This is a genomic window from Roseovarius atlanticus (assembly GCF_001441615.1).
Classification (GTDB): Bacteria; Pseudomonadota; Alphaproteobacteria; order Rhodobacterales; family Rhodobacteraceae; genus Roseovarius; species Roseovarius atlanticus.
Genome location: NZ_LAXJ01000028.1, coordinates 1 through 56,042, shown reverse-complemented (window position 1 = coordinate 56,042; position 56,042 = coordinate 1). Strand labels below are relative to the sequence as shown.

Genomic DNA, 56,042 nt, shown 5'->3' with positions numbered 1-56,042 from the left:
CATCCATCAAACGGCCCACTGCGGCGGCAAGTTCGATCAGGGTCTTCTCGAAAGCCTCTGTTGGCGTTTTTGGTGGATCAATGATCGAGGGTTGTAGTGCATCGAACGTGAGCGGTTCGTCGGACGCCGATGACCAAGGCTCACCTCCTTGGTGTAGGTTGGTTACAATGTCTGCGAAAGGCACACCCCCCTTGCTCGCAACAAGATTGAAGTACCACAGCACATCTCCGAGCTCTTCGTTGACGGCCTCTGCATAGGCCAAATAGGAGACCTTATCCCGTTGCTTTTTCTTTACCTCTGCAAGAAGGCTGCCAACCTCCCCAAATAGACCAAGAAGTGGAAAATTTAGCGTGCTGTCACCACGTCGTCTGTCAGTGCCAATGGCTTCACGTGAATACTGTTGTACTGACAGCGGAACAAAATCATCAGCCATCGCTCTCCCCTAAATATGTATGATGCCTTGTCGACGGCTCAATATGTTGTTGTGGATTCACAATGAATCGGAATGTCTCGCGAAGCAATGACGTTCGCTGTGAAGTACGAAAGGCTACGTTCAAGTGCCCATTCAAAACGCCTGTCATTCGTCACCTTTCCTGTGTTTCAGGACGAGGAGGTGCAGGACATCGCCGGAACCATTTCTCCGTGAGTTGCCTGCAAGGACAAACTCGAATGAAGGTAGTAGGCCGTCCTTCATCGCGAGATTGCTCGTGGTCGCAAAGACGCCACTTCCGTCTGCAAGCCGCAGTACTTCCGCGACCAGCGTTCTCGCTAGGCCCTGTCGAGAGTAATTAGGCGAAACCGATACATAGCCAAGCTCATACGGATATTCGTCATCAGCTAAAGGAAAATCTGCCCTCACAGCTGATTGAAGGCCAGTTCGATATTGGATTGACGGTCGCTTTAGGGCATCGACGCCGACTGCCTGTCCGTCAAGTTCAGCAAAGACGATCCGAACTCCCGGTCGTACTATGCCTAGCCGAACATAGTATTCGTCAACGGCGCCACCTGCGCCAACCAAATTGACGAAAGCGTCAATTTCTTCATTGGTGGCTTTTGAATCGCAAAGGTTCCGGAATTCGTACATGTTGACTGATTTCAAACCCCAAGATGAAGAAACAGTAGGTCAAGCGCCCGTCATTTGGAAAGCCGCACTGCGGCACGGACTGACGTGCTGGAAGTCATTTTCGGGTCGTGGTTTCAGCGGCTAGGGGAGGCAGGCTGGAGCAGGCGCCCGGTCTTCGAGTTGGTGCTGTTAGCTATCGCTTTGCGCATCCGCTCGGTCGGCGTCTTGGCCGGTGGGTTGAGGTGCGCGAGCGGCGCTCCGAGCGCCTTGGCGATGCGTGTCAACGTGTCGTCTCGGCCGGCACCATTCGGTCCGGCTTCGATCCGTGCAATTGCCGCCTGAGTCACGCCGACTTTGCTTGCAAGCACCGCTTGGGTCACGCCTGCATGGCGCCGCCACGCAGCAACTGGGTTGAGTCCCAGCTTCAAATACTGTTCGACATCGTCAGGGATATTCATAGTTTCCTCTTCCATCTTTGCCACCGCGCGCTCGGCAAGAGAGCAAACTGCGTCCCAGTCTTTGCGCCGAACAACCACCATTTCCGTCCCGTCAGGTGCTACGAAACCCTGCGCTTCGAACTCCAGCCACTCTGCCATAGGTACTCCATTAGCTAGATCGCAACATAACAGATATTTGGAGGAAATCAATAATAATGTTGTTTTTGTGATATTGGGTTGTTAGACCGCCTGGATACTTATGCGGTGATCTACGATGCGGTCATTGGCGCTGCCGCAAAAAAAGCGCCTAAAGTCCCTCGACCTGTAAGTTCGCTAGACACCATATTTTGCGGCTAAAGCGGATGGCGGCAGAACGAGTTGCGGCCGCAGCACTCATAAGGAAGGTCGAGTGACCGGTTTGAGCCGTTCACCGCCTGCCGAGGCGACCCAACCTTGAAAGCTGCGCAAGCATCCGAGCGCTAGTCCCGGTCCCGTCGCTGGCAGGAGATGCGGTTGCCCCGCCCGCAGTATTGGGTCGGCTTGGCAACGCTTGCACACCGAAGAATTGGCGCGCGCGCAGGGCTGCGTATTCCGCACCCGTTGCGCCCCCGATTGCGTATCGGTTGTAGACCTGCTGGCTACCTGCAAGCCCTCGGGCAAAGGCATAGCTGCCGCCGAACCCGGCCGAGAGAGCTGGCATCATGATGTTGCCGGAGATCGCCCGAACCAGGAATGGCGTAGCTATGATGAAACCCTTGGCCATCAGCACCATCATGAAGAACGGAATCAGCGCGCCGATGTTGGAGGCGCCTTCCGGGTCGCCCAGCTCAGCAAGTAGCGCACGCGAGACTCCTGTGATCGTTGCGAACACACCGGCAACAACGATGGGGTACATCGCAAAGGAAATCAGCGCCGAAAGCCAGCGCGCGAAATAATCCTTGGTCACTTCAAACAGTGTCAGGAAGATCATGACCGGCGCGATCCCGATAAGTAGAGCGATCATGAGCCTGGACGCAACGACTATGAAAGCCGCCAAGCCACCGAGGATCGAGAGCAGCAAAACGCCAAGTGTGTCCAACAGGGCACCTGCCATCCAGTTCAGTTCAGACCCCGCGGCATTCAGATAGTCGCCGAGTGCCGCGATCAGGTCATCGAACTCCTCTGCAAAGGTGCCGGATGGGCCGGGTGATCCACCACCGACAGAAGCCACGAGCGACCCGGCAATGCTGTCGATCCCGTTCAGGATCGCCGCAGCAAGGATGTTGAACTGTACCCAGTTGGTTGCAAATGCGCCTATCAGCGCGACCTTCACGGCGAGCCAAAAGGCCGTGCACCCGTCCATGGCGCGATACTGGTAGATCGTGTTGATGAAAACCAGAATGACAACGAGCGTAGTGCCGAGTACCAGCATCGTTCCGACTGTTGCGGCGACCGCACCGAATTGCGTCTCGGCGGCGGTATTGAGATAGCCTTCAGCCGTTTCGACGAAGTAGGTGACGACACTCATGGAGACCTACCAGTTCCCGGCGGCTTCGCAGATTGGCATGGCTTCGCGTCGAATCTCATTTGCTTGGCGCCGGTATTGGGACGTCGCTTCCACGATGTCCCAGTATTCAGATGCGGCGAAATGCTCGACGAAGACGCCTTCGGCTGTCTTCCAAGAAGGATACCGCGTTGGACATTCACAGCTTTGGGCTTCAACGATGCGTTGCATGCTTTGTGCTCGGTAGATTTGCTGAATCAGCAGCCGTTTGTGGCCCTCGCGTACATCGATATCTTTCATCCACTGTGGCTCTGGAGGCTGGTCGGGACAAACATCTGGCTCGTTGTCGAGCGTTGGGATTAGGTTCCGTTCAGCGACGCCAGCGGTTGCGCCAAGAACGACGAGCAGGCTTCCGATTGCAACGGCTCGCATCATTCTGATGCCGCCTTCGTACCAGCAGTCTCGCGCTTCAAGAACGTGGTGTAACCGTAGTCTCCTGCCTCGGCGGTGATGACTTCCCACCCCTCCGCGCCGCGCTCATTTAAGGCACTTCGCATCGCGTCGTAGTCCTTTTGCTTCTTCACCTGGAAGAACAGGACGTCATACTCAAAAGTTTTCATTCGGAGGCTCCAATCTCGGTTGCGCCGGGGAGGTAGAATTCGGTGATGCCGCGCTTGCCGTCGTGGCGACCGGCCTGGATGATCACATCGATGGAGTTCTTGATGTACTGGATCATGTCCGAATAGGTCATCGGGATCTCGGTCTTGAGTGCCGCGATCGCGAGCCGCTGCACGGCCAGTTGCGGGGTCTCAGCGTGCAGCGTGGTCATGGACCCGCCATGGCCGGTGTTGATGGCTTCGAGAAAGGTCATGGCCTCCTCGCCGCGCACCTCGCCGAGGATGATCCGGTCGGGGCGCATCCGCAGCGTTGCGGTGAGCAGCACATCGGCGGTCTGGAACTCCGCGTCGCGATTGGCGATGAGAGTCACGGCATTTGGCTGAGTCGGCAGAAGCTCAGCCGCTTCCTCGATGGTGACGATGCGTTCCTCGGACGGCACGTGGGAGAGGATCTTCCGCGCAGCGACCGTCTTGCCGGTGGAGGTGCCGCCGGAGACGATCATGTTGAGCTTGTTGTCGACGCAGAAGGCCAGGGCATCGTCGATGACGCCCGCCGTCACGACCTCGCGCAGTTCCTGGGTTTTCTCGAGGCGCAGTTCCTCGAGTTTGCGTTCCTTGCCGTAGAGGAAATCGAGCGCGATCCCGTCGAGCGGCAGGCTGGAAAAGAACCGCAAGCTGATCGACATGGCTGAGAGCACGGCGGGCGGGGTGATGACCTGTGCGCGGATCGGGCGACCCTTGTAGGTGATCGAGACCGAGACGATGGGGCGGTCCTTGCTCATCGTGGTGTTGGCGGAGGAGGCGATCTGGTTGCCGAGGTCCTTCACGTCGGTTGCGGTCAGCATCTGGTCTAGTTTCCGCATGAAGTGATCGCCCTGGAATTCGCCCCAACAGGTCCCGTCGGGATTGATGCAGATCTCGATGACATCGTCGCGGGCGGCGGCGTCGATCCGATCAAGCGAGGTCTGGAGATAGCTCAGCGACATGGGCTCAGAATATCTCCAAATCGCGGTCGACCATCACCGTGACGCGCGCGCCCTGGTCGACATAGATGACGGGTCCGATCGAAAGGTAGTCGCCAATGACGCTGTCGGTGGCATCGGCGAGATCATCGCCCAAGTCTTCGAGAACGTCGGCGGCAGTCTCGCCTTCGACATTGGAGGCGGCGGCGTTCGGCGCGGCGGATATCAGAGAGATCAGCGCGGCAGAGCCAAAACGCTCGTCAAATCTGGTATCGACAAAGCCGGTCACACCGGAGCGGCCAAGTTCGTCTCCTCCGAAGGAACTGATCTGGACGGTCTGGTTGTCGGGCAGGACGATCCGATCCCAGGCGATCGTGACCCGACGTTGTGCGATATCAACGCCGGATCGATAGCGCCCGATAAGACGGGAGCCGCGTGGGATCAGGAGCCGGGAACCGTCGAAGCTGAAGACGTCTTCGGAGACCACGGCGCGGGTCTGGCCGGGCAGAGAGCTGTCGAGAGCGGTTTCCATGACGGCCTGGATCATCGTGCCCTGGACAATGGTGTTCGACGGATTGGCGATAACCTCGGCCTGCGTGACCGACGTGGGCAGCGCGCCGTTCAGCACGAAATCCGTCACCTCTCCGAAAGTGCGTTCGGACAGAGCCGTCTCATTAGCGCCCGAAGTACCGCCAAAGGCGATGGTGGGCGAGGTGATGCGGCTTTGCTGAAATGCGCGTTCCTCGGCTGCGCGGCGCTCGAGGTCCGCAAGCCGTCTTGCTTCCTCCTCGAGGAGCATGCGTTCTTCTTCCCGCGCCCGCAACTCGTCCTCGGTGGGACCGACGGGTGCCGGAAGGGGGCGGTTGGCTTCGAGCTGGGCCAGCTCGAGATCCATGCGGAGTTGCTCCAGCTCGCGATCGCGCGCTGTGAGCTCGTCGCGAAACTGCTGTTGCGCGGCTTCCGAGGCGGACTGCAGGGCGGCAATCTGGGCGGTCAGCGCATCGATGGCTTCGGCGGCAGTCGTGTCTTCTTCGACCACTGGTTCTGGCGCGTTGCGCAATTCCTCGATCTGGGCCTGAAGGGCGGCGAGCTGCGCTAGAAGCTCGGAATTCGGCTCCCCCGGTTCCGGTGCAACAACGACCTCTTCAGTTTCCGGAGGGAGCAGGGTTTCGATCGCGCCAAACCCGTCGCCTTCGTTTTGGAACACGTCCGGCGTGGCCGTGGGCAGGGCTTCCTCTTCTTCGGGTTGGGAGAGGAGATAGAATAGGGCACCGCCCGCGCCGATCACGAGGATGACGACCAAAGCGAGCAGCAGTGAGCGCCGCGGGGCAGCGAGTCGACCTGTTCCTTTGCCTTGTTCGAGAGCAGCGAGACGTTTTTCGAGATCTGTGTTTCCGGCGTCGCTCATGATCCAACCCCCGCCGGCGGTGTGGCCTCGATACAGACCACCTCTTCCCCGATCCGCAGCACCCATTGCCGGTTCAGCCCCGAGACCCGGATCACGCCATCCTCAGTGGCCTGCGTGTTGACCGTCCGCTCACGGCCATTTGCGTAACGGAAGATCGCGGGCGCCGGCGCGTTCCGCGGGAATTCGAAATACGTAAAGGTTCCATCATCCCAGACACGGATGGGTGTGAATTCGGTGCGCGCGCTGGCCCCGTAATTGTAGTTCGGCGCTTGTGCCGCGATGGCACGGCCCTTGCGCGTGTGGTCGTCGGGATAGCGGAACTGTACCACGTAGAAGGTCGGGCTGCGGGTCTCCTGGACGTTGAAGTAATAGCTTCGCCGGTTCGTGTAGACCGTTACGTTGGTATGAACCTCGCGCGCGACGGGTTTGATCGCGAAGGCCTGACCGCCCGGCACGCCATCGATCTCGAAGCCTTCCGTGTCGCCCGCAATGATCGAGCGGATGCTCTCGCCTTCGCCGAACTCGACCGTGGTGACATGGGTGAGCGAAACGCTCAGACGGTAAACCTGGGCTTCCTGGTAGGTGGCCAAGCGCACCCGGTTGTCATTGGGCCCGCCGCGCGGGATGGCTTCGGCGAAGGCGAGGTCCGGCAGGAGGGCCATCCAGAAAGCGAACAGGCTGAAGCGAAACACGGTCAATTCTCCAATCTGTCGGAGCGGATGGAATATTCGAGCACGGTGAAGCCGAAGGGATTGGTCCAGACCTCATCGATGGAGCGGCGGGTCTCGGGACGGAACTCGAAGAGAAGCGTGGCGGTGAAGAGCCCGGTCTGGGTGCCGTTGATGGAGGTCAGACGCTTGCGCAGGCGGACCGTCGCGCGGTTGGTTCCGATGCGGTTGATGCTGAGGATTTCCACATCGAGCCGGGCATTGGGGCCATAGACCGTCGGTGGATAGGTCTCATTGGCGCTGTTCCAGATCTGGCGTAACCCGCTCTCGGCCGCCCCGTCCGACCGGCGCAGAACACTGCGGATGCGCAGATCGTTATCGAGCTGGTTGTAGACCTCACGGTCGGTCACGTAGCGGAAGACTTCTGCTTCAATGATGGCTTGATTAGCTGTGACAGAAGTCGCGCCCACTGAGGCTTCGGGCAGGGCAAAGCCCGTTTCAGGATCATAGGGCACAACCACCGGGGGAGGATCGACATCGAGGATCGCTACAGCCGCCGCGCTCAGGCATCCGAGGATGCCGAAGATCAAGCCGATGAGCCCAAGCCGCTGCCAGAGCCGTTCGCGGCGCAGGGCACCATAGACCAGCTCTTCTTCGATGATGTCCTGTTCACTCGCCACGCGTCACAACCCTTGATCAGTCTGCCCGCAGGTCCGGCAAGGTGAAATCCATGAAGCGCTGCTCCTCGGCAATTGTGGCGGCATCGATGATGCCGCCCGTGCCGTCGCCCACGGTTTGCACCGCTTCGAGCTGCCACATGGCAACGAGCGCGATCGCCAGTTCCGCCGTCACGCGCGTGTTAAGATCGACGCTTTCCTTCAGTTCATCCATGTCATCGATCAGCCCGACGAGACGGTCGACCCGTTCGAGCGATTGGCCAGCATCCTCGTAACTGTTCTGGGCCGCCGCCGAGACGAGCGCGCCGGTCGTGGCTTGCGTCGCCACGCGATTGGCCCCGGGATTGCCGCTGGTCGCCATTTCAGAAAGTGTATCTTCGTCAAAGCCGAGATCGGCCAGCACTCGATCCATCTGGGTTTCGATCTCGCCCGCGCCTGAGCCGGAGAGCCCCGAGAAATCCCCCGTCTTGATGGCCTCGATGGTGGCAAGGATGTCGCCGAACTCCTGGTCGAGCAGGCCGTTCAGCTCGTCCTCCATCTCGGTGCGGATGATTTCCGGCAGTTCGGCAAGCCGGGTGAGCGCTTCATAGGTGCGTTGCAATTCGCCAAGTTGGTCCGTGAGTGTCGCAAGCTGTTCGCGGAGCTGCGTCAGCTGCTCATTTTGCAGGATCTCGTCTTCGATCATCTGCCGGAGCTGCTGGATATTTTGCGCGATGTTCTGGGTGTCGACGACTGGCACGCCTTGCGCCAGGGAAGGGGACAGGCTGCCGAGATGCAGGCCAATCCCGAGTGTCGTGGCCAAGGCCGTTCTCATGAGCAAACGTCCCATCAGTCAATCTCCCTGATCTTAAAATCCATGAACGCGTCTTCGGCCATGCGGGCGCTGGCCTGCGCCAGCTCCGCTGCCGAGAGCACGCGGGTTCGCGCCGCCTGCAGCCGGATGCGGGCAGCGACGAGACGCACGAGTTCGGCGCGGGCGTAGGTGTTGAGCGCGATGCTTTCCTGCACATCTTCGGTTGTGGAAATCCGCTCGACGATGTCCGCAATGCGCAGGGCGGCCTGCCGGATCGCCGCAGGGGAATTGCTTCCATAGAAGGCCGCGCCATGCCCGGTAAACGAGAGGTTGGCATTGGCGAGAAGCGCGGGATCGATCGTGCCGAGCGCTTCGATCCCACCGATGCGGCTCAGGTAGAGGTTGTAGCGTTCGGGGATGACCGTGACGTAGTTCTGGGTCTCAGCGAAAGGCGGCACCCCACCATATTCGAACACGCGACCGGGTCCGGCGTTGTAGGCCGCGAGCGCGTTGATGATATTTCCGTCGAAGGTGTTGAGTTGGGTCGCGAGATAGCGCGCGCCACCATGCACCTGCAGGTAGGGGCTATTATAGTATTCTGGATTGATGCCGAGATCGCTCGCGGTGCCGGGCATGATCTGGGTGAGGCCGAAGGCGCCGACCGGAGACCGGGCGCTGATGGTGAAGCGGCTTTCCTGCCAGATCAACGCCTGCAGCAGGGCGCGCCATTGGACCGGCGAGAGACCCGCGCGCGCCACGCCTGCAAACCCGCCGGTCTCCTGGGCCACGCGGATGATGAGCTGCTCGATATTCTCGGCGGCATCCCCGAACATCTGCGCGCCGCCGGGATTGGGATCGATCTCGGCATTTCCATAGACGGCTTCGACAGAACGTGCGGGATCACCGCTGCCGTTCTCCAGCCCCGAGACCATAGCCGGCAGGCCCTGACCGCCAAAGCTGGTCTGGGCATCGAGGATGCGCTGCAGGGTATCCAGCTGCTCGCGTTCGATCTCGGCGATGAGTTCGCGCACGGCGAGCTTGTCGGCCTGCAGGGCCAAGTCGGCCTCGCGATCGCCTGTTTCGACGATATCGCGCGCAGTCAGCCCGGTGTCATTGGTCGGCACGCCTTGGGACAGGGCGAGACTGGGCAGTAGGCAAAGCGCGAGGATATGACTCAGCTTAGACCTCAACTTCACCCTCCAGAGCGCCAAGCGGCGTGAAACTGCAGCCCGGCGCGACGGCGGCCGTCGAGGCCTGGAAGGTGAAGCAATTGGCCTGCGGTTCCTGGTACTGGGCGCAGGAGGCCAAGGCGCTGAGCGCAGCGAGCAGCAACAAAATGCGTGTCATGAAAGCCTCCAGAAATCAGGACGGTCGCGGTAATCGGCGCCGACGAGCGTCTCACCTTTCTCCATGCCGCCGAGGATGGTGAGATTGGGCCCGAGGGCGCTCAAATCGGCATCGACGACGATGGAGCCCTGGTCGTCACGGATGAGCGCAAGGCGGCTGTCGCTGCCGGTGTTAAGAAGCACGTCGAGTTCCTTCTCATAGAGATTGAGCATCGCGTAGTCGGCGGCATGGGCACGGATGTTCGGGAGCAGGATTTGCGTCGGCACCGCTTCGACGATGGTCTTGCCGGTGCGCGTGCGCTCGAGCTGGCTGGCGTATTGCGTCATCATGACCGCGACGGTGTTTTGCTTGCGTGCGGTCACGAGCCAGTTCGACAGCCGTTCGGCGAAGTAGGCGTTGTCGAGCGCCTTCCAGGCCTCGTCGATCACGATGATCGTGGGGCGGCGGTCTTCGATCTCGCGCTCGACCCGTCGGAATAGATAGGAGAGGACGGCCATGCGTTCCTTCTCGGCCTCGCTGTCGAGAATGCCGGTGAGATCGAAGCCCACCACATCGCCCTCGAGCGAAAACGTATCTTCCAGCGTCTGCCCGAAGATCCAGCCGTAGCGGCCCTCTTCGGTCCATTCGAGCAATCGCTGGTGTAGATCGCCGCCATCGTCGGTCGAAACGAACAGCGATGCGAAATCACGCCAGTTCCGCAAGGCGGGGTTCGTGGCCTGTGCGTTCTGGCGCACCACTTCCTGGATGCGGTTGGTCTGCGCAGGCGTCAGCGGCTTGTCGGCACGGTAGAGCAGCGTGGCGAGCCAGTCCGAGAGCCAGGCAGTGCCGCGACTATCGGTTTCAGTCCAGAGTGGGTTGAGGCCTGTGGGCTGCCCAGCTTTGAGCGATGCGTAGCGCCCGCCATTGGCGCGCACCGCCATCTCCATGCCGAGACGGTAATCGAAGACGAAGATCCGCGCCTCTGCGCGACGGGCTTGCGTCATGAGGAAGGCCGAGAGGACCGACTTGCCTGACCCGGGTCGCCCCATGATCAGGGTATGCCCGCTGGTCGGTTCTTTGTCGGGGCTGCCTTGTTCGTGATAGGAAAACCGATAGGCGCTCTGTTCTGGGGTGGGCAGATAGGTGATGACCTTGCCCCAAGGGGTTTTCTCCGCAGGCTTGCCGAGCTGGGTCCGGTGGAATGCCGCGAAATCCGCGAAATTGCGATTGGTGATCGCACTGGCACGCACGCGCTTGGGCTGGTTGCCGGGATGCTGGCTGAGATAATGCGCTTTGGCGGCCACGCGCTCGCCGATCATTTTTACGCCTTCAGCGGCGGCGGCGTTGACGATCTCGGCGCTGAGGGTCTGCAGCTCGTCTAGTGTATCGCAGAAGATCGTCACGACCATGTGGTGCTCGCCGAAGCTCTGGCGTTTGGCCTCGAGATCGTCGGCGGCGATGTCGAGGGCTTCCATGAGCGAGAGGGCCGCGTCCTGGCTGGCCTGCATCTGGCGTTTTTGCCGCTTGATGCGACCCGCCATCAGGTTCGAATTGATCGGTGTGAAGGAATGCGTGACGATCATGTCGACGGGCAGGTTCAGCATGTCGAACATGGTGCAGGAGGTGACTTCCGAATATTCCCCGATGGTGAAACTCTTGCCGTAACGATGCCCCACGACGCCTTCGGAGAGCTCGAAGTGATCCCCCTGAAACGTCACGCGGGTATTGGCGACGTTGAAGGACAGGAAGCCGAAGGTGTTCGCCGGATAAAGCGGCAGTTCCTGGCCGGTGTTGAGGGCTCCCAGAAAGCCGATGAGTTCGCCGCTTTTGGCGGTTAGCACGCGCGGATTCAGCTCCGTCAGGCCTGCCAGGAAGACACTCACGGCCTCGCCCAGACGGCGCAGGCGCTTCTCGGTTGCTTCCTTGAGGCGATCCGGCGCGCTGCGGTTCAGGAACGGCAGGACGCTTTTCGGAGGCGGGCGATGGATCACCGTGAGGGTCAGGGTCTTGTCGCGCAGGCCGCTGGTTTCGAGTTTCGCGTGCCAGAGGCGGTCAACTTCTCCAGCAAAACTGTCCTCGCGCACTGGCTCGAGGTCCGGCGTGATCGCCTTGGAGACCTTGTGGACATAGTAGCTGAACTCCGGCCCCAGCTGCGCGATGATCCGGGCAAAGAGCGCGGTCACCTTGTCGAGATAGGCATCATCCGTCGTATAGCTGTTGACCCCATCGAGCCGGATGCACTGGAAGAGCTCGTTGACCCGCGTCCGCACCGTTCGGTCATCGACCAGACTGACGTAAGGAAGCATATGCGCGAGGCGGGTTTCGCGGGCATACCAGTCCGGCGTCATGGTCCGGGTATCGAGGGCTTCGTCGAGAACTTCACTATGGCGCATAGCTGTCCCCGCCATGGATGGAGCGGTTCCGCGTCGGCGGCGTCTCCTGCAGTGCCGTCATCATCACGTCGATAAAACGCGGATCCCAATCGGCGGCCTTCCAGAGCACCGGGTAGAGCAGAGCGGCCACGCCCAGTATCGCGATATGCTGGACCCAGACGAACAGGAGCACCGAGCCGAAGAGCCAGACCATCGCATACATGATGGGCAGGCCCAGAAGCTTCGGCGGCCGCACGAGGCCGAGAAAAAGGGGTGACCGTTCAGCCACCGCCAAAGACCGCGGCAACGATGGTAGGAGCGGCGGCAACACCGGCGATCCCGACAAGCACCCAGAGCGCCTGGCGCAGATCGATGATGTTGAAGAACCAGCTTAGGAAGACGCCTAGAACGGCGAGCGTGGCGATAACAACGCCGAGCGGCCCGGTCAGCGCATCGACGATACCTTGTAAGAGGCTCTGGATCGGGGAGAGATCGATGCTCTGCGCGAGGGCCGGTTCTGCAATGAGCAGGAAGAGCGCAAGCGAGGCAATAAACCCGTTAGATGTATGTCTCATGAATTTGATCCTTCCAATCGGACCACGACGGCCATGACACGGGCCACGTGGTTCTGGGTTTCTCGGTAGGGGGGAATGCCGCCGTGCTGGCGAACCGCGTCTGGGCCCGCGTTGTAGGCTGCGAGCGCGAGCCGAGGATCGCCGAACGTTTCCAGCATCATCGCGAGGTAGCGGGCAGACCCGTCGAGATTCTGAAGCGGGTCATGCGGGTCAACGTTCAGAACGCGCGCCGTTGCGGGCATCAATTGACCAAGGCCGATGGCACCCGCATGTGAGATCACATTCTGCCGGTAGGCGCTCTCGACCTCGATATTGGCGCGGTAGAGGGTCAGCCAAGCTCGGATCGAGAGCTCCGCGCGGCGCAGCCCGGGATGCCCTGCGTAGCGAAGGGCGGTGACCTCAATGGCCGTGAGAACATCGGCGCGGGGCAGGGGAGCAGGCCGCGAGAAGGCTGCTAGCTGAACGTCATCTGGCTCAGCGTCCCGTTCGCCAAAGATTGCCAGATCGTCGGATGCTGACCCCTGACCGATGCCGTCATTGTAATTGCGGGCAAAGCTGTCTTGGGAACGCGACGGGGTCAGAGAGCCATCGTTCTCCATAACCAGTACCATCTGCGCAGTGGCGGGACCCGCCAGAAACCAGAAAAGGAAGAGGCTACTAGCTGCTGCCTTTGTCGGTCGCAGCCAGCTTTTGCGTAGTCCGCTGACCTTTTTCGAGTGGCACATCGGCGTGGGAGAAGCCGATGCCGATGAGGAAGGACACCACGCCGGTGATCGTCTTGAACTCGCGGATCTTGATGTCGTTATAGGTCGTCCGGGTACGAGCTGTAACCAGCAGCTTCTCAACGCCCTCGTCAGACACAACGCGCATGATCCAGACCCCATAGTAGCTGGGGCCCTTCTTGTGTGCCGACTCCTGGCAGAGGAGTTCAGCGCTGTAGCCACTTTCCACGAGTTCGCGGAAACGTGCCTCCGTAACCACATTTGGTGCTTCTATGTCCCAGTCCATGGCCCGGCTCACGCTCTCTACAAAGGCGCAACCCCCGGCATTCCTACTTGAAGCCTAAGGTTACGATAGTATATTATTAGCCGCAAGATATATTGCAGTAGATACGGCTGTATCTCGCCTACACAGACACTAGGCCTGCCGCCATATGTGTATCAAGGAAACTAGAGCTTTGAGAACCCGACTGTTGAACGTCAAGCTCTCGACGAAAGCGCTTATCTTCGTGGCTTTCTGTCCTGGAGCAGGTACTGCGGCCACCTGCAGTGCTCCGGTTCGCCCTTATCTTCCAAATGATTCGCAAGCAGCGCGCGACTACGCCGACATCATCCGACGGGACTTCGAAACCTATATCTCAGACATTCAGGGGTACTTTCGCTGCCTCGATTTGGAACGAGCTCGTGCATTTGAGGAGGCAAGGGAAGTAAGTCAGGAGTACGGGAAGTTTTTGAGAGATTTAGGCGAAGATTAAGCTCAATCGTTGTTCGATCTAATGGTGATAAAAGGGTGTCGCTCAATATCCGTGCCGGGCCTGTCAAACCACAAAGTTGACCTGTCGCCCGTATCCCACAAGTATTCGACTCCGACCGTGCGTCCTGTCAGCCTGCAGACCAATCGGCAGACAGCTTCAGCTTCAAGTGACGTATCGTCAAACGAGCGCATCATTTTCTCCCGGCTATTCAAGATCTGCATGCCTTGCTGGACTCCCAAAATCCCGCTAAGAGAGAGTCTAAGTGTAGGCTTCTCCCTAAACGCGAAATAAACGATCAAGGCGAATCCGAGCTCGATAAGCTACTGAAATAGAGAGCTAAAATTTTTATCAGCAGTCCGTTTCTCGAAAGTTTTTTCGCGAAAACCTAAACGAAGGTCCGAAGATGGTTCACATCGACGAGAATTTCGTGACGAGGCCGCTCGGCAGAGCCCTTGATTTCAAGGAGCTCTTTCAAGCGGCAATATCTGCCCGCGCAGGTCTTTCTCCCTCGAGACCAGGTGAAACAAGCCCAGAGTGGACACCAAGTAAGTTGGCGGATGCGATCTTGGAGGCAGATCCAGAAGGTCGCGGAGTGGATGTGCGGACGGTACAGAATTGGTTTCAAGACAATGATAGGGGGATCAGCTCCGAGAACATTGCTTGTCTGGCCCGCGTTTTTGGCAAGGGCGATCCGGACGCGGTTGCAGCATGGAGAACAGAACTCAGAGCGGCCAACAAGCGACTGGCTTCGAAGCGCAGAGCGCGCCGCGGTAGCGACGATGTCTCGGTGACAAGTGAGGACCCAAACGGCATCATTTCCACCTTTGGCGAGGACGATCGGTCGCAGGGCCGACGAGGCGGCTTGGCCGAACTGTCAGAAAGAATGTTCACAAACACAGAAGGCTTTGGCGTCGCTGTCGTCGTCTGGGCCGGTTTTTTCCTTCTGTGCCTGATGACATTTGTCTTCGAAAACCATGATATAACGTACGCCGCGCGGCCTGACCTTATTAAACAGGTCGGTTTTTTCTGGTCTCTTAGTTGGCCGGTAGAATGTCTTTTGCTATATCCCACGTCGTTCTTGCTCATTGCGCACCTTGTGGCTTTCTGGAAACGGGCGTGCCGAGCCACGTCAAACGATGAAAAACAATTTTCCAACTGGAACGAACTAATAATCAGCTTGCGATTGCCTTTTTGGATCGTGGCCTTCGTGTCATTCGGCTTGGTGTTTTTGGTTCAGTGGAGCGGCGTTTACCTGCGCGGCCTTACACAAAGCGACAGGCCAGGCCTCATTGATTGGGTGCTCGTCGCCCGGGTTCGCCCTGACGTCGTTTCGTTTTGGGAAGCGCTGGTCGCCTCCCTTTTTGCATTCTCATACTCTGGTCTGATCTATTGGTTCTATTTTACAGGATTTCTTTTGTTGTTTGCTGTCTGTCACGATTACAACAAAAGGACCACGTCATCTGATCCAGCGCTAAGTGCCGGTTCTTCGGAATTCATTGGTGAGAAACTCCAGAGGGGCATCTTCCGCTGCACTGTCATTGGCATTTTCGCCGCCACAGCAATCCAACTCAACGCGATCTATTTGAAGTCTGACGGCTCAACCAGCTTAAGTTGGCTGATTAACGACTTAGCCGTAGCAGTGGATTGGCGTTCCGCAGAGTGGTCATTTCTTGATCAGTCTTCGGTATCCTCGCTAACCAGTTCGATACTGCTGCTTTTTCATGTGGCTTTGTACGGTATCTGCACAACGAAAGTTCGGTCAGCCGTGCGTGCAACGCACATGCGAAACCTTGGAGCAGAACGCGTGGTGGGCAACGAGAGTAGCGAGCGCAGGAGGATGCGTCATGACACGCCGCTCGTACAGCTTTGCATTTTGGGCCTTTTGTGTTTCAACTTTGCTTTGCTAGGCCGATTTGTAGGTTTCACGCTCTTGTTATGCGCATCACTACTCATCGCCATCGTGGCCATCTGCCGGCCCGAGAAACACCCTGAGCTTCAACCTAGTGTGGAGAAGTAGGTGTGAAGTCGGTGGATTACATGAGCAATAAGCAGGGCATTGCTTTCGTTGTCGTATCTATGGCTACGTTCACGCTCGAGGACATGTTCATTAAGTTGTTGTCGAGCCATATACCCGTTGGTCAATTGCTCTGCATGTTCGGGCTTGGAACAGCTTCACTTTTTGCGGGCATTATGTGGTTCAGAGGAATTCGGATTGATGAACCGGGCGCGTGGGAAAAGGTACCACTTGCGCGAACGCTCTGCGAGGCCGGAGCTGCTTCAACATTTTACTTGGCCCTTTCGAAAGTTGATCTGACCCTTGTGGCAGCTGTTTATCAAGCTGTACCACTTGTGATCGTGCTCGGGGCATTTTTGTTTCTCCGGGAGCAGGTCGGATGGCGAAGGTGGTTCGCAGTGCTTATCGGATTGGCTGGAGTAATGCTCATAACGCAACCTGGACTCGCAGAGTTCGATCCGAATTCACTTTGGGCCGTTGTATCTATGCTGTTTGTAGCTGGCAGGGATTTGGTTACTCGGAAAGTGCAGAAACGCCTGTCCTCTATCCTGATATCGTTTCAAGGCTTCCTAGTACTTATTCCTACAGGAGTACTTTGGCACTATGGGATGGGGGAGGCTTTGGTTCCAGTTTCTCGATATCATCTAGTCTTCACAGTTGGGGGCGTAGTGTTTGGCGCCATCGGTTACTACTGTATCGTTCATGGTATGCGCTTGGGAGAAGCCTCAGTGGTTGCACCCTTCCGATATAGCCGCATCCTGTTCGCAATTTTGGTTGGCACCATTGTCTTTGGTGAACGCGTTGACGCGCTTACACTATTTGGTATCGGGCTCATCGTTTCGGCGGGACTGTATGCGTTCGAGAGAGAGGCCAGGAAAGGAACTCGGGCGCGGATTTGATCGAATGGTGTACTTGCTCCGTGTCCCAGTCTGAGCGTCGAACTAGTAGTTAACCTGCTCGAACCCGTAGTTGCCATCATAGTCTTGCCAGTCGACAAATACCGACCGATTATAAAGGCTTGGGCAATTCAAACCCCAATCTTCAAGTCCAACATGTGCATCGGGTAGGGCGGTTGGTTTAGAAATTGCCCAAGCGAACTCACCCTGCGTACCATATGTGCCCAAATAGACCAGAGCGTCGCGCCTGCATTGCTCGTTTTCTCCGACTTTTCTCTGGGATGCGTAACGCACGTCGAACACTCGAATGGAGCGCACAAAATTAAACTCAGGTCCGCTGATATCGATGTCCGCGCGATCGGCTGTGAGACGCAGCGTCAAAACCTTCTGCACAAGGTCTGTCTGTGCTTTGCCTGAGTGCCGAAAAGCGTCTGATGAGTTTGCGTCGAAGCTGCGCTCTAGATCTGGCAAAGATTGGCTTTGCTGAAAGTCGTCCTCATGGAACAAGACGTCAATGACCCGCTCCGCTCGGCCGGACTGACGGTCGGTCTCATGGGATGCACCCATTGGACAGCGCCAGATTTGCAGCGGCGGCTCGACCGGCCAAGGTGTAATCCGTCGGATAAATTCGGCGCGTGCTCGCGCACAAGGCGCCGAAGCCGGCCAGCCACCGGACAGACAAAGGAGGATCGCGCAGTCAATCGGATACGTTTGTGCGCGCGTTCCCGTGGGCAGCGAAAGACTGGTCAATGCCAGGACGATTGCCAATGGCGACAGGAACTCCCGGAAAGGTTTTTGCATGCTGAGAACCTCGACAAGTCCAAATCAGCATATATGCAAAAATATACTTTTGCAACGCAAAGTATATGTTGCAACCAAGTAGAAATGTCACCGGCTCTGCAAAGTAGAAATGTCCCACCCGGGCGCTGAGGGGAGCAAAGCCTGACAGGGCGGAGACCTCAGATATCGCAGCCCTGGCTGGCTTTGCTGGCCTCCTTGGCCCGCCGGGCGGCCAGGGAGTTCCAGCCGTCATTGCGGCGGCCATTGGGCTTGTAACGGGAGCGTTGCTTGCCGGCGCGGCGTTTCTTTGGTGGGGCCTTATCCTGTTCTTCTTTGATGAACTCGAGGACGGCACCAAGACGCTTGTTCTCGGTGATCGCCGCGTGAGTGACGCGCTGGTCCTTGTCAAAGACGGAGTAGGGGAGCGAGACACCCTTCCAGCGGAACTCCAGTCGACCATCCGGAAACTCATAGCTGTCGACATACCTGCCGGGCAGGCCGCGCGTGACCTCGTTCTCTGCGAGGATGATCCGCCGGCGGTCGTAGGAGAAGGCCAGTTGGTTGCCGACATAGCGCTCGTCGCGCCAGCACAGTACATCTACCAACCGATCCGGCCCGGTATTGAGAGGCCGGTGCAGGTTGTCCGGGCACCGCGGGGTCTTGGCAAAATTGGCGTTATAGCGCTCCATGAACGTTGGTAGGAATGCGTTGGCCGCTTCCATGTCCGAGATGCCTGCCAGCCGTAACTCCTTCACCAGCCGATCCTGCAGCGTCCGGTTCGCGCATTCGACGCGGCCCTTGGCCTGGCTGCTGTTTGCGCAAAGGATCTCGATGTTCAACTCGTTCAAAGCACGGCCAAACTGGGTCATCCCGTGGCCGGACTTGGCACCTTGTTGGGCAACACGGAACACCGTGTGTTTGTCGCTGTAGAACGCCACGGGGCGTCCATGTTCATGCAGATACGTTTCCAGCGCGCCGAAGTAGCTGAACGTGCTCTCGGACGTCACGAACTCCAGATGCATCAGCGTGCTGGTCGCGTCATCGATGAAGACAAGCAGGGTGCAGACTGGCCCGCGATCCTCGAACCAGTGATGATCTGAGCCATCAATCTGGATCAGCTCGCCATAGCATTCCCGGTGCAACCGCGGTTGATGGAACGTGCGGCGCTGCTTGCGCGAAAGCCAGATACCAGCGTCCTGCATCCACTTGCGCAGCGTCTCGCGCGACACCTTCAGCCCGTGATCTTCGTGCAGCTTCTCAGCCGCAAAGGTCGGCCCAAAGTCGATGTAGTTCTCACGCACCAGCGTCACCGCGAACTCTCGGACCGCCGGATCGATCCGGTTGTTCGAAATCCGGCCGCGCGCCCTGTGCCGGATCGCCGATGGACCCTCAGCCTGAAACTTCTTCAGAAGCCTGTGAACCTGCCTGCGGCTCAATCCCAAAACGTTCGCCGCAGTTGTTGCCGTCATCTGGCCTTGTGATACCTGACTCAACACCTCGACCCGATTCAGCTCGCGCTCGCTCATCAAAATCCATCCCATGCCCATACTCTCTGCCTGTTCTCATTGGGGCAGAGTGTGACACTTCTACTTTGCAGATGTGGGACACTTTAACTTTGCGCGTACAGTATAGAGTCGCATAATGTATCTTATGTTAATTTCAGAGATGCAAGTTAGATTATTTTTACCTGCGTGCCGACTTTGGCTAAATCAAACAATTCCACGATATGTTCGTTATAAAGACCAATGCATCCGCTGGAGGACCTCCTGCCAATTTTTCGTGTGTCTTGGGTGCCATGGATTCTATAATATTGCCAACTAAGACGCAGCGCCCTGATACCTAGCGGATTCTCTGGCCCTGGCGCCACATATTTTGGTAAGGTTGGGTCGCGCTCAAGCATTGAAGGTGTTGGTCGCCAATCGGGCGCAGGATCCTTGTAGACTACGCGAGTATACCCGCGGCGTGTGAGCTCTTCGCTCATGGGTACGCTCGTTGGATAAAGTTTGTAAATGCTTTCGTCTTCAGACCAGAACTGCAGCGCTCTGGAAACCGTATCGCACAATATCGCTCCGTTCTGAAGATTGTCGAAGTGATCTTGCCACTCGTCTATCGAAAATGAAGAGATATTCCGTTTAACTGTATCCGGCTCTGCATTGTTCTGAGACAAGCCGGGGCCGGCCGAAATTGATAATCCAGCTCCCATGATCGAACGCAAAGCCATTCTTCTATTGAGGAATCGTACCATTTCTTAAGCGTTCCTTTGCCGCTTCCATAAGACAGTTTTGCATGCTCTAGTTGCTTTAGGTTCAACTCAAGAAAACGTGAGTTTGAGCACGAAAAAAGCCGGATAGGCCGCCTCCAAACCCATATTTTTGGGAGTATACTTGCTCGCACGGTACGCTTTAGCCATGCCAGATGCCGCCACCGAGATCGCCAGGCTGTACGCCGCGCTTGCCGCTTCGGAGCCCCGCGCCGAGGCTGCCGGGAGCGAGCTGGCGTAGATCTGGGCCGTGGTCTCGACCTCGAAAGCGATGATCAAGCATCTGAAGCTGGACTCGCCAAACTCAGGAGAGAGCAATTTGGCCACAGCTCGGAACGCCGAGCCCGGCTGATCGACCAGTTGGAGCTGCAGCTCGAAGAGCTCGAGGCGGCCACCACCGAAGACGAGATTGAAGCCCTGAATGTGGCGAAGACCTCGACCGTCGACGGCCTCGAACGCCGACGCCCGACGCGCAAGCATTCACTGAACCATCTACCGCGCGAGCGCATGGTCATCGAAGCGCCTACCACCTGCTCCTTCTGCGGGTCGGACCGCATCGTGAAATTGGGCGAAGGCATCACCGAGACGCTTGAGGTCATCCCCCGGCAATGGAAGGTGGCCCGGACCGTCCGCGAGAAGATCAATCAGCTACCCGCCCCATTCCATCCGACGCCATGGGTATGGGCTGAGCCGAACCTGCCGGCGATGGTTCTGTTCGAGAAGTTCCGACCGCACCAACCGCTCATCCGCTAGGCCGAGCGCTACGCCTGGCAGGGTGTAGATCTCAGTCTATCGACCCTGGATGATAAGGTCGGGGCCTGTGCTGCCGCGCTCGAGCCGATCCACGCCCTGATCCGGACCCATTCTCTGGCGCCCGAGCGCCTGCACGGCGACGCCACCACGATCTCCCTCAGTCCCTTCACCTGCCTGCCCCCGGCGCTTTCTGTTCGGAGCATCAGGCCTGTGTCCCGGGTCAGCGCCAATTCCGAATATATGAGGTTCGGAATTGGCCCTGACCCTTACGTCCGGGGAAAATTCAAACGGCGGTTTTGGGCAAATTACGTCCGGCGGTTACAGAGATGCGCCGGTTGAAGGCACTTGAGCACGAAAACACCCGCCTGAAGAAGATCGTGACGGACCTGACACTGGATCGAAAAAGCTTCAGGATGTCATTGGCCGAAAGCTTTGCAGCCTCGCTGTTTACGCGAGGTTGTTACCGGGATGTACGTAGTTTGAAGTGTGTCGATCCGGAAGTCTGAAGGGGCCATCTGCTTTGACACGTGCCCGGCGAACGGATTTGGATGCCGTCGAGAGGCGGATCAAGGGTCTCACAGAGACGCGGGAGAGTCGGGTCTGAGGTCACAAGAACCGGCACAATTCGTTTTTGACCCGCGTGCCAACTTCGGCGGAAACTAAGAAATCCGTCCCAGTTACGTGCGTTTCGGTGACTCTTAATCTACTCTGCTTCTGCGACGTTGCCGTGGCCATAAAGGGCGGCGTTTTTATGTGCGCGATCCACATGCTCGAACTCCAGGCTAGAATGACGAATGCCAAAATCACCTCTCAGAAGGCTTTTGAGTGTGGCCTTGACATTTTCTGTCTTGCTCCATCCATCTGCCGTCAAAACGATGTGACAATCGAGTGCCACTTCGTGCTCTTGCATCTGCCATAAATGAACATGGTGCACGTCCTCGACACCTTCCGCACTCCGCAAAGCCTCGAGGACAGCGTTGTTGTCGATGCTGGGTGGGCTACCGAGCATCAATGTCCGGATAGGTTCGCCTATCTCGATAATAGCCAGATAGAGGATATAAAAAGCGATGCCGATGGTGATCGCCGGATCGACCCATCGCATGTCGTAAATAATGATTAAAGAGCCGCCAATGACTACCGCTACAGAAGCCAAGGCGTCGGACAGGTTGTGCAAAAAGAGCGCACGAATGTTCACGCTGCCCTTTTGCATCGAATAGGTGAGCAGCGCTGTCAAAGTGTCGACCACCAGTGCCACACCACCCAGAACTACCACTGTCCAGCCTTGGACTTCTGTGGGATCAATCAAACGTATGCCACCTTCATAGATGAGATACAATCCAATCAAGATAAGGGTTGTATAGTTGATTAAAGCCGCGACGATCTCGACTCTTCCGTAGCCGAATGTCATGCGATCGTCTGCGGGCCGACGAGCAATCTTTCGCGCGGCGAAGGCAATAACCAACGATGCCATGTCTGAGAAATTGTGCAGCGCATCCGCAATCAACGCGAGGCTTCCGGATAGTATCCCGCCGATAATCTGCGCGAATGTCAGAAGGCCATTAGCCCAGATGGCAATAAATACGCGTCGGTCGCCTGTTGCTGGGTCAGTTTGCGCGTGGCCGTGATCATGCGGCACGGTCTGCCTCCTCGTGACTGTGATTTCGTCGACTGGACTGGGAGTCTCTTGGTAGTTTTCCGCTCCGAATCGCACGTACTCGCGCGTTCATCCAGTGCCGTATGAAGCGGCGAAAGAGCCAGTTGCGCAAAAAACCGAAGTCTTGACGATACTCTGAGAAAAACTCGTCTGGCTCATCGAACGTGCCTAGATCACGGACAATACCATTGTCCTGGATGTAAGTGTCGGTACCGTTCCAACCGATAGGCGGTGCACTCAGGCATTCCGTCGCAACACCGAAACCGCATAGCGCCTCCTCATCGCCGAATTTCCGTTGAAGCGTTTGCAAAAAAGAAGTGTCTAGAATGAAACCCTCAAGATTTACCCAACCCTCAACTGTTTCGACCTCGACCCAAGAATGTAAAATTTCAGAAGGTGCGAGCGGGTAGACAAGTTCTGGCACGATGCCCCTCTGAAGTGCCTTGTGAATGGTAAACCCATGAAGCCTGCAACGTATGCCGACACTGCGAAGCAAAGCCATGAGGAGTGTACCCTTGGTGTTGCACTGACCGTAGCCATCCTCCAGCACCTCGGAGGCTTGAATGTCGTCAGAACGGTTATAACCAAAGGCAATTTCGTCCCTGACGAAGTTGTAGGCAGCGCCAATGCGATCATGTTCTGCAAGAGCTTTCCAGTGGCGGCCGTTGGTCAACTGCCGAATTGAAGTTGCGTCATAATTCAGCAATCGCGTTTTTTTTAGATAAGGCTCGACCTTCGTCATAGAATCTCTCCAAGACTAACATGTCGGGAATAATAGTTGCTACAGTGGCTATAGCTTCAACCCCAAACCTATGCGCACCTCGTGGATCGCATCCGCACGCGGCATCCCTTTTCCGACAAGAACGTCAACCTGCCGCAACAGCTGAACTATTTCGTCGGGCTTGTGTCACTTGTTTGCCATTCTCTGTCCTCCGTTTCCTAAACATAACGGTGGACCAATTTAGAGGGGGAGGTTCAGGACCGTTCGACTTTTTCAACTATTGATGCTGGCCTGTGCAGCTGCAAAGTCTTCCACTTCTCGGCCCCACACAAGGGCTGGACAGTATACCCCCCTGCAGGCCTTTTTCGCGTCAGCCGCATGCTAAATAACGGTCAACAGGTCGCGGAGCAGTTCTTCCAGATGCCGTGGGTGTCAGCGGTTCCTGCACCAGCAGATCGAGCGTCAAATAGCTCCTCGCCGAACACCATCTTTGCTAGCTGCCATCCAACTAGCGTGTTGCACGCGCTCAGTAAAATTTTCAAGTGTCGAACCCCCAAGTAGCACTCAAGCGCACGTCGTAAAACAACCTAAAATTCAGGCCAAAATCGTTAGCGGATGGGCTTTTGCGGCGGGAATATCAAGCGCCAATTTCTTGGTGATCGGTTAAGCACTCGGAATGGTCTCGAAGCACCTCCAGCACGCGACAATCCGACATTTGCCCGCCGCTGCATTCGCGCACCATTCTTTTTAATTCAGTACGAAGAGCCTCTAGACGGGCTAATCTTTGCTCGACTTGCTTTAGCTGCCGGCGGGCGATTGCATCGGCTTCCGCGCAGGACTTTTCCGGATGATCGCTGAGATCGAGGAGTTCACGGATCGCGTCCAGAGAAAATCCTAGTTGCCGTGCGTGCCGGACGAAAGATAGACGGTCGAGTTCGTCGAGGCCATAGCGCCGTTGGCCGCCTTGGGACCTGCCGGGTTCAGGCATAAGGCCGATCTGCTCGTAGTATCTGATGGTCTGCACTTTCGTTCCAGTCTTCTTCGCGAGCGTCCCTATTGTCAGCATTGCAGGTTCCCCATGTTACCTACAGTCAGTGTAGATTTACGCGGCGCGTATCGCAAGCTCCAACTGGGTCTCGCAGACCGGTGAGTGACCAATCGAGAAGTGCCAATGATGCTTGCACCTACAGCGGCTAGAGGATGTACGCATGTTAGATATCAAGAATCGGAACTCAAGGAGTAGCGCTAGATTTTCAAGTCTTCAGAGTTTATTTTGGGGTCTTGGCGCGTGGTGAGGATCCGGAACAGGATCAATTTTTGCAAGGCACTAGCCAATAACTGCGGCATCATGGGACGCGGGCCAAATCTGTATTCGAAAGAACTGCTGTTTTGCACGAAGCCCGAACAGGCATCGCTGTTGACCAGTCGGTTGGACAATTGGCTATGCTCCCTGCTTGACAGGTTGAAGGCATCGCAAGGCGTCAGGACATTGCACAGTGCGTCATCTTGCCCAGACAGAACGCTTAGATAAAGAGGTCAGAGAATGCGTATAGCCTTGGCTTGGTATCGCGGGTTGCTTGTGAGTTTTGCAATCTTTCTGGTTTTAGTGGCAAGTCCTGTTCGCGCCTTGGAGTCCAATGCGTATCGGTCCGAAGCACTGACGGCGCGCTTGATCGTCGCGGAAGCGGGAATCGCCCCGGGATCGCTGTTTCTTTCGGCGGGTTTGAAGATTGAATTGGAGGAAGGATGGAAAGCGTACTGGCGGTCACCCGGCGAGGTTGGCCTGCCGCCGGAGATCGACTGGGAAGGGTCCACAAACCTTGAATCCGTCGACATGCTTTGGCCCGCACCCACGCGTTTTCGCGCCTTCGGAATTGAAAACTTTGGCTACGGCAAGAAAGTTACATTTCCGTTACAATTGCAGCTTATGGATTCTGATAGGTCAGCCGAGCTGAAGGCAATCGTCAATCTGCTGATCTGCTCCAATGTGTGCGTCCCGGAAAGGTTTGAACTGACTCTCCCTGTTCCATTGGGATCCGGCGTCGACGCTAGAGCCGCGACCGAAATCGCGACATGGGCCGCTCGCGTACCTGTCGTAGGAACAGAAAGCGCAATAGCGATCTCGGGCGCAGCGCTGAAGCAGGGTCAATCTTTGGTTATTCACATGACGCGGCCTTCTGGCTGGAACAATCCCGATATTTTTCCGGAGTCTGATGCAGGCTCTGCATTCGGTGCGCCCGATATCCGCCTTACAAATGATCGTACCGGTCTTTGGGCAAGTATTCCGATTCTCGCGTTAAGCGAGGAACAATCCTCCCTTCGAATTACTGTCGTGGACGACGATGTCGCGGTTACATTCGATGATGTGAACACCACCGACATTGTACCTGCTCCACCTTACGCATCCGAAACCGGCCAAGATAGGGGTCAGTTTTTCCCGATTCTCTTGCTGTCCTTCCTGGGAGGGTTGATAGTGAACGTAATGCCATGCGTCTTGCCAGTTCTATCGATCAAATTCGGATCGGCGCTTCGAATGAAGAATCGCTCCGTTTCACAATTGCGCGCGGGGTTTGTCGCTACGGCTGGGGGAACTGTTGCTTTCATGTGGGTACTGGCCTTTGCGGTCATAGCGCTGCAGATGCTCGGATATGCCGTTGGATGGGGTATGCAATTTCAGAATGCATATTTCTTGACAGCACTCATTCTCGTTGTCGGACTCTTCGCGACTAATTTGTTTGGAGTTTTTGAAATTTCTTTGCCCAGCAGTTGGATGGCGAGGCTATCTGGCCGCTTTGGGCGGGGGTATGCCGAAGACTTCTCCACCGGCGCTCTGGCTGCGATACTTGCAACGCCTTGTTCCGCCCCGTTGCTGGGGACAGCCATTGCCTTCGCGCTTTCCGGCACGACAGGCGATATACTTGCGGTTTTCACAGCGATGGGGATTGGGCTTGCACTGCCATATATTCTGGTTGCCGCTTGGCCTGGTTTTCTGTCCCGACTGCCCAAACCGGGACCTTGGATGATAAGCTTGAAAATTGTTCTCGGATTGCTGCTTGCCGGAACCGTTGCATGGCTATGCTGGGTCTTGATTGGTGTGACGTCGCCAACCCTCACAGGCTTGGTGCTGCTGGGTCTTGGGTTCATCGTACTGGCTACGAGAGCCTATCAGGCCCAGCCCAATAACGGTTTGCTGTGGGGAATGACTGCGGTTTTGGGCATGACGTTGGCGGCCCCTGCACTGCTGCCAAAAGGCTCCGATGATGTAACAGACTCGATCAATTCTTACTGGGTCGAGTTCGACCGGTCCCGGATCGCGCGTGAAGTGTCGCAAGGCAAAACCGTATTCGTGGACGTTACTGCGGATTGGTGCATCACTTGTAAAGCAAACAAAACCCTGGTCCTAGATCGTGAACCAGTTTTGGGAGCACTTGGCGAGGAAGCGGTGATTGCGATGCGCGCGGATTGGACGCGACCGGACGCGAGAATCCAATCCTATCTCGAGACACACGGCAGATACGCAATTCCGTTCAACATCGTCTACGGTCCAGATGCGCCTGAAGGTATCATTCTATCTGAATTGCTATCCGTGGATGCGGTTCTCGAAGCGCTGTCGGCTGCCGATCTCAGCGCTGTCCGAAAACGATGAAATAGTGCCGTTGCATCGCTCAAGAGAGGCAGAACCTGCAATGGTTCAGTTTCAGGTGAAGGGAAGCTGTTATGTATCTGAGAATTCGCAGCCTCAATTTATTTTTTGATCCGATCCAATCGGGCCGTGGCGGCGGCACGCGTCGGGTCGGTTTCCGGAAGGCTTTCGGCCAAGCTGCGCGCTTTGCCGGCGGCGTTCTGGGCAGCATCAAAGTCACCCAACACACTGTACGCCTCCGCTAGCCGAAGCCATCCTTCAAGATTGGCTGGGTCATTCAACAATCGCGCCGCCAAGCGGTCAACCATGGAGCGGACAAAAGTGCTGCGCTCCTCGACTGACATATCTTGGGCGGCCTCGATATCGACCGCACGGGGGCCCCGTGCGTCCTGTGGATCCGGAATTAAATCAGCTAGAGTGACAGGGGTCTCTCCGACCTGTTCCCCCAATCGGTTGGCGACAGACAGAAAAAGTTCCATCCACGGATAGGCGCGATCCGCTCTCTTGAGACGCTCGATCAAAAGCGCCCTCGCTTCCTCTGGAACCCCGTCCTGTTCGAGGATCCGGGCCCTATAGAAAATTGGGCCTGGATCATCAGGGTCCATCTCTGATGCACGTTCGATCACGCTTTCCGCTTGCGGCGTCACGATCCCGTTCTCGGCTGCGATCAAGGCCTCGGCAAATAGCAGTAGGGTTGAGATATCTACATTGTCGCGAACTGTGACGCGTTCGAATGCATCGGCGGCATCATCGTAACGAGCTGTACGCATATAGGTCTGACCGAGCAGAACCCAACCATCACTTGGTCCACCCGACGGGTCAGCTTCAAGCCGGGTTTTTAATCTCTGGGTTAACTCTGAGAGGTTTGCGGCTTTCTGGATTTCAGATGCGCGAGACGCCAGAGGCTGGCTTTCGATCTTTGGCGAGCCGATTTGAGAATACAAAGCAAAGGCTACCAATGGCGTAGCAATGGCGGACGCGAAGATGATGCTTCGCCCACTTGCGCGCGACGACTCACGTGTCGCAAGCCGACCGGCAGCCAGAATGCGGCGTTTGATTTCAACCCTGGCCGCGTCCCCCTCGGTAACGGATATCAGATTCCGCTCTTGATCAATATCAATTTCGGAAAGCTGATCCTTGAGGATAACCAACGCTCCATCCTTTCTATTCAGGACTTCACCCGTTCGATAGAGACAGGACAAGAACAGGAGGGCGGTGATGGATGCCATCGCGCCTAACACCAACCAAATCATGGGCCTCTCCGTCCTTCATTCTCCTTAAAAATGGCCTCGAACTCACGCTCTTCATCGGGGCTCAGTGGATCAGCAGTGCCATCAAGAACCGCCCTGCTTCGGCGCCTGATTGTGACAAAGACAACGCTAATCCCAACGGCAAGAAGAACCGCAGGTCCGAACCACAACAAATATGTGGCGGGTTTCAGTCGCGGCTTGAAAAGGACGAAGTCACCGTAGCGATCTACGAAAAACGCAATGATCTCGTCATCTGTTTCACCTGCAATCAGACGTTCGCGCAGCAAGGTGCGCATCGTTCGGGCAACACCAGCATTCGAGCTATCGATATCCTGATTTTGGCAGACAACGCAGCGTAACTGCTTTGAAAGCTCCCGGGCGCGCGACTCAAGCACCGGATCATCCAGCAACTCATCTGGCTCCACAGCCCAGGCCGCGGTTGTCGCGGCAAGCACCAGTACGAGTAAATAGAGCCAACCCTTCATGATTGACCACCTGCTGCGGCCAACGCAGCACGAATTTCATCCTGTGCCTCTGGCGTCACAATGGGACCAACATAGCGATAGACTACGATCCCCGTTCCATCGATCACGAAAGTCTCCGGTACGCCGGAGATACCCCACTCAATCCCGACGCGGCCTTCGCTGTCTGATCCGATCCTCTCATAGGGGTTGCCAAGCTCCTCCAGCCAATTGGCTGCATCTGCTGATTTGTCCATGTAGTTGATCCCCATCAGCCGAACACCGTCCTGTTCGACAAGCCTTGTGAGCACCACATGCTCAGCACGACAGGGCACGCACCATGAAGCGAATACATTGACCAAAACCGGCTCGCCAACGCTACGAAGGGCTGCGGACGACAGTCCGGGTGTCTGAGTACCCTCTACCGGTGGGAGTTCAAAATCCGGAACTGGTTCGGAGACCAAAGCGGAAGGGATTGCGTTAGGATCACGGTCTGGGTTGAGCCCCCAGAACAAAAATCCACCCAAGACTACTGCGATCAGCGCTGGCAGCGCGAGAATGATTTTCTTCATCGTATCATTCCGCCGGTTGAAGCGCTGACGACCGGCTCTTTGGCGACGGCGCACCCACCCGCAATCTCCGGTCCGATAGCGAGAGGGACCCGCCAAGCACCAGCATCGTCGCTCCGATCCATATCCAATTAACCAGTGGTTCGTAGAGGATGCGCAAATTCCACTGGCCCGACGCCGTTTCGGCCGCAGGTTCACTGATGGTGACGTAGAGATCACCGCTTAGCGTTGATCGGATTGCAGATTCGGTTGTGGACGTCCCCGCAACTGGATAGCTTCTGCGCTCCGGACGAAGAAGCGTAATCTCCCGTCCATCTTTCAAGACGCGAAGCTGGCCTTGTTGTGCGATGTAGTTTGGACCACGGAACCGTTCGACGCCGTCGAATATTACCTCAAAACCTGCGATGTCCACGGTCGACCCCGGTTCTGCGAAAAGAACACGTTCTTCCTTCCAGGCTGTTGAACCTACGAATCCAAGCACAAGCATTGCAACGCCGAGATGCGCGAGCGTCATACCGTGCGCGGAGCGCGGCAGGTTCCGCGCGCGACGCAGCGACTGAGAAAGCGGTAGATCAAAGAGCTTGATACGCAGCGCCCATTCGCGCAAAGTCGCAAAAAAAACCCAGGCTGCAATCCCTATTGAGACCACAGCGAGCAGGGGCCCGTTTGTCTGAAGGTACCAAACGATCCCCGCGACACCAATCGCGATACCAAAAATCAAACGCAGCCGTTGCCAGATACCGGGAAGATCGGCCCGTTTCCAAGACAGGAATGGGCCAACTCCCATTATTATGACGAGCGGCAGCATGAAAGGGATAAAAGTCGCGTTGAAATACGGTGGTCCTACAGAGATCTTTTCTTCAGTCACCGCTTCCACAAACAATGGATAGAGTGTTCCAAAAAGGACGGTCGCCGTTGCGGTCGCGAGCAGAAGATTATTGAGCAAAAGCCCAGCCTCGCGGCTGATTGGCCGAAAGACGCCAACCGATCCAAGCTGAGGCGCGCGCCATGCGTAAAGTGTCAGTGAGCCGACAATTGTCACACCAAGAAGGCCGAGAATGTACACGCCGCGCGCTGGGTCGACCGCGAACGCGTGAACGGATGTCAAAATGCCGGATCTGACGATAAATGTCCCAAGAAGTGACAGAGAAAAGGTCAGGATGGCTAAAAGAATGGTCCAGCTTTTGAACGTATCCCGCTTTTCCGTGACAATAGCCGAGTGCAGGAGTGCCGTGCCGAGAAGCCAAGGCATGAAGGATGCGTTTTCAACCGGGTCCCAAAACCACCAGCCGCCCCAGCCAAGTTCGTAATACGCCCACCAAGAGCCGAGTGCGATCCCCGCAGTGAGGCTGATCCAGGCCGTCAGAGTCCATGGCCGCACCCAACGCGCCCATGCGGGATCCACCCGGCCCTCTATCAGAGCCGCGACCGCGAAGGAGAAGACGATCGAGAAGCCGACATACCCAAAATACAAGAGCGGGGGGTGCATCGCCAACCCGATGTCCTGCAGAAGCGGGTTAAGATCCGTGCCATCCAGAGGCGGCGGGAAAACCCGCTCGAACGGATTGGATGTAAAGAGCATGAAGCTCAGGAAACCGACACTAATCCAGGCTTGAACCGATAACGTTCGCGCTTTGAGACCAACCGGAATGTTTCTGCCCAGCAGCGCGACCCCAGCCCCGAAAAGTACGAGAATAAGGGTCCAGAGAAGCAGGGACCCTTCGTGGCTGCCCCAAGTGCCCGCAACCTTGAAGATCATCGGCTTTAGCGAGTGGGAATTTTCCACTACGTTTTGAACAGTGAAATCACTGACAACAAATGAGCGCATGAGTGCGCCAAACGCAATTGCAACCAATGTCACCTGAATCGCGGCTGTCGTCTTCGCACTTTCCATCCAAAGCACGCGCCCCGTGTTCGCCCCTACAATTGGCAGGACACTTTGAACAATTGCGACTGCAAGCGCCAAGACTAGCGCAAACTGTCCAATCTCAGGCGTCATGTTGCATGTTCCCGACGAGCGCTCTCGGATCACGGAGAACGACTTCTCCACTATGGCATTGGTCAACGAGATTTCTTATCATTTCGATCTACTTCGGCCAGTCGAGAACGGTTTCGCGAATTATTGACATCGACCCAACCGGAAACTTTCTGTGTCCAAGTCGCGATTGGAGCCACTGTGTTGATTCGACTTCATCGTAGTTCCTGAAGCAGCTGTAGGTTCAAACGTTTTAATTTTTGCTTTGGCTCTCAGATCCGCTGATTGCTATCTTTTAATATTTAAAACGCTTTGCACGGACCTTGGCATCGTGGATGCTTGCAGATCGTCACCAGCGTGACGTCGATCGCGAACCTAACCAATACGACAAATGACAATCTGGGCAGTCATTCAAAACGGATGGCAACTTCCCATTCACAGTCGCGTGACGTGCCGTCTCAGAAGGATAAAAGAGCTTGAACCTACAGCTGCTGCAGGATGTACGAGAAAGAAAAAATCGGAGCAGAAATTGTGCAAAGCTGCGTGGTGCTTTCAGGTCTTCAGAAGATATTGTGGATGCTGGCGGGTGCGGCATCGTTCGCCTTTATCGGGTTTTTGTTATCGGCTGACTACCGTGCCGCCAGCTGGCGAGATGTAAGTGAACCGCCGTTTTTTGCGGAGTTCGAACTAACAGGGCACAATGGAATGGTTTTTACAGAAGAGGACTTCGAAGGCCAGTGGATGCTGGTTTTCTTCGGCTTCACAAATTGTCCTGACATCTGTCCAACGACGCTCTCAGAGGTCGCAGCGGTGATGGAGGGTTTGGGAGATGACGCGTCAAAAGTCCAACCAATCTTCATCACGATAGATCCCCAACGAGACAACCCGACCGCACTGGCGCAGTATGTGCCAAAGTTCGACGCGGGCATCATCGGGCTCACAGGCACACCGGAACAGATCGATGAGACATCCGAAACCTTTCCAATCTTCTACGAGCGGATCGAGGAAGCTGCAGCATCAGACGGCTATACAATGGGGCATACATCACATCTTTTCCTTTTCGACACGCAAGCAGGCTTCGCAAAATCTTGGCCCTATGGCACCCCCGCTCAAGATATCCTCGCCGACCTAAGAGAGAGGCTCTGATTTTATGACCCGACTTTCCGGAGAGACTGCTCTCGGCCTGGCTTGGTTCATCGCGCTAAACGCATCTCTCGCCGTACTCTTCATCGGGGAGGTGCTGGGGCAGACTCCTTGCTTACTCTGCTGGGTTCAACGCACTTTCATGTTCCCCTTGGCCATAATTCTCGGGCTTGGGCTGTGGTGGCAGGACCGGCGCGTCGGTCGCTACGCGATCGCGCTGGCTATCGGTGGCGCCGCCATAGCACTTTGGCACCTCGGCCTCTATTTCGGGCTGATTCCCGAACGCATCCAGCCCTGCACTGCGAGCGGCCCATCCTGTACCGACGACAATCAATTGTTCTTCGGCATTCCTATCCCACTGATGGCGCTCGTCGCCTTCGCGATGATCGGTCTGCTGTCGGCTGTCTCACTGAAGGAAACACAAAAATGAAACGACGCGGCCTCATCCTGTCCGTTCTCGCTCTCGGTGCCGCCGGTTTCGGCGGTGCCGCATGGTACGCAACCCGCCCCGAGGCGATTGCCGAGGCCGCCCCCGTCGACCCGCAATTGGCCGATGGGCTGATCCGGCCCTATTCCCCGATCCTCGGCCCCGAGACGGCGCCTGTCACGATTGTCGAGTTTTTCGATCCAGCTTGCGAGGCGTGCCGCGCATTCTATCCCGTGGTCAAGGATATCATGGCTGGGCACGGTAATGCGGTACGTGTCGTAATTAGATACACTGCCTTTCACGGGGACGCTTCGGTGGAAGCGATCCGTGTTCTTGAAGCTGCGCGGATGCAGGACGTGTTCGAACCGGTGCTCGAAGCGGTCTTGCAAGAGCAGCCCCGATGGGCGTCCCATGGTGCGCCGGAGCCGGGTTTGCTCCTTGAGATTGCCGCAAGCGGAGGTCTGGATGTCGAAGCTGCCCAGACGCAGATGCTGGCCCCCGATGTTGTAGCGGTGCTGAACCAAGACCGTGCCGATGTCAAAACGTTTGGCGTGCGACAAACGCCCACGTTTTACGTAAATGCCAAACCGCTAGACCCGTTCGGTGAGGCGGAACTACGGCGGCTGGTGGCGACGGAAGTTGCGGCCAGCCAAAGTTGATACGCGGTCAGATGCAGGAGAAATTGTCGTGAAAAAACTTCCACACATCAAGGGATTGGCCTTTCTCTTGCTGCTCACGGGCCTGTCGGCCCCGGGATTTGCCGGCTCGGAGGATGTCGTCGTCGAGAGCGCGTGGTCCCGCGCCTCGATCGGCACGAGCCGTCCGGGGGCTGCCTACATGACCGTGCGCAACAGGGGTGACGACGCCGTTACGCTGACCAAAATTGCGACACCGCTGGCAATGATGCCCCAGATCCATGAGACGAAAACCGACTCCGCTGGCCTCAGTTCCATGGCGCCTGCAGGCGAGATCACGATTGAGCCCGGCCAAAGCGTGGCATTGGAGCCGGGCGGGCTGCACGCCATGCTCATGAAGCTGCAAGAGCCGATGGCCGAAGGCGAGACTTTCCCGCTGACACTGACCTTCTCGGATGGCGGCAAGGTGACGGTCGAGGTCCCAATCCTCGGGATCGCCGCGCGTGGACCAGAGGGCTGATGCAACGTCGGCAGCTCCTTCTATACGGCGCAGCCGGTGCCGGCGTCCTTGGCATGACGCTCTTCGTGGGCTGGTGGCGGGTGGACGGGCTTGGTGCGCCTGAACCAAAAGGGCAGCGGCCCCTGCCCCTATCGGCGATGGAGTTTCGGCTGACCGACCACGAGGGAAATGAGGTAGGGCCTGGCACCCTGATCGGTCGTCCGACAATGGTATTCTTCGGGTTCACCTACTGCCCGGACATCTGCCCGACGACCCTATCGGATATTTCCGGCTGGCTTGAGGAACTGGGCGACGAAGCATCAGAGATGAACGTTGTCTTCATCACGGTCGATCCGGAGCGGGACACGGTTGAGGCCATGGCCGAATATGTCGGCTATTTTCATCCGGTCATTCGTGGCTGGACGGGGCCGGAAGACCAGATTGCCCGCGCCACAGAAGGGTTTCGTGCCTCATTTGAGCGCGTCCCGACTGAGGGCGGCGGCTATACGATGAACCATACGGCAAGCGTATTCCTGTTCGATGCCGAGGGTGAGCTCGTCACGATGATCGACTATCACGAACCAAGAGAATTCGCGGTGCCAAAGATCCGGCGCGCACTGACAGAAAACGTAGAGGGGGCAAAATGAAGATAGGAACTGTCTTGGCGGCCGTGGCGGTCGCAGGCGCGATTTCGGTTGCCGGCATCGCCATCTCTGGCGTTCTGTCCAAAGAACCGGTGCCCCCTTCGATTGCTGAAGCGACCCTCTGGACTCCCGATCCGCTCACGCCGCCCCGGATTGCCGAAATCAATTCGGTCCGCCCCACACTCGCCCAGGCGGATATCGCATTCGAGTTCAGACCCGTGCCCCTCCTGACCGTTTCCCCCACAGATACCTCCTTGCCATCTATCGAGCCCTCGCTGGTCACCTGGTCGCGCGAGATTGCGTCGGGCGAGACGCTTGATGCGGTCCTCTCCGATGCGGGGCTGGATGCTTCGGATCGCGCCGAAATCGCCTTGGCGATTGGCGCGGAATACGATTTGCGCCGTCTGCGTCCGGGTCACATCGTTACCGTGGTTTCCACAACGGACGACAACCCGCGTCGTGTAGAACTCGCCGTCGAAGACGGTGTCCGGATAGAGGCGGTCTTCGGCGAACTGCTTGCCGCTCGCGTGTTGGAGCCGGACCCCGAATTGGTGACTTTCGCCGGCAAGGCGGTGATCGAGAGCTCGATTTTCGCTGCCCTGGACACGGCAGACATCCCCGCCCGTTTTGCGGTGGACCTGGCGCAGATGCTGGGCGGCACCGTGGATTTCCGTCGTGATCTCGCGGGTGGCGAGACGATGCGCCTCCTTTGGCGCGAGGCCCGAGACGGGAACAAGAGGATTGGTCAGCCTGAGCTTGCCTTCGCTGAGCTGGATCTTGGTGGATCGGTCTACGAGATCGTCTGGCCGGACGACGGCAGCGGTCAAGCGACGATCTATGTCGACGGAGAAGTGCTGCGCGTGTTTGCGCAACCGGTGGAAGGAGCGCGGCTGAGTTCCGTCTTTGGCCGTCGCACACACCCAGTCTATGGGAATGTGCGCATGCACACCGGCGTCGACTTTGCCGCGGCAAGCGGTACGCCGGTAAAAGCAACGGCGCCCGGACGCGTGAGCTTTATCGGACGTCGTGGTGGATATGGCCGGGTGGTGGAGATAGCGCATGGATCCGACACCTTGACACGATACGCACATCTCAGCGAGGTGCCGGACACACTCGAACAAGGGCAGCGAGTGATGGCCGGAGATTTGATCGGCCGCGTCGGTGCAACTGGCACCGCAACCGGCCCAAATCTGCATTATGAGGTTCTGGTCGACGGTCGCCCGACCGATCCTCTCTCTGACGACCGACTAGCAGAGGCGGCCGAGCGTGAAGCGGACGACACGGCCGCGCTTGAGCGACTGAGTGAGGCGCGTTCACTTCTGGCTGAGAGGCTCGCCAGCGAATTTGCCGAAACGACAACCGAAAGGCTTTGATCCATGAAACGATTGGCTCCCGCCCTTGCAGTCACGCTGGCCTTGTTTCCCGCGGGGCAAGCTGTCGCCGTTGCGATCCAGATTGACGTCCGAAAGACAAACGGCTGCGGCTGTTGTCACTCCTGGATGAAGCATCTGGAGGAAAGCGGATTCGCGCCGACAGGCGAGGACATGTTCGGGGGATCTCTTGTGCGCTTCAAACTCGACAATGGCGTGCCTCAGCGCATGGTGTCCTGCCATACGGCTTTGGTCGACGCCTACGTGATCGAAGGTCATGTGCCGGCATCAGACATTCAGCGTTTTCTGGATGAGCGTCCTGATGCAGTGGGGCTGGCGTTGCCGGGAATGCCCTATGGCTCGCCGGGCATGGGACCGGAAGACGATCGTGAGGCTTATGACGTCTTCCTGATCCGCGGCGATGGATCGACCGAGATCTTTAGCAGCTATTCGGCCGCTGACTGACGTATCGCCGAGACTTCAGCGCTTGGAACCTTTCTCTCCAATTACCCTTGGCTTTCTTGGAAGCCTGGCCGCCGGATCGCTGACTGCGGTCGGGGCGGTCCCAGTTCTTTTTGGGCGCATCCCGTCCCGGGCTACGCGCGATCTGCTGCTTGGCTTCGCAGCGGGTGTCATGCTCGCTGCTTCGTTTTTTTCGCTGATCATTCCAGCTCTCGACGCAGCCGAAGGACAGTTCGACAACGGTGCTCTCCCGGCGGCCATCGTTTGCGTTGCGATTCTGCTTGGCATGGGCGCCGTTGCTCTGATGAACGAACGGCTGCCGCATGAGCATTTCAAGTCGGGGCGGGAAGGCCCAGACGCCGCATCGCTGCGCCGCGTCTGGCTTTTCATCATCGCGATCACGATCCACAATTTTCCCGAAGGGCTTGCCGTCGGCGTCGGGTTCGGGGCTGACGGTTTGTCGGGCGGGTTGCCACTTGCTATCGGTATTGGATTACAGAATGCCCCCGAAGGTCTGGCGGTGGCGGTTTCGTTGCTCGGCGAGGGATATTCCAGGTTTCGCGCCTGGGGCATCGCCGCTCTGACCGGTCTCGTCGAGCCTTTCGGTGGGCTTCTCGGCGCGGGCATTATCAGTCTTTCGCAACCGCTGCTGCCTTGGGGTCTCGCCTTCGCAGCAGGTGCGATGCTCTACGTCATCAGCCACGAGATCATTCCGGAAACCCACCGGTCCGGCCATCAGAACAGGGCGACGCTCGGCCTCGCGGTTGGTCTTGTCATCATGTTGTTCCTCGACGTCTGGCTGGGATAAGCGTATGAGAACTTGCCTCTTCGTCGGTCTGCTTGCTGCTCTAATCGCCTTTCTTGTCGATCAGGCAACGAAGGCAATCGTTGTTTCCAATGCGACTGTACTTAGTTCCGGTGTATCGGTCTTTCCCGGCTTCAATCTCATCTACCTGCGCAATGACGGGGTGACCTTCGGGCTTCTCGGCGGTGCGCCATGGTGGAGCCTTGTCGTATTGGCGCTTGGCATCTGCGTCTGGTTGGCGGCCATGCTGATCCGTTCCAGCAGCCGGGTCGAGGCCATTGCCTATGGTGCGATCATCGGCGGTGCTCTTGGCAATATTCTGGACCGCCTGCGCTTTCGTGCAGTGACGGATTTCTTCGATTTCTACATCGGGACGGCGCATTGGCCTGCCTTCAACATGGCCGATATTTTTGTGGTTGGCGGCGTGGTGCTGCTCAGTGCGCCGTGGGTTGGCGCTCGACTTCAGACCGATTCATGAAGCCAGGTTTGCCGCAGTTCGTTAGTGAGGACCCAAACCTCTTCCCGCGCACAGGTCTTGCCCTTGTTGCCGGCGGATTGACGGTTTTGACCCTTCCGCCGTTTTCTTGGCTCATCGCGGTCCCTGTCTCCTTCTCCGTGCTCTTTATTGTTCTCCGGAACATCTCAACCTCGCGCGCTTTCCTTGTCGGTTGGGCTTTCGGACTGGGCCAATTCGGGATTGGAATTTCCTGGATCGCCGAGAGCTTTTACGTCGATGCCGAACGTTTCGGCGCACTGGCGATCCCAGCAGTAGTGGGACTGTCCGCCGGGCTAGCGATTTTCCCGGCCAGCGCAGCTATGCTTTTTGCCGCCATAATGCAGCATCGAGTTCTCCATGGTATTAAGGCGGGCCTTTTGCTTGCGACCTGCTGGATGGCCACGGAATGGCTGCGGGGTCATGTTCTGACAGGATTTCCGTGGAACCTTGCTGCATATGCTTTGGTCGATCACGCCGCGCTGCGACAGCCAGCGGCCTGGGTTGGAAGCTACGGCATGAGCTTTCTCACGGTCTTCATCGGCACCTTGCCAAGTGTTTTGATTGCGGTAGCGCCAAAGAGACGTCTGTCCGTTTTCGCGCTCTTTTCCGTTGCGATGACGGGTCTCTGGGGTGGCGGTACACTTTGGTCAAGTCAAGACGTTCCGCCGACAGACATTACATTGCGCATTGTTCAAGGCAATGTGCCGCAAGTCGAGAAGTGGGCACCGGGCAGCCGCAAGCGAACCTTGGAAAAATACCTGAGATTGTCTGTGCGACCCGGCCGTTTCGATCTGCTGCTTTGGCCGGAAACGGCTTTCCCCGGTTTTCTGGACGAGGACGCCATTGCGCGCACGCAAATATCTGCGGCTTTGCCAGACGGCAGGGTCCTTTTGACAGGTGCGCCGGACCGCGTAGAGGGAGATGGGGCAACCAGATATTTCAACACTGTACAAGCCTATGACGGCAGCGGTGAGATTCTGGCGGGATATGCAAAACATCATCTCGTTCCGTTCGGGGAATATGTGCCCCTGAAAGGCTTGCTGCCCTTTGAGCGGCTGACAGAAGGGTTAGGCGATTTTACGCCAGGACCAGGGCCACGCACACTGGCGATCCCTGGGGCACCTCTGGTCGGGGTGGCGATCTGTTACGAGATCATTTTTCCGGGCCAGGTGGTCGATGAGCTTCTCCGTCCTGACTGGATATTCAACGGTACAAATGATGCATGGTTCGGAACCAGCATTGGACCTGAGCAACACCTCGCTTCCGCGCGCATGCGCGCGGTCGAGGAAGGGCTTCCCGTGGTCCGCGCGGCCAACACTGGGATATCCGCGATTATCGATGCCAGCGGAGAGATCGTCGCCCGTCTCGACATCGGGCAAACTGGTGTCATAGATGCCAGGCTTCCGGCAGCGCATGCGCCCACGCCTTACGCACGTTTCGGTGATTGGACGTCGCTAGCGCTCATCTGTGCGGCCTGGGGCATAGCCTTTGCCGTCGGATTCACATGTCAACGTTTCAATCGCGAAAATACAAGATCGGAGGAATTGTGATGCTGGTGCTCGCGGGATTTGTCGGAGGTACGATTTGGGGTGGCTATCTGGCGCGGCGACGGAAAGGGGACCGCCTGGATATGCTTCAATATGCGACAAGCTCCGGCATTGTCTTCGGCTTGCTCGCCTATTTCGCCTCGTTGATCTTCTTGCGCATCATATCCTGAAACTAGTTTTGTACGGGCGACGAATTGAGACGGCTGATCCTCATTTCACTATATTTGTTCCTGTCGATTTTTGCATCAGGCTTGTTCGTTTGGGGTGCTGGCTACTTTCTGCTCAATGCCTCCGTTCCTGACTATGAAGAGAACTTTAGCGTTGCGGGTATAGAAGGCCCGGTTAACGTCCTGAGAGATGCTTCAGCTATACCACACATTTCCGCCGGCTCCGCTGCAGACAGCTATTTCGCGCTCGGTTTCGTTCACGCGCAAGACCGGCTGGGGCAATTATTGAGGGCAAGGCGGACAGCGCAAGGTTTATTGCCACTTGAGCAGATAGCTGAACTTGAACCGTCGACATCGGATGCACTCGAAGCATATGCCGCAGGTGTCAACGCCTGGCTTGGGCTGGTGTCCGAAGGCGGGCGCGGCAGAGGCGCACCTGAACTGTTGATCGCGGATGAGAGAACGATCGCGGCGTGGAGGCCCGTTGATAGCATCAATGTCGCAAACGCATTTCTGAACGATCTTCGCCCCGATAAACTTCAGAACGAACTGTCTGGATTCCCAGATAACCAGATTCCGTCAGATCGACCCGCGACACCCGAGTTGTTTGCCGCTTCTCCAAGGGTCAAACTGACTGCGTGGGCGTTGCCCGAAGATCGGACTACTACCGGAGCACCGATGCTTGCGGCGGATATCAGTGGTCCTTTGTCACTGCCGTCCGAATGGTACTTGGCAGACCTTCAAACGCCGGAAGGGGTCGCGATTGGCGCTACGATGCCAGGCGTGCCTTTCATTGTCGTTGGTCACAACGAGCGCGTCGCCTGGGCGTTCAGATCTTTTTCGCCAAATGAAATAGAAGAACCAGAAGTTTCCAAAGCTGCGCAGACAAGTGATTTCTTGATGATGCTCGACCGTCTGGCCAAGTCCGCCGGTGTGAACTATGCTCTGAACGCAACCATGAACAAGGTGCCAGATGGATTGGAGGTCCTAGCGGTCGACCGGACAACTCTGGCGGTTTGGCCTGAAAGCGAGGTCAAGCGTCCTGGATCATTTCAAGACGCCAGACTTGCAGTTCTCGATGATCGCCGGCCCGTATTCACTGTCGAGAGCGCGATTGCGGTTCAACGCGACACGGTCAGCGCTGTCGCGCGTACCCTTCTTCCGCTGATGGCAAAAGAGCTCTGGTTCGTGAGTTCCGCAAGCGACATCAAGGAGAACAAAGTCGGAAAGCTTCGCGAAGAAGTTTTGGACGAGCTTTCTCAATGGAATGGCGAGATGGGTCGCTACTCACTGGAACCGCTCGTGTTCTGGACATGGGTACGTGCTTTGCAAAGACGCATACTTCAAGATGAGTTTCCATCTGCAACTGCGGTCTGGACCAGACCGAATCCTGATTTCCTATCCGCGGTCCTTTCAGATCGAAGAGGGAGCGCAATCTGGTGCGACATCCGCCCGTCCGCCCGCATTGAGACCTGCCAGGATCAGGCTCGTGCAGCTCTGGATGATGCCATTGCCAAGCTTGTTGACCGGTACGGAAGCGATCCTTCAGTCTGGTTCTGGGGCGCGGAACACACACTGAATATGCAGTGGTCGCCAATCCAGTCGAACGGGATTATCAGCGATTTGTTGTCTCTCGAAGCGCCATACTCGGGTGACCCTTATACACTGATCGCTTCTGACAATGACCGCCCGGTCGCCTCCAGCGTCGGCACTAATTTTCAGGCAGTCATGTCGTTTTCGGATGAAAGCCTCTCCTATTTCATCACGCCTGCCGGTCAGTCCGGCCATCCGCTGTCACGTTTCTACGACAACCTGTTTCCTAGGTGGATGCAGAGCAAATACCTCGTGATGTCAACCGATCTATCTTTGGCCCGGGGTGGCGCAGTAGGAACTTCGCGACTTTCACCCTTATCCGCCTACAGCCGGGCAGTAAAACAAGGGAGGAGCCGATAATCACATATTTCCTCCTTTTCGACCCGTTTGGATATGCGATTTCGCCAGTGTCCCTTGTTTCCGTCAGCTTGGCCGCATGGTACTACATGCGCGGCCTCGCGCGATCCGCTCGTATTCGCGGGACGGTTTCTCTTTGGCGGCAGGCTATGTTCTTCGCTGGCTTGACCTGCATTTTCGTGGCCACGAATGCGTCTCTGGCTTCATTGGGGCACAGCCTCTTTTCGGTGCACCAGGTGGAACATCTTCTCCTTCGCCTTGCAGGACCACTGCTCATCGCTGTTTCGCAGCCGTGGCGCATCCTGCAAGCCGGTTTGGAAAGTCGGTGGCGTCGATACCTCGGCGCGCTGGCGAACGCCTGGTTCGTGCGGTTCATGGCGCATCCGGCAACCGCCACTGCCTTGCTCATCGCTTCGCTCTTCGTCTGGCAGATACCGGTCCTTTACGGACTTGCGCAGCGCATCGCGGCGGTCGAGCTGCTCGCACATCTGGCGATGGTGCTGGCAGGGATCTGGTATTTCGGCATGCTTTTCGACTGGAGGGATCCCCCTGCCGGTGCGCGACGCGGAGCGAGGCTGATCTCCGGTTTTGTGGTGATTGTTTCAAACATTTTTCTGGGTTCCCTCACGACACTTAAGGAGGTGGCCCTTTATGCCTCCTACCAAACGACAGGCACCGGCTTATCTGCAACTTTATCCGATGAAACGATTGGTGGCTACGTGATCTGGGTCCCATCCTCGATGGTGATGATCGCCGCGATCATTCTGGTCATGAACGGCTGGAACGCTGCGGAAGTGCGTCGCTGGGATGCGCGATACGAACTGACGCGCGCCTCGAACTCCGCCGCGCTCGAATTTCCGGAAACGGCCGAAGAGTTGCGTCTGAAGGTTGCAAAGCCAAATCGTGACATGGGCCGGACGCTCGCCCTAGGCGCGTTGGTCATGTTCTTGATCGTCATGATAACGGTGGTGACGATTGTGTATGCACTGTGATCGTTGCCATCCCGCCAGCACGCAATGCGCAGGCATGACGAGAACTGTTCACGAGGCACCTTGTCGCATCCCGCTTGCGGCTTGGCACGTTGTGATACGCGCCGAAATGATATAGCAAACCGGTATGGATGAGGGGACCGAAGCAACCGAGACGTCGGACCCTACGGCGAGCGATGTCAAGCGAACGACCAGATCGAGCAATCGAATGGTGCTCTGGATTTTGCTGTGCGTTGCCGGTCTCTTTTTCGCAACGGCCTTTGGCGTGGCGATATTGGTAAAATATGGCCCGTACTGACGCGACGATGACCCGCCGAGCGCTGCTCCGGCGCATGGGGTCCGCAGGACTGGTCGTGCCGCTGGCCGCCTGTAACGAGGCTGGATGGTATGGCGAGGATGTAAGCGGGCTTTTACCCGACCTGTCTTTCACCATGACCCGGGCTCAGGACGGGACGCGCGTGACACAGGCCGATTACGAAGGACAGGTCGTCGCGCTGTTCTTTGGCTTTAGCTTCTGCCCCGATATCTGCCCGATGACACTCTCCAACCTGTCCGCTGTGGTCGATCAGCTGGGCGAGGACGCCGCGAAACTGTCGATACTCTTCGTTACAGTGGACCCCGAGCGCGATACGCCCGAGGTGATGACGGAATACGCCGCCGCCTTCACGCCGTGCGTTGACGGGCTGATCGGCACGCCCAACCAACTGGCCCGTCTTGCCCGGCGCCTCAAAGTCACCTACAAGATCGAACCACATCAGCCGGACGACTTGACCTATGATGTATCGCACGGCAAGTCTGTCTATGTTTTCGATGCGCAAGGCGACGCGCGCGTCATATGGCCCGGTTTCGATACGCTACAGGCCGACATCGCTGGGGCCACCGGCGACATCCGCCGCGTGATGAGCGCCTGAAGGCTAAAGGTCTGCGTTGGCGGCGCGCATATTTCGCACCACCACCAAGAGGCCCAGAACGCTCATCATCGCGGGAGGAATCCAGATGACGATGCCGCCGATCTGCTGATCCGTTACCGCAGAGATCGAAGGGAAATACCGCCCGCAGAATGCGTAATAGGGAAACAAGTCCACCGTGGCGAAGGAGATGAGCGCGCCTAGAATGATCTGCGGAAACATGACGCCCACGGCCAGCGCAGCGCGCCAGCCGAAACGCAACCACGCGGGCGGCGCGGGCCGAGTGTCCAGTACCAGCGCCCAGAACAAGATGCCGTCCACCGCCATCGACCAGTTCATCACCTGGTAGAGCACCGGGTCAAGCATGGCGGCGAAATGCACCGGCGGGATCAGCCAGAACCAGAACAGTCCGACGAAGAGTATCACCGCTATGACGGGCTGCTGGATCGTGCGATAGATAACAATCACCAAGCGGCTGGCACAGAGCGCGCGCAACCATTCCGGCGCTCCCGCCAGCAGCACCGGGCCACCCGCGCTGAGCGCCAGCAGGACCGGGCCTACATGATGCATGGCGACGTGCTGCAACCGATTAGTGAAGAACATGCGCTGTGCGAGATATTCGAACCCGGTCTGCGTAACGCCCCACAACAACACCAACCCCGTCCAGAAAGCCGCCTGCCGCAATCGGCTCACGCGGTCTCCCGGCGCGGTCCGCCGGAGCCCGCGCGCGAACCAGAGCCCCGACAGCGTCACCGCGAGATAGATCAGCCACGAGAATTGATAGGGCAGGATCGCCGGCATCTGCGCCGGAAAGTAGGTGGTTAGCGCCCAGAGAGCCGCGCCAAGCAGAACGATACTGCCATAGGCCAAAGTGTCGCTTGGCAAGGCATTGGCTTCGAGTTTCTGAATGGTCATGGTCGCGATGGTCTTTTGATCGATTGGAAGACGCAACGCAAGACACAAGTATGTGGCAATTTGTGTGCCCGCCCTGTCAGAGCCTGAGGTGATGATCGGCCAATGATCAGCCGCCGGCCAAGCCTCCGCATAGCTCTGTCGCTATCGCACCGTCCCAGTTGCAGATCACTGTAATATGAGTTGTTGGTCGTAAGTTTTCGCTTGCAGCGATCGTAACTCGATCTTTGGTGTAATATTTTTGAGGTTGTTGTTTCATTTTCGCGCAGAACCTATTGAGGCGTTAAGTATCACTCTGGGAAGGCACGAGCGCTTGTTCGAATGCTTTCAGCGTTGTCTCGCTGACGTGGTGTTCAATACCCTCCGCATCGCGTTCCGCGGTCTCCTCGTCGATCCCGAGGCTCAGGAGAAACGCGACTACGATCCTGTGGCGTCGACGGCAGGCTTCGGCCAACTCCTGCCCGGCATCGGTGAGGAATATCGCGCGATAAGGTTCCCGCCGCACCAGGCCAGCAGCCTTGAGCCGCGATATGTTCTTGGTCACGGTCGGCGGCTTTACTCCAAACCGTTCGGCAATTTCCACCGGCCTTGCCTCACCGCGCGACTCGATCAGTTCCGCAATCAGTTCAACGTAATCTTCTGCCATTTCACTCTCATGCGCCTGACGCACGGTCGCGAAACCCTCAGCCTGTGATTCGGGAGCCCTTTCTACAATTTCGAACGTTTCACGTTCTTGTGATTGCAACTTTGTCATACTTGGGACTGTGCGGCGAAACAGCGGGATTGACAACTTGTTTGCTTCGGGTAGAAAACTTAGCCATGTCTAACTTTTGCCTTGGAGACCGTGGTGATGCTAAATATTATGAGAGTGCTGCTCGCCACACTCGCAAGTGCGCTCCTCCTGTCCGGACCTGTCGCGGCGACGCCGGCCAAGGAGGCGCCCTGGCTTCCCGACGCAGCGGCCTATCGGCTGACGCTCTTTCTTGGAAACCTCGCGCCTCTGCCCTGGGACGACATCAGGACCGCCTGGACGGAACCCTACCGGGGTTCGGAATTCTCTGTCGGAGCGCTGGCGTGGCTGGACCGCGAAAGCAAAATCGAGCCTGACGCTCTCATGGACGCCATGATGCGCGAAGACCGGCAGGCGGTTTTTGCCGAGGCGACGCGGCTCATCGCGCTCAGGATCGAAGAGGAACTGGACCGGTCTCTCGCGGCCGAAGAATCGGCGACAGCACAGCAGGCCGTACGAACGGCACGCGAACTCTACCGCGCGTTCGAGGACGGCGTCGCGGCCGCCGATTCGGAGGCTGCGAGACGGATCGGCCTGGCTTGGCTGGAGCTCAATAGCAGCACCGGGTTCTCTGGCGTACTTGGCGCAGGCTCAACATCTGCGGATCGCGAGACCATGGAAGCGGCGCGCACAGTGATCTCCAGCTATCTTGCGGAAAACTATCTTTTGGACAGCTTCGCTCCGCGTCGGGCGTTAAGCGCCCTGCCGGAAACCGCCGTGCTCAGCGGTCGCGCCATCGAGGTGCCGCCAAGCCTGCCACCGGGCTCCGACATCTTCGATCAGGACCCGTTGCCACTGCTCGTCCTCAATTTTGAGGAGCAGGACATCGACGAGACCGACCTGCCGCTCGTCGCTTTCGGCGACATGCTGTTCGACAGCGCGCAGATCTTCGGAAGCCCCGCGCGCGATCTCGGGATCACCTGCTCGACGTGTCACAACCGCTCGGACATCAACCAGCGGCTTTTCGTTCCGGGCGCAAGCCACCAGCCAGGCGCGATCGACGTCGACGGCGCCTTTTTCAACCCGATCTTCAACGACCGGCGCGACGACCCGCTCGACATTCCGAGCCTGCGCGGCTTGCGTTTTACAGGTCCCTACGGCCGCGATGGCCGTTTCGCCTCCCTGCGCGATTTCACCCGCAACGTGATCGTCAACGAGTTCGGCGGGGATGAACCGACGCCCTTCATGCTGGACGCTCTCGTCGCCTACATGCTCGAGTTCGACTTCCTGCCGAATTCCATGCTGACGAGTGATGGCCGCCTGACCGACGCGGCCCCGGAAGTCGCCCGGCGTGGCGAGGAGATCTTCAACACGCCCTTTGCCGGGCTCGGCGATCGCTCCTGCGCCAGCTGCCATGTGCCAGATGCGAACTTCCTCGACCGGCAGGCCCACGACATAGGCTCCGTTGCGCCAGCCTATGAAGGTGCCCGTGCCGGTGCGCTGGACACGCCCACGCTGCTCGGCACGGCCTATACCGCGCCCTACTTCCATGACGGATCTCTGCCGACGCTGGCCGCTGTCGTGGACTGGTTCGACGAAACGAAAGCGCTCGGGCTGACCGGGGAAGACCGCGCGTCCCTGACCGCCTATCTCGAGACCGTGGGTGCGGCGGACGAACCCTACGAGGCGTTCGACACCGAGAATACCGCTTTCCGGCTGGCATTCGCCGAATTGACGACCTTCGCCTCGACACTCGACACGCTACTGCCGCGGCGGGACGCAGAGCACATCCTGCTGCTGACTGACACCGTGGCCGCGGACCTCTCGGCGGACGCCAGCACCATGTCGAACCTTGCTGCGCGGCCCGAGGTCTACGCGTTGGCTGAGCGGCTGGCCGCGGTCGGCGCCGCCGTCCGTGCCGATGACTGGGCGGCTGCCGAAGCAAGCTGGACCGCGTTCAAGTCCGAAGCCGCCGCAATCGAAGAGAGGGCATTCTGATGCCAGTTCAACTGACCCGTAGAACGATACTGACCTTGGTCGGCGCGGGCGCGGTGTCGTTGGCGACACCTCTCGCCGCGCAGGACACTGCGTTGCGGCTGGCTTTCATCCCGCAGGAGAACCCGGAGAAGCTGCTTGGCGATATCGAGGCCATCACCGGCTGGCTGGCCAGTGAGATCGGTGTCTCGGTCGAGGGGTTCGTTACCATCGACCACGCAGCGGCGGTCGAGGCGCTGCGAAACGGCGACGCGGATATCTCCTTCATGGGCGCCCTGCCCTTCGTTCTGGCCGAGGCCGAAATCGGTGCCGAGCCGCTCCTGTCCGAGGTCTACCGCGACGCACCGAGTTATACAGGCCGCATTTTCGTGCGGCGCGACAGCGGTATCGGCGCGCTCGTAGACCTGCGCGGACGCGACATCGCCTTTGCCGATCCGATCTCGGAATCGGGCTATCTCTATCCGCTCGCCGAATTCGTAGAGGCCGGGGTGGTTAAAGGTCCTAGCGCAGCGGAGGAATTTTTCGGCCGTGTCTTTTTCGCGGGGGGCTACCAACAAGCCATGCAGGCAATGGCCGAAGGCCTGGTCGATGCCGCGGGCGCCAGCCAGTATGCCGACCTGCTTCTGACACCGCAGCAACAGGCGGAGGTAACTTGGATCGCGGAAAGCGCACCGATCCCGAGCCATTTGGTGATCGCTCGCCCGGGGCTCGACGCCGCTCTGCGGGACCGTTTTGTTGACGCAATGCTGCGGCTCAATGAGCCGGAGCACCGCAACAAGCTACGCTATCTTTATGGACCGGACGGCTATGTCAGGGCCGACGGCGCCGCCTATGACGGCGTGCGCGACATGGCGCGGCGATACGGGCTGTTGGAATGAGCACTGCTATCCAAATCGACGACCTGAGTTTTGCCCATACGGGCGCGGACGTCCCGGCGCTGGAGCGGGTTTCGCTTAATATTCCGACGGGCGAAAGCGTGGCTCTGCTCGGCCCGTCCGGGGCGGGCAAGACGACCCTACTGGCACTGCTTGATGGCAGGCTGTTTGGCTGGTGCGGGCAGATTTCGATCTTGGGCGCACCGCTTGATCCCGATCATCCGCCAATGTGCGCGCGCCGCCCGGATACCGGTTTCGTTTTTCAGGAATTCGCCCTAGTCGAACGGTCCGCGGTTCTGCGCAATGTCCTGAATGGCCGCTTGGGGCGCATGTCGCCGCTGCGGGCCCTGATGGGATCACCGACCAAGCACGATCTGGAGATTGCGCGCACGGCACTTGCCGATTGCGGCATTGCTGATCTTGCCAATCGCAGGGTCGACAGCCTCAGCGGCGGGCAGCGGCAGCGCGTCGCCATCGCGCGGTGTCTGGCGCAGGAACCACGGCTTGTTCTGGCCGATGAACCGGTGAGCAACCTCGACCCTGCGCGTGCAGGTGAGATCCTGGCGCTGCTGACCGGGGCGGCGCAAGCGCGCGGCGCGACGGCGCTGTTTGCGTCTCACCAACCCGACCTGGCGCGGCGTTTTGCGCAGCGTATCATTGGCATTCGTTGCGGGCGGATCGCCTTTGATGTGCCGACCTCCGAGTTGAACGAGGATGCGACAGCGGAACTCTATCGGGAGGTTGAGCCAATCCCAGGAATCGGCCTCAGGGCGGTATCATGATGGCGTTCCGCGGGTTTGGCGGCTTTGCGACGAGTGGTCTGATCGCCGCGGCGATCCTGTGGTCCTTCGCGACGGCCGATGTCGAGTTGTCGCGTCTCATGTCGGCTGGCCCGCGCATTGCCGATTTCCTCGGTCGGATGTTTCCACCTGACCCGACGGTGATGGCCGAGATCAAGAAGGGCAGCGCGGAAACGCTGAGAATAGCGATCCTCGGCTCCCTCGGAGCTGTGGTCCTGTCCGTTCCCTTCGGCATTCTCGCGTCCGAGACGATGGTATCGTCTGCGGTGTTCCGGTCGATCCGAACGCTGCTTGCCTTCATACGGGCGATTCCGCTGATCCTCGTGGCCATGCTCATGGTGGGCGCTGTCGGGCTTGGGCCGCTGCCCGGCATCATCGCGGTCGCCTTTCATGCAACGGGGATGCTCGCCAAGTTCTATGCCGAGGCGATCGACGGCGTGTCCCGCGCGCCGATCGCCGCGCTGGAAAGCGCGGGCGCCGGGCCGCTCGTGCGGCTCAGATACGCGATCTGGCCGCAGATGGCGCCGGTCGTCGCCCGCGACACGATTTTCCGGTTCGAGTTGAACCTGCGCGAGTCGCTGATCCTCGGGATTGTCGGCGCGGGCGGGATCGGCTTTTACATCCAGACCTACGTGCGCTCTTTCCAGTATGACAAGGCGGCCAGCGTCACGATTGCCGTCTTCGTCATGGTCATCGCCATCGAAGCTATCAACGTCGCGCTGCGCCGTCGTTTTGCCTGACCTTCAGGCATAGATGTCGATCGGTGTCCCGTCCCTGACCATGGCGTAGATATCCTCGATCTGCCGGTCCGTGACGGAGATGCAGCCCGCGGTCCAGTCGCGTTTGTTCATCGGGTCGATCCCCTTGCGGGGCCCCCCGTGGATGAAGATGTCGCCACCCGGCGATTTTCCTTGCGCCTCTGCAAACGCGATGTCGGCTTCATTGGGATATGAAATGCCGATGGAGAGGTGGAAGAGGCTGTTTGGGTTGCGCCGGTCAATCAGGTAGGAGCCCTCCGGCGTGCGGCCGTCCCCCTCAAACTGCTTGTGGCCTTCGGGCGCGAAGCCCAATCCGATGGGATAGGTCCGCAAGACGTCATCCGCGCCGTCAAGAACTAACAGCCGCTGCGCCTTGTACATGCGTAACCGGGTCACTTGTGGTCCGTTGTACGACCGGAACTTGCTGGCACAGCCTGAAAGGAAGGCGGCCAAACCGCCCAACAGCAAGACCCGCCGTGAAATTCTGGTATTCATCACTGCTCGACGCCCCTTTTGCGAGGTCTGGATGATGTCAGACGTTACCCTACCGAAACCGCCGGATCAATGACCGTGCGCGAGTGCTCCCTTCGCCATCCGCTCGCCAATCGGTTCACCGCCCGAGGGCCCCGCTTCGACCCGGTGGCCGTTCAGGAGCCGAAGCGCGTTGGCCACGACAAGCAGAGACACGCCTACATCCGCAGCAATGGCGCCCCACATTGAGGCCATCCCGAACGCGGTCAGCCCGACGAACAGCGCCTTGGTCGCCAGCGATATGCCGATATTCTGGTGGATGATCGTCATGGCCCGGCGCGAATGGCCAATAAGCCAAGGTACCTTGCCGATGTCGTCGGTCATAAGCGCGATGTCGGCCGTCTCGATAGCGGCATCCGATCCGACAGCGCCCATGGCGATGGCATAATGCGCACGCGCCATGGCCGGTGCGTCATTCACACCGTCGCCGATCATCGCTACCATGTCGTGGCTTTCGACGAGTTCCTCAATGGCCGTCACCTTGTCTTCCGGCAAAAGTTCGGCGCGCACCTCGTCGATGCCGACTTCGGCTGCCACCGCGCGCGCGGTGCGTTCGTTGTCGCCCGTCAACATCACGATGGTCTCCACACCCTGCGCATGCAGGCGCGCAACGATACCCTTTGCATCTGGGCGGATGCGGTCGCGAAGCTCCAGTACGCCGGTCACGCCGGCCTTGTCACCCACGGCAACGAGGGTGCTCCCTGTCTCCCCGATCTGATCCCGCAGATCCGCCGGAATGGCATTGCCGAACCCTTTCTCTTCGGCGAACCGATCCGAGCCGAGCCAGATAGCGCGCCCGTCGGCGCGTCCTTCCAGACCGCGCCCGGGCACGGTGCGGGTGTCCTCTGCGGCAGACACGGAAACACCATCGGCTTTGGCGCGCGAGAGTATGGCGCGTGCCAGCGGGTGTGAAGACCGCACCTCCAGGCTTGCTGCCAGCGCCATGAGATCGCGTGCGGAAACACCGACCAGTGGGTGAACCGCCGCCACCTCAGGCTCTCCCATGGTGATCGTCCCGGTCTTGTCCATCGCCAGTGCCGTGGTCCGCCCCGGCGCTTCGACATAGGCGCCGCCCTTGATGAGCACCCCCGCCCGTGCCGACGCGGTCAGCGCCGCAACGATGGAAACCGGCGTAGAAATGACCAACGCGCAAGGACATGCGATGACCAGAAGGACCAGGGCATTGTAGAACCAGTAGTCCCAGGCGCCGCCGAGCAGGAGTGGTGGCACCAGCGCGATGGTGATCGCCAGAGCCATCACGATTGGTGTGTAGATGCGCGCGAACTTGGCCACCCACTGTTCGACCGGCGCGCGGCGGGCATGGGCATCGCCTACCATGCGAATGATTTTCGCGAGCACCGTATCCGAGGCGGCCTTCGTCGCCCGCACCGTCAGTGTGCCCTCGCCGTTGATCGTGCCGGCATAGACCTCTTCGCCGGGTTCCTTGGGTACTAGCGCGCTTTCCCCAGTAATTGGGGCCTGATCGACGGCCCCTGCCCCGTCCACGACCTCACCGTCGAGGGGGATACGGTCGCCGCCGCGCACGATAAACCTTGCATTGACTGCCACAGCCGCAGCCGGAACGTCGGATTCCGATCCGTCTTCGTAAAGGACCCGCGCCGTTGGCGGCGCCAGATCGAGGAGCGCGGAAACCGCGTTACGCGCCCGCCCCACGCTCCAGCTCTCAAGATAGAGAGAGAGCGAAAAAAAGAAGGCGACCGTCGCAGCCTCAAAAAACTCTCCGAGGCTGATGGCGCCGGCGACGGCCAGCACCATGAGCAGGTTCATGTCGGGGCTAAGCCTCCGCGCCGAAGACCAGGCCTTGGGCGCGACAAGCCAAACTCCGAAAAGAATCGCGAGGGCGAAGATCCCTGCTTCCGCCATGGGCATCGGCACATCGCCATGGCCCGCAAAGAGCCCGAGCGCGCCACCCATGCCGGTCTCGACCATGTGAAAAAGGAATCCCGCCCCCCAGAAGCCGCCGCTCAACGAGGTAAAGCGCTTCTGACGTGCCAGATGCGCCGCCTGGTCCTCTGCTGCGTTGTCGGCATCCCAAGGCTTCGCGCTCATGCCGGTCGTTGCGACCAACTGCGTGACCTCGTCGTCTGGTATCCTCTTGGCGCTATCGAGGATGGTCATTCGCCCGTTGATAACGTCGAATGCCAGGTGTTCGGTTCCGCCCACTTTCGGCCCGACAACCCGGTTCAGGATCGCCACCTCTTCGGCGCAATCGAGCCCGGATACCTGAAAGCTCCTTCCGCCGGACGGCGCTAGCCCAGCCGACGCAACATCTCTTTTCGCATCGCAACAGGATTTGCCTGTTGCGTGAGGTTGCTTTTGATCACTCCGGTGGCTGTGATCGTTGCGGTTGCCATCAAAAGACATGGATTGACCTCGGGATTCATTGATTCCACATTGCTATAGCTCCTAAAGCAACTAGAGCATCAAGAGTTAGAATAGGACGTTTCATGCAGAAAATTGCAGCGTCCGAACGTTCACCGCACCACTAAGGCGCGATGAAATCAGAAAGAGCGGGTTAAAAATGCAAAAACGACAAGCGCCTATCATTGCAGCAATTCTGGTACTCGCCGGCTGCGCGGTGCCGCCGACAGATGATGGCGCTCAGAACAAGGTTGGCAATGTTCCCGCGTCTGTAGCGGCCCTTGCTGCACCCGGTCAGGATCTCACGTCGGCTCGTCGACTTCCGGAAGATGGGTGCTACTGGTATCAGCACAGTGGACCAGTAGAGACCACTTTGGTACCTCTTCGCGCGGCCGGCGGCGGACCAATCTGCACGTCTCTCCAGTCTTGATTTGCTTGTCCAGAGGGTCGCGGATGCGTCGAGTTCAGTGCACGCCTTCAACTTTGCGCTGTCACACTATCCTCGGCCGAGTAAAGAAACGCTGTCGAACCTATCTTGACGTTGGGATAAAGTTCGTTGATGTGAGCCATGACCATCCGGACGCAGCCAGAACTTGCGCGACCGCCGATGCTTTTTGGATACGGTGTGCCATGGATACGTAGATAGCTATCCCTACTGCCGACAAAAAGATAAAGCGCACGTGACCCAAGTGCGTTGGTCGGGCCAGGTTCCATACCATCTGCGTATTGCTCGTACTCCGGATTGCGTTCAATCATGTTTTTGGTTGGCGTCCAATGAGGCCATTTCACCTTCCGCTTAATCGTATAAGTTCCCGGCTCATAAAGGTCGCCCTTTGCAATGGCCACGCCGTAGCGCATTGCAGTTCCACCTTTTTCGATGTGATAGAGGTATCGCGCCACTGCGTCCACGTGGATGTCGCCCGGCACGAGATTGCGCTTCGCGACGACGCGCTGCGGCAAAAACCTTGGATGCAGACCCCATGGGTTAGTCGTGGCTGGCTCGTAGCCGAACGGTGTGACTTGCTTGTCCCAAGCCGCCTTTTGTGATTCTGTTGGCCACGTATCGGCAAAGAGCGGCTGACCGATTGAGGCCGAGAATAGCGCAGTCGTTGTTTGGATGAAGTGGCGTCTCGTCAGCATTTTTCTGTTTCCTTCGCAAGATTTTACTAAAGGATAAAATATATCCTTATCGTGCCTCTACTTACCCAGGTAAGGAATAAGGCATCGTCAGCAACCTTCCCAAGGTCTAGTTCGGTACATTTGCGTCGTAACTCCTAAAGCTCCTAAAGGTTCAAGAAAAAAGTTCTGCGAACACGGTTCCCACTAACCCAGCCTCGTCGCGTGAAAAACCAGCTGATCCAATTACTTCTCAAGGGGCTGACGAAGCTCTTTTCAACATATTTCCGAGCCACAGCCTCTAGTCAGGGTCAGATAGGCTAGCGATTGGTTGATCCTTGCGAAAGTAGGCTTCGACGTGAAAAATTGGTCCAAATTCTGCATGCGAACAGGATACGATTGCATCATTCATGTGGGTATCAAAACCTCACGGGGTGAGACATGCACCGCGTACTTTCGTTTCGCTGACCTCAAGTTGCAAACGACTTTTTCAAATGCCGTTCAGTTTGGGGTAAAGATAAACGCGTGCACCTATCGCAACACGATCGTACAGGTCCTTTACGTGCTTATTGGTGAGGCGGGCACATCCGTTTGAAACGGCCGACCCGATGGTTTCTGGTGCATTGGTTCCATGGATTCGAAGATAGGTGTCTCGGCCGTCATCATCGTATAAATAGATCGCTCGCGCGCCGAGAGGATTATTCGGTCCTCCCTTCAAACCGTTTCTAAATCGTGCATACTTATTCGGCTCTCTTTGGATCATGGCGTTGGTCGGCCGCCACCACGGCCATTTGGCTTTGCGCGCTACTGTGAACACGCCTGATTCGTACAAATCCTTGCGTCCAACTCCTACTCCGTAGCGGATCGCCATACCTTCTTCGAGCATGAAATACAAAAAAAAATCATCCGGTACTAAATGCAGATCTCCGGGCAGCCAATCCGTCCGACGTGCGTTTACCAGTTGAGGAAGAAAGCGCTCTGGAAAAGAGGGTTGACTTGCTGCACCAATCGTAGGAGCCAACATGCTGGCTGCACTGGTAGATACGAACACTCGCCTGCTAAAGCCTTTCATTTTGATGTACCCTACTAGTTTGCGTTGCATGAAATTGCGAACACATTGCGTCGATATGTAGAACACACGATCGTGTGTTCACAACTGCGAGCTGTTTGACTGTTGCTCCGAGGATACGATCCGAACTTTCGGAAGGGTTATTTGCCCAAAGCATGCCGAGCACTTAGTGGATATCTGCGTGGCAATCCTCAACACCGCTCTCCAGCGTGATACAATCTTGCCTATTCGGTCACGGGCGATAGTGGCGAGACGCTCAAGTACTTCGATAGAAACGTGTTCGTAAACTTGCTCCTGATTTTGCATCCAAATCACGAGCGAGAGCTACTGGAAAGGCCACTACGTGTGAACGATGACTTTTCGAAGGTTGGATATTGCTTCAACCTATCGTGAGTCCAGCGTCAAGATGTGGTTTCACACCTGTGCCCAACGTAGGTTCGACTCAGTAAAAAGCTTGGCGCTTGATGCGCGGTCCCGCCTCGCATATTCCGGCGCCAAATCTGCTGAGAAAGGCACGCCTTATATGACTCTGTCCACAATCCTGCGTATCGACAAAATCCTGCTCGGCATTGTCGCCGCCGTGCTGTTACTTTCGGTCGTTATTTATTTCTACAGCACCGACTATTTCTCGCTCACCTACGCGCGTGAAGACGGCTTGGTGGAATACAGCACTGCTCTCTTTCTCTGCGTGGCCAGCGTCGTCCTGGTGATGAACGCGCGGTCGCTAAAGGCGCGCGGCGCGGGCCTCGCCTTCGCCTGCACGCTGTTCTATGCGCTTGTCTTCTTCTTTGCCGCCGGCGAAGAGATTTCCTGGGGCCAACGTATAATCGGCTGGGAAACCGGCGAGACCTTCGAGGAGATGAATAAGCAGCAGGAAACGAACCTGCACAACCTGATTGTGCCCACGCCTTGGGGCGATTTCCACCTCGCCAAGACGCTCTTCGGTCCGATCCTAACGTTAATCGTGCTGGTCTACATTACCGTGCTGCCACTGCTCTACTTGCGCGTCGGCTGGATCAAACGTGCCGCCAATCACATTGCCGCCCCGGTGCCCGGCACACGTCACGCAATGCTCGCCGTTACAGCAAGCCTGGTGATTGCGGTCATCGACGTTCCTCGTAAATGGGAGGTCTACGAGTTGGTCTTCTCGCTCCTGGCAACCTCGATCTTCCTCCTGCCGCAGAACAGTAAACACACGACTTTCTTGGAGGCGTGATATGAGCCGCGCCGGGTTTGCCGGAGGCTGATTGATCTTAGCTACGCGGCCATGTCTGATGTTTCCAGGGTCGCGTAATAGTTTGCTTCGACCTCTCTTGGCGGAATGTATACGATGGGTTCGAGAAGACGACGGTTGTTGAACCAATTCACCCAATACAGGGTCGCGTATTCCACTGCATCGAAACTGCGCCATGGCCCGCGTCGGTGGATGACCTCAGCATTGAACAGGCCATTGGCCGTCTCGGCCAGGGCATTGTCATAACTGTCGCAAACGCTTCCCACGGAAGGTTCTACCCCGCCTCTGCGAGTCACTCGGTATAGCGAATGGACAGATATTGCGATCCGCGATCCGAGTGAAGCACCAGGCCTGATCCGGGTTGTCTCTGAAGAACGGCCTGTTGGAGGGTGTAAGGTGCGGTTACTCGTGGGACATCCCGTTTGTTGATTATAGCTTCTCTCTGAGCGCTTCGTAAGACGTCTTGACGCCAACGGTAGAAGCTGGATCGACCTATCCCGAAATAGCGGCAAGTCCTCGCGACGTGACCGATCTCCTCCGCATGTCGAAGTATCCTCAACTTGCGTTGGTCCTTGGTCATGAACATCTCCTTCTTCCCAAACCTCGGAGGTTAAAGAAAATGTCCCGCGAGTAACGGCATATCTACATTGCTCGGCTACCTCCGTAGCGCTTGATTTTATTGCCTCAAATCGTTGGGGCCGGGCGTGTTCGCCTCGGCCCCATTGTCTATCTTCACTTCATCTGCGTGACAGTAAGCTTTCCCTCAA

General features: G+C 57.8%; 57 protein-coding genes and 3 pseudogenes (1 of these 60 running past the window's edge). 23 read left to right on the top strand and 37 right to left on the bottom strand.

Going from position 1 to position 56,042, the window contains the following annotated elements; all coding sequences use genetic code 11:
* The 18 genes from XM53_RS20125 to XM53_RS20055 all read right to left on the bottom strand — a co-directional run.
* Positions 1-433: the start of a nucleoside triphosphate pyrophosphohydrolase family protein gene (locus XM53_RS20125; RefSeq protein ID WP_057796609.1), read on the bottom strand. The gene continues 743 nt to the left of window position 1, outside the view; the window shows 433 of its 1,176 coding nt (coding positions 1-433); it begins with the start codon at positions 431-433; the stop codon falls past the left edge of the window.
* A 144-nt stretch (positions 434-577) separates the two neighbouring features.
* Positions 578-1,084 carry a GNAT family N-acetyltransferase gene (locus XM53_RS23235; RefSeq protein WP_144435629.1) on the bottom strand — a complete coding sequence of 169 codons (507 nt, stop codon included), beginning with the start codon at positions 1,082-1,084 and terminating at the stop codon, positions 578-580.
* Positions 1,085-1,197: 113 nt separating this feature from the next.
* A complete protein-coding gene (locus tag XM53_RS20120; protein ID WP_057796608.1) occupies positions 1,198-1,659 on the bottom strand; it encodes a helix-turn-helix domain-containing protein in 462 nt (153 codons plus the stop codon).
* 268 nt (positions 1,660-1,927) lie between these two features.
* On the bottom strand, positions 1,928-3,007 hold the full coding sequence (locus tag XM53_RS20115; protein WP_057796607.1) for a type IV secretion system protein: 1,080 nt from the start codon (positions 3,005-3,007) through the stop codon (positions 1,928-1,930).
* A gap of 6 nt (positions 3,008-3,013) precedes the next feature.
* The gene (locus XM53_RS22760) at positions 3,014-3,418 is read right to left on the bottom strand and encodes a hypothetical protein (protein ID WP_082631148.1); all 405 of its coding nucleotides are present in this window, start codon (positions 3,416-3,418) and stop codon (positions 3,014-3,016) included.
* Positions 3,415-3,603 (bottom strand): hypothetical protein, encoded by a 189-nt coding sequence (locus XM53_RS20110; protein ID WP_057796606.1) that lies wholly within the window; start codon positions 3,601-3,603, stop codon positions 3,415-3,417. Before XM53_RS20110 ends, XM53_RS22760 begins: the two co-directional genes overlap by 4 nt.
* Positions 3,600-4,586, bottom strand: a complete 987-nt coding sequence (locus XM53_RS20105) for an ATPase, T2SS/T4P/T4SS family (RefSeq protein WP_057796605.1) — start codon at positions 4,584-4,586, stop codon at positions 3,600-3,602. Before XM53_RS20105 ends, XM53_RS20110 begins: the two co-directional genes overlap by 4 nt.
* 4 nt (positions 4,587-4,590) lie before the next feature.
* On the bottom strand, positions 4,591-5,970 hold the full coding sequence (locus XM53_RS20100; RefSeq protein ID WP_057796604.1) for a TrbI/VirB10 family protein: 1,380 nt from the start codon (positions 5,968-5,970) through the stop codon (positions 4,591-4,593).
* Entirely contained in the window at positions 5,967-6,632 is a 666-nt protein-coding gene (locus tag XM53_RS20095) for a TrbG/VirB9 family P-type conjugative transfer protein (protein WP_057796643.1), read from the bottom strand. Before XM53_RS20095 ends, XM53_RS20100 begins: the two co-directional genes overlap by 4 nt.
* Before the next feature lie 32 nt (positions 6,633-6,664).
* Positions 6,665-7,318 (bottom strand): virB8 family protein, encoded by a 654-nt coding sequence (locus tag XM53_RS20090; RefSeq protein WP_057796603.1) that lies wholly within the window; start codon positions 7,316-7,318, stop codon positions 6,665-6,667.
* A 16-nt stretch (positions 7,319-7,334) separates the two neighbouring features.
* The gene (locus XM53_RS20085) at positions 7,335-8,144 is read right to left on the bottom strand and encodes a type IV secretion system protein (RefSeq protein ID WP_057796602.1); all 810 of its coding nucleotides are present in this window, start codon (positions 8,142-8,144) and stop codon (positions 7,335-7,337) included.
* Positions 8,144-9,232: a lytic transglycosylase domain-containing protein gene (locus XM53_RS20080; protein WP_057796601.1), complete on the bottom strand. Its 1,089-nt coding sequence runs from the start codon at positions 9,230-9,232 to the stop codon at positions 8,144-8,146. The genes XM53_RS20085 and XM53_RS20080 overlap by 1 nt, the downstream gene beginning before the upstream one ends.
* A gap of 55 nt (positions 9,233-9,287) precedes the next feature.
* On the bottom strand, positions 9,288-9,455 hold the full coding sequence (locus tag XM53_RS23610) for a hypothetical protein (RefSeq protein ID WP_201455453.1): 168 nt from the start codon (positions 9,453-9,455) through the stop codon (positions 9,288-9,290).
* Positions 9,452-11,842, bottom strand: a complete 2,391-nt coding sequence (locus XM53_RS20075; protein ID WP_456238908.1) for a VirB4 family type IV secretion/conjugal transfer ATPase — start codon at positions 11,840-11,842, stop codon at positions 9,452-9,454. Before XM53_RS20075 ends, XM53_RS23610 begins: the two co-directional genes overlap by 4 nt.
* Entirely contained in the window at positions 11,817-12,095 is a 279-nt protein-coding gene (locus tag XM53_RS20070) for a type IV secretion system protein VirB3 (RefSeq protein WP_057796642.1), read from the bottom strand. The genes XM53_RS20075 and XM53_RS20070 overlap by 26 nt, the downstream gene beginning before the upstream one ends.
* On the bottom strand, positions 12,088-12,381 hold the full coding sequence (locus tag XM53_RS20065; RefSeq protein WP_057796599.1) for a TrbC/VirB2 family protein: 294 nt from the start codon (positions 12,379-12,381) through the stop codon (positions 12,088-12,090). The genes XM53_RS20070 and XM53_RS20065 overlap by 8 nt, the downstream gene beginning before the upstream one ends.
* Positions 12,378-12,992, bottom strand: a complete 615-nt coding sequence (locus XM53_RS20060; RefSeq protein ID WP_057796598.1) for a lytic transglycosylase domain-containing protein — start codon at positions 12,990-12,992, stop codon at positions 12,378-12,380. The genes XM53_RS20065 and XM53_RS20060 overlap by 4 nt, the downstream gene beginning before the upstream one ends.
* Positions 12,993-13,038: 46 nt before the next feature.
* The gene (locus XM53_RS20055; protein ID WP_057796597.1) at positions 13,039-13,389 is read right to left on the bottom strand and encodes a hypothetical protein; all 351 of its coding nucleotides are present in this window, start codon (positions 13,387-13,389) and stop codon (positions 13,039-13,041) included.
* Between the two features lie 869 nt (positions 13,390-14,258).
* Here XM53_RS20055 and XM53_RS20050 point away from each other — a divergent pair.
* Complete coding sequence (locus XM53_RS20050) at positions 14,259-15,872, top strand: hypothetical protein (RefSeq protein WP_057796596.1); 1,614 nt, start codon at positions 14,259-14,261, stop codon at positions 15,870-15,872.
* Between the two features lie 20 nt (positions 15,873-15,892).
* Positions 15,893-16,768 carry a DMT family transporter gene (locus XM53_RS20045; protein ID WP_057796641.1) on the top strand — a complete coding sequence of 292 codons (876 nt, stop codon included), beginning with the start codon at positions 15,893-15,895 and terminating at the stop codon, positions 16,766-16,768.
* Between the two features lie 42 nt (positions 16,769-16,810).
* Here XM53_RS20045 and XM53_RS20040 read toward each other — a convergent pair whose 3' ends face one another.
* The 3 genes from XM53_RS20040 to XM53_RS22750 all read right to left on the bottom strand — a co-directional run bounded on the left by XM53_RS20040 (position 16,811) and on the right by XM53_RS22750 (position 19,790).
* Positions 16,811-17,566, bottom strand: a complete 756-nt coding sequence (locus XM53_RS20040) for a hypothetical protein (protein ID WP_201455452.1) — start codon at positions 17,564-17,566, stop codon at positions 16,811-16,813.
* A gap of 158 nt (positions 17,567-17,724) precedes the next feature.
* Positions 17,725-19,086 (bottom strand): ISNCY family transposase, encoded by a 1,362-nt coding sequence (locus tag XM53_RS20035; protein ID WP_057796640.1) that lies wholly within the window; start codon positions 19,084-19,086, stop codon positions 17,725-17,727.
* 131 nt (positions 19,087-19,217) lie between these two features.
* A complete protein-coding gene (locus XM53_RS22750; protein WP_082631147.1) occupies positions 19,218-19,790 on the bottom strand; it encodes a L,D-transpeptidase in 573 nt (190 codons plus the stop codon).
* 163 nt (positions 19,791-19,953) lie between these two features.
* On the opposite strand from XM53_RS22750, the pseudogene XM53_RS20030 reads away from it, so the two are divergent.
* Positions 19,954-20,717 (top strand): annotated as a pseudogene (locus XM53_RS20030) (transposase); the annotation flags it as partial.
* A 544-nt stretch (positions 20,718-21,261) separates the two neighbouring features.
* On the opposite strand, the gene XM53_RS20025 reads toward XM53_RS20030, so the two are convergent.
* The 4 genes from XM53_RS20025 to XM53_RS23225 form a co-directional block, all read right to left on the bottom strand.
* A complete protein-coding gene (locus XM53_RS20025) occupies positions 21,262-22,194 on the bottom strand; it encodes a cation diffusion facilitator family transporter (RefSeq protein ID WP_057796594.1) in 933 nt (310 codons plus the stop codon).
* The gene (locus tag XM53_RS20020; RefSeq protein ID WP_057796593.1) at positions 22,184-22,954 is read right to left on the bottom strand and encodes a transglutaminase-like domain-containing protein; all 771 of its coding nucleotides are present in this window, start codon (positions 22,952-22,954) and stop codon (positions 22,184-22,186) included. The genes XM53_RS20025 and XM53_RS20020 overlap by 11 nt, the downstream gene beginning before the upstream one ends.
* Before the next feature lie 616 nt (positions 22,955-23,570).
* Positions 23,571-23,999 (bottom strand): MerR family transcriptional regulator, encoded by a 429-nt coding sequence (locus tag XM53_RS20015; RefSeq protein ID WP_057796592.1) that lies wholly within the window; start codon positions 23,997-23,999, stop codon positions 23,571-23,573.
* Positions 24,000-24,178: 179 nt separating this feature from the next.
* Positions 24,179-24,370, bottom strand: coding sequence for a hypothetical protein (locus XM53_RS23225; RefSeq protein WP_144435627.1), 192 nt, complete (start codon positions 24,368-24,370; stop codon positions 24,179-24,181).
* 106 nt (positions 24,371-24,476) lie between these two features.
* Here XM53_RS23225 and XM53_RS20010 point away from each other — a divergent pair, with 106 nt between their 5' ends.
* On the top strand, positions 24,477-26,579 hold the full coding sequence (locus XM53_RS20010; RefSeq protein ID WP_057796591.1) for a protein-disulfide reductase DsbD family protein: 2,103 nt from the start codon (positions 24,477-24,479) through the stop codon (positions 26,577-26,579).
* Between the two features lie 98 nt (positions 26,580-26,677).
* On the opposite strand, the gene ccmI is transcribed toward XM53_RS20010, so the two are convergent.
* From ccmI to XM53_RS19990, 4 genes are read right to left on the bottom strand one after another with little or no spacing between them, the layout of a single operon-like run.
* Complete coding sequence (ccmI, locus tag XM53_RS20005; RefSeq protein WP_057796590.1) at positions 26,678-27,829, bottom strand: c-type cytochrome biogenesis protein CcmI; 1,152 nt, start codon at positions 27,827-27,829, stop codon at positions 26,678-26,680.
* Positions 27,826-28,311, bottom strand: a complete 486-nt coding sequence (locus XM53_RS20000) for a cytochrome c-type biogenesis protein (protein WP_057796589.1) — start codon at positions 28,309-28,311, stop codon at positions 27,826-27,828. Before XM53_RS20000 ends, ccmI begins: the two co-directional genes overlap by 4 nt.
* Complete coding sequence (locus tag XM53_RS19995; protein WP_057796588.1) at positions 28,308-28,859, bottom strand: DsbE family thiol:disulfide interchange protein; 552 nt, start codon at positions 28,857-28,859, stop codon at positions 28,308-28,310. The genes XM53_RS20000 and XM53_RS19995 overlap by 4 nt, the downstream gene beginning before the upstream one ends.
* 4 nt (positions 28,860-28,863) lie before the next feature.
* Positions 28,864-30,855, bottom strand: coding sequence for a heme lyase CcmF/NrfE family subunit (locus tag XM53_RS19990; RefSeq protein WP_057796639.1), 1,992 nt, complete (start codon positions 30,853-30,855; stop codon positions 28,864-28,866).
* A gap of 552 nt (positions 30,856-31,407) precedes the next feature.
* Between XM53_RS19990 and XM53_RS19985 the strand changes: the two genes are divergently transcribed.
* The 14 genes from XM53_RS19985 (at position 31,408) to XM53_RS19920 (ending at position 42,876) form a co-directional block, all read left to right on the top strand.
* Complete coding sequence (locus tag XM53_RS19985) at positions 31,408-31,977, top strand: SCO family protein (RefSeq protein WP_172977597.1); 570 nt, start codon at positions 31,408-31,410, stop codon at positions 31,975-31,977.
* Between the two features lie 4 nt (positions 31,978-31,981).
* Entirely contained in the window at positions 31,982-32,404 is a 423-nt protein-coding gene (locus XM53_RS19980) for a disulfide bond formation protein B (RefSeq protein ID WP_057796587.1), read from the top strand.
* Positions 32,401-33,060: a DsbA family protein gene (locus XM53_RS19975; protein WP_057796586.1), complete on the top strand. Its 660-nt coding sequence runs from the start codon at positions 32,401-32,403 to the stop codon at positions 33,058-33,060. Before XM53_RS19980 ends, XM53_RS19975 begins: the two co-directional genes overlap by 4 nt.
* 28 nt (positions 33,061-33,088) lie before the next feature.
* A complete protein-coding gene (locus XM53_RS19970) occupies positions 33,089-33,556 on the top strand; it encodes a copper chaperone PCu(A)C (RefSeq protein WP_236544576.1) in 468 nt (155 codons plus the stop codon).
* Entirely contained in the window at positions 33,556-34,182 is a 627-nt protein-coding gene (locus XM53_RS19965; protein WP_057796585.1) for an SCO family protein, read from the top strand. Before XM53_RS19970 ends, XM53_RS19965 begins: the two co-directional genes overlap by 1 nt.
* On the top strand, positions 34,179-35,552 hold the full coding sequence (locus XM53_RS19960; protein WP_057796584.1) for a M23 family metallopeptidase: 1,374 nt from the start codon (positions 34,179-34,181) through the stop codon (positions 35,550-35,552). The genes XM53_RS19965 and XM53_RS19960 overlap by 4 nt, the downstream gene beginning before the upstream one ends.
* Positions 35,553-35,555: 3 nt before the next feature.
* On the top strand, positions 35,556-36,014 hold the full coding sequence (locus XM53_RS19955; protein WP_057796583.1) for a DUF411 domain-containing protein: 459 nt from the start codon (positions 35,556-35,558) through the stop codon (positions 36,012-36,014).
* A 22-nt stretch (positions 36,015-36,036) separates the two neighbouring features.
* Entirely contained in the window at positions 36,037-36,819 is a 783-nt protein-coding gene (locus XM53_RS19950) for a ZIP family metal transporter (protein ID WP_057796582.1), read from the top strand.
* A 4-nt stretch (positions 36,820-36,823) separates the two neighbouring features.
* The gene (gene lspA, locus XM53_RS19945) at positions 36,824-37,294 is read left to right on the top strand and encodes a signal peptidase II (RefSeq protein ID WP_057796581.1); all 471 of its coding nucleotides are present in this window, start codon (positions 36,824-36,826) and stop codon (positions 37,292-37,294) included.
* Positions 37,291-38,862: an apolipoprotein N-acyltransferase gene (lnt, locus tag XM53_RS19940; protein WP_057796580.1), complete on the top strand. Its 1,572-nt coding sequence runs from the start codon at positions 37,291-37,293 to the stop codon at positions 38,860-38,862. Before lspA ends, lnt begins: the two co-directional genes overlap by 4 nt.
* Entirely contained in the window at positions 38,862-39,029 is a 168-nt protein-coding gene (locus XM53_RS23605) for a hypothetical protein (RefSeq protein ID WP_057796579.1), read from the top strand. Before lnt ends, XM53_RS23605 begins: the two co-directional genes overlap by 1 nt.
* 24 nt (positions 39,030-39,053) lie before the next feature.
* Complete coding sequence (locus tag XM53_RS19930) at positions 39,054-40,979, top strand: penicillin acylase family protein (protein ID WP_057796578.1); 1,926 nt, start codon at positions 39,054-39,056, stop codon at positions 40,977-40,979.
* Between the two features lie 47 nt (positions 40,980-41,026).
* Positions 41,027-41,968, top strand: coding sequence for a cytochrome c oxidase assembly protein (locus tag XM53_RS19925; protein ID WP_236544575.1), 942 nt, complete (start codon positions 41,027-41,029; stop codon positions 41,966-41,968).
* Positions 41,969-42,270: 302 nt separating this feature from the next.
* Positions 42,271-42,876, top strand: a complete 606-nt coding sequence (locus tag XM53_RS19920; protein WP_236544574.1) for an SCO family protein — start codon at positions 42,271-42,273, stop codon at positions 42,874-42,876.
* A gap of 3 nt (positions 42,877-42,879) precedes the next feature.
* On the opposite strand, the gene XM53_RS19915 is transcribed toward XM53_RS19920, so the two are convergent.
* A complete protein-coding gene (locus tag XM53_RS19915) occupies positions 42,880-43,788 on the bottom strand; it encodes a cytochrome c oxidase assembly protein (protein WP_057796576.1) in 909 nt (302 codons plus the stop codon).
* Positions 43,789-44,068: 280 nt separating this feature from the next.
* On the bottom strand, positions 44,069-44,539 hold the full coding sequence (mntR, locus tag XM53_RS19910) for a manganese-binding transcriptional regulator MntR (protein WP_057796575.1): 471 nt from the start codon (positions 44,537-44,539) through the stop codon (positions 44,069-44,071).
* A gap of 96 nt (positions 44,540-44,635) precedes the next feature.
* On the opposite strand from mntR, the gene XM53_RS19905 reads away from it, so the two are divergent.
* The 4 genes from XM53_RS19905 to phnE are packed head-to-tail and all read left to right on the top strand — an operon-like array spanning position 44,636 to position 48,925.
* Positions 44,636-46,513 carry a cytochrome c peroxidase gene (locus tag XM53_RS19905; protein ID WP_144435633.1) on the top strand — a complete coding sequence of 626 codons (1,878 nt, stop codon included), beginning with the start codon at positions 44,636-44,638 and terminating at the stop codon, positions 46,511-46,513.
* A complete protein-coding gene (locus XM53_RS19900) occupies positions 46,513-47,388 on the top strand; it encodes a phosphate/phosphite/phosphonate ABC transporter substrate-binding protein (protein WP_057796571.1) in 876 nt (291 codons plus the stop codon). Before XM53_RS19905 ends, XM53_RS19900 begins: the two co-directional genes overlap by 1 nt.
* Positions 47,385-48,167, top strand: a complete 783-nt coding sequence (locus tag XM53_RS19895; RefSeq protein ID WP_057796569.1) for a phosphonate ABC transporter ATP-binding protein — start codon at positions 47,385-47,387, stop codon at positions 48,165-48,167. Before XM53_RS19900 ends, XM53_RS19895 begins: the two co-directional genes overlap by 4 nt.
* The gene (gene phnE / locus XM53_RS19890; protein ID WP_236544573.1) at positions 48,164-48,925 is read left to right on the top strand and encodes a phosphonate ABC transporter, permease protein PhnE; all 762 of its coding nucleotides are present in this window, start codon (positions 48,164-48,166) and stop codon (positions 48,923-48,925) included. The genes XM53_RS19895 and phnE overlap by 4 nt, the downstream gene beginning before the upstream one ends.
* A 3-nt stretch (positions 48,926-48,928) precedes the next feature.
* Here phnE and XM53_RS19885 read toward each other — a convergent pair whose 3' ends face one another.
* The 4 genes from XM53_RS19885 to XM53_RS22740 all read right to left on the bottom strand — a co-directional run bounded on the left by XM53_RS19885 (position 48,929) and on the right by XM53_RS22740 (position 54,074).
* The gene (locus XM53_RS19885) at positions 48,929-49,438 is read right to left on the bottom strand and encodes a L,D-transpeptidase family protein (RefSeq protein WP_057796567.1); all 510 of its coding nucleotides are present in this window, start codon (positions 49,436-49,438) and stop codon (positions 48,929-48,931) included.
* A 66-nt stretch (positions 49,439-49,504) separates the two neighbouring features.
* Positions 49,505-51,859 (bottom strand): heavy metal translocating P-type ATPase, encoded by a 2,355-nt coding sequence (locus XM53_RS19880; protein ID WP_236544572.1) that lies wholly within the window; start codon positions 51,857-51,859, stop codon positions 49,505-49,507.
* Positions 51,860-52,333: 474 nt separating this feature from the next.
* Entirely contained in the window at positions 52,334-52,996 is a 663-nt protein-coding gene (locus XM53_RS19875; RefSeq protein ID WP_057796563.1) for a L,D-transpeptidase, read from the bottom strand.
* Positions 52,997-53,462: 466 nt separating this feature from the next.
* Positions 53,463-54,074 (bottom strand): L,D-transpeptidase, encoded by a 612-nt coding sequence (locus tag XM53_RS22740; protein WP_437160236.1) that lies wholly within the window; start codon positions 54,072-54,074, stop codon positions 53,463-53,465.
* A gap of 421 nt (positions 54,075-54,495) precedes the next feature.
* On the opposite strand from XM53_RS22740, the gene XM53_RS19870 reads away from it, so the two are divergent.
* Positions 54,496-55,257, top strand: coding sequence for a hypothetical protein (locus XM53_RS19870; protein ID WP_152494673.1), 762 nt, complete (start codon positions 54,496-54,498; stop codon positions 55,255-55,257).
* A 41-nt stretch (positions 55,258-55,298) separates the two neighbouring features.
* On the opposite strand, the pseudogene XM53_RS19865 reads toward XM53_RS19870, so the two are convergent.
* Positions 55,299-55,663: pseudogene (locus XM53_RS19865) on the bottom strand (IS3 family transposase); the annotation flags it as partial.
* Between the two features lie 126 nt (positions 55,664-55,789).
* A pseudogene (locus XM53_RS24090) lies at positions 55,790-55,855 on the bottom strand (hypothetical protein); the annotation flags it as partial.
* Between the last annotated feature and the right edge of the window lie 187 nt (positions 55,856-56,042).

What these genes read in the sequence shown, in the direction of transcription:
- XM53_RS23235 (WP_144435629.1), bottom strand. Translation starts at nt 1,084, where the DNA reads ATGTACGAATTCCGGAACCTTTGCGATTCAAAAGCCACCAATGAAGAA.
- XM53_RS20120 (WP_057796608.1), bottom strand. Translation starts at nt 1,659, where the DNA reads ATGGCAGAGTGGCTGGAGTTCGAAGCGCAGGGTTTCGTAGCACCTGAC.
- XM53_RS20115 (WP_057796607.1), bottom strand. Translation starts at nt 3,007, where the DNA reads ATGAGTGTCGTCACCTACTTCGTCGAAACGGCTGAAGGCTATCTCAAT.
- XM53_RS22760 (WP_082631148.1), bottom strand. Translation starts at nt 3,418, where the DNA reads ATGATGCGAGCCGTTGCAATCGGAAGCCTGCTCGTCGTTCTTGGCGCA.
- XM53_RS20110 (WP_057796606.1), bottom strand. Translation starts at nt 3,603, where the DNA reads ATGAAAACTTTTGAGTATGACGTCCTGTTCTTCCAGGTGAAGAAGCAA.
- XM53_RS20105 (WP_057796605.1), bottom strand. Translation starts at nt 4,586, where the DNA reads ATGTCGCTGAGCTATCTCCAGACCTCGCTTGATCGGATCGACGCCGCC.
- XM53_RS20100 (WP_057796604.1), bottom strand. Translation starts at nt 5,970, where the DNA reads ATGAGCGACGCCGGAAACACAGATCTCGAAAAACGTCTCGCTGCTCTC.
- XM53_RS20095 (WP_057796643.1), bottom strand. Translation starts at nt 6,632, where the DNA reads ATGGCCCTCCTGCCGGACCTCGCCTTCGCCGAAGCCATCCCGCGCGGC.
- XM53_RS20085 (WP_057796602.1), bottom strand. Translation starts at nt 8,144, where the DNA reads ATGGGACGTTTGCTCATGAGAACGGCCTTGGCCACGACACTCGGGATT.
- XM53_RS23610 (WP_201455453.1), bottom strand. Translation starts at nt 9,455, where the DNA reads ATGACACGCATTTTGTTGCTGCTCGCTGCGCTCAGCGCCTTGGCCTCC.
- XM53_RS20075 (WP_456238908.1), bottom strand. Translation starts at nt 11,842, where the DNA reads ATGGCGGGGACAGCTATGCGCCATAGTGAAGTTCTCGACGAAGCCCTC.
- XM53_RS20065 (WP_057796599.1), bottom strand. Translation starts at nt 12,381, where the DNA reads ATGAGACATACATCTAACGGGTTTATTGCCTCGCTTGCGCTCTTCCTG.
- XM53_RS20060 (WP_057796598.1), bottom strand. Translation starts at nt 12,992, where the DNA reads ATGGTACTGGTTATGGAGAACGATGGCTCTCTGACCCCGTCGCGTTCC.
- XM53_RS20055 (WP_057796597.1), bottom strand. Translation starts at nt 13,389, where the DNA reads ATGGACTGGGACATAGAAGCACCAAATGTGGTTACGGAGGCACGTTTC.
- XM53_RS20050 (WP_057796596.1), top strand. Translation starts at nt 14,259, where the DNA reads ATGGTTCACATCGACGAGAATTTCGTGACGAGGCCGCTCGGCAGAGCC.
- XM53_RS20045 (WP_057796641.1), top strand. Translation starts at nt 15,893, where the DNA reads ATGAGCAATAAGCAGGGCATTGCTTTCGTTGTCGTATCTATGGCTACG.
- XM53_RS20040 (WP_201455452.1), bottom strand. Translation starts at nt 17,566, where the DNA reads ATGCAAAAACCTTTCCGGGAGTTCCTGTCGCCATTGGCAATCGTCCTG.
- XM53_RS20035 (WP_057796640.1), bottom strand. Translation starts at nt 19,086, where the DNA reads ATGGGATGGATTTTGATGAGCGAGCGCGAGCTGAATCGGGTCGAGGTG.
- XM53_RS22750 (WP_082631147.1), bottom strand. Translation starts at nt 19,790, where the DNA reads ATGGTACGATTCCTCAATAGAAGAATGGCTTTGCGTTCGATCATGGGA.
- XM53_RS20020 (WP_057796593.1), bottom strand. Translation starts at nt 22,954, where the DNA reads ATGACGAAGGTCGAGCCTTATCTAAAAAAAACGCGATTGCTGAATTAT.
- XM53_RS20015 (WP_057796592.1), bottom strand. Translation starts at nt 23,999, where the DNA reads ATGCTGACAATAGGGACGCTCGCGAAGAAGACTGGAACGAAAGTGCAG.
- XM53_RS20010 (WP_057796591.1), top strand. Translation starts at nt 24,477, where the DNA reads ATGCGTATAGCCTTGGCTTGGTATCGCGGGTTGCTTGTGAGTTTTGCA.
- ccmI (WP_057796590.1), bottom strand. Translation starts at nt 27,829, where the DNA reads ATGATTTGGTTGGTGTTAGGCGCGATGGCATCCATCACCGCCCTCCTG.
- XM53_RS20000 (WP_057796589.1), bottom strand. Translation starts at nt 28,311, where the DNA reads ATGAAGGGTTGGCTCTATTTACTCGTACTGGTGCTTGCCGCGACAACC.
- XM53_RS19995 (WP_057796588.1), bottom strand. Translation starts at nt 28,859, where the DNA reads ATGAAGAAAATCATTCTCGCGCTGCCAGCGCTGATCGCAGTAGTCTTG.
- XM53_RS19990 (WP_057796639.1), bottom strand. Translation starts at nt 30,855, where the DNA reads ATGACGCCTGAGATTGGACAGTTTGCGCTAGTCTTGGCGCTTGCAGTC.
- XM53_RS19985 (WP_172977597.1), top strand. Translation starts at nt 31,408, where the DNA reads ATGCTGGCGGGTGCGGCATCGTTCGCCTTTATCGGGTTTTTGTTATCG.
- XM53_RS19980 (WP_057796587.1), top strand. Translation starts at nt 31,982, where the DNA reads ATGACCCGACTTTCCGGAGAGACTGCTCTCGGCCTGGCTTGGTTCATC.
- XM53_RS19975 (WP_057796586.1), top strand. Translation starts at nt 32,401, where the DNA reads ATGAAACGACGCGGCCTCATCCTGTCCGTTCTCGCTCTCGGTGCCGCC.
- XM53_RS19965 (WP_057796585.1), top strand. Translation starts at nt 33,556, where the DNA reads ATGCAACGTCGGCAGCTCCTTCTATACGGCGCAGCCGGTGCCGGCGTC.
- XM53_RS19960 (WP_057796584.1), top strand. Translation starts at nt 34,179, where the DNA reads ATGAAGATAGGAACTGTCTTGGCGGCCGTGGCGGTCGCAGGCGCGATT.
- XM53_RS19955 (WP_057796583.1), top strand. Translation starts at nt 35,556, where the DNA reads ATGAAACGATTGGCTCCCGCCCTTGCAGTCACGCTGGCCTTGTTTCCC.
- lspA (WP_057796581.1), top strand. Translation starts at nt 36,824, where the DNA reads ATGAGAACTTGCCTCTTCGTCGGTCTGCTTGCTGCTCTAATCGCCTTT.
- lnt (WP_057796580.1), top strand. Translation starts at nt 37,291, where the DNA reads ATGAAGCCAGGTTTGCCGCAGTTCGTTAGTGAGGACCCAAACCTCTTC.
- XM53_RS23605 (WP_057796579.1), top strand. Translation starts at nt 38,862, where the DNA reads ATGCTGGTGCTCGCGGGATTTGTCGGAGGTACGATTTGGGGTGGCTAT.
- XM53_RS19920 (WP_236544574.1), top strand. Translation starts at nt 42,271, where the DNA reads ATGACCCGCCGAGCGCTGCTCCGGCGCATGGGGTCCGCAGGACTGGTC.
- XM53_RS19915 (WP_057796576.1), bottom strand. Translation starts at nt 43,788, where the DNA reads ATGACCATTCAGAAACTCGAAGCCAATGCCTTGCCAAGCGACACTTTG.
- mntR (WP_057796575.1), bottom strand. Translation starts at nt 44,539, where the DNA reads ATGACAAAGTTGCAATCACAAGAACGTGAAACGTTCGAAATTGTAGAA.
- XM53_RS19905 (WP_144435633.1), top strand. Translation starts at nt 44,636, where the DNA reads ATGCTAAATATTATGAGAGTGCTGCTCGCCACACTCGCAAGTGCGCTC.
- XM53_RS19900 (WP_057796571.1), top strand. Translation starts at nt 46,513, where the DNA reads ATGCCAGTTCAACTGACCCGTAGAACGATACTGACCTTGGTCGGCGCG.
- XM53_RS19895 (WP_057796569.1), top strand. Translation starts at nt 47,385, where the DNA reads ATGAGCACTGCTATCCAAATCGACGACCTGAGTTTTGCCCATACGGGC.
- phnE (WP_236544573.1), top strand. Translation starts at nt 48,164, where the DNA reads ATGATGGCGTTCCGCGGGTTTGGCGGCTTTGCGACGAGTGGTCTGATC.
- XM53_RS19885 (WP_057796567.1), bottom strand. Translation starts at nt 49,438, where the DNA reads ATGAATACCAGAATTTCACGGCGGGTCTTGCTGTTGGGCGGTTTGGCC.
- XM53_RS19880 (WP_236544572.1), bottom strand. Translation starts at nt 51,859, where the DNA reads ATGTCTTTTGATGGCAACCGCAACGATCACAGCCACCGGAGTGATCAA.
- XM53_RS19875 (WP_057796563.1), bottom strand. Translation starts at nt 52,996, where the DNA reads ATGCTGACGAGACGCCACTTCATCCAAACAACGACTGCGCTATTCTCG.
- XM53_RS22740 (WP_437160236.1), bottom strand. Translation starts at nt 54,074, where the DNA reads ATGCAACGCAAACTAGTAGGGTACATCAAAATGAAAGGCTTTAGCAGG.